Source organism: Dietzia sp. IBK-p2-16D (genome assembly GCF_057773085.1).
In genome coordinates, this window is sequence record NZ_JBYMTL010000002.1 from 504,448 (window position 1) to 561,478 (window position 57,031).

Annotated in this window: 51 protein-coding genes and 1 pseudogene (2 of these 52 running past the window's edge); 23 read left to right on the forward strand and 29 right to left on the reverse strand. The window is 71.6% G+C overall.

Annotated elements, in window-relative coordinates; genetic code table 11:
- Together AC3DE3_RS06765 and AC3DE3_RS06770 are read right to left on the reverse strand one after the other, a co-directional pair.
- Positions 1-506, reverse strand: partial view of a long-chain-acyl-CoA synthetase gene (locus AC3DE3_RS06765; protein ID WP_488369430.1) — the 5' portion only. 1,372 nt of this gene lie to the left of the window's left edge; only the first 506 of its 1,878 coding nucleotides appear in the window; its start codon is at positions 504-506; the stop codon falls past the left edge of the window.
- Positions 503-1,129: a TetR/AcrR family transcriptional regulator gene (locus AC3DE3_RS06770; RefSeq protein WP_260489041.1), complete on the reverse strand. Its 627-nt coding sequence runs from the start codon at positions 1,127-1,129 to the stop codon at positions 503-505. The genes AC3DE3_RS06765 and AC3DE3_RS06770 overlap by 4 nt, the downstream gene beginning before the upstream one ends.
- Before the next feature lie 149 nt (positions 1,130-1,278).
- Between AC3DE3_RS06770 and AC3DE3_RS06775 the strand changes: the two genes are divergently transcribed.
- Together AC3DE3_RS06775 and AC3DE3_RS06780 are read left to right on the forward strand one after the other, a co-directional pair.
- The gene (locus AC3DE3_RS06775) at positions 1,279-1,467 is read left to right on the forward strand and encodes a DUF2613 domain-containing protein (protein WP_396119694.1); all 189 of its coding nucleotides are present in this window, start codon (positions 1,279-1,281) and stop codon (positions 1,465-1,467) included.
- A 35-nt stretch (positions 1,468-1,502) separates the two neighbouring features.
- A pseudogene (locus tag AC3DE3_RS06780) lies at positions 1,503-4,958 on the forward strand (DUF3367 domain-containing protein); the annotation flags it as partial.
- Between the two features lie 935 nt (positions 4,959-5,893).
- Here the strand turns inward: AC3DE3_RS06780 and AC3DE3_RS06785 are convergent.
- Positions 5,894-7,147 carry an acyltransferase family protein gene (locus tag AC3DE3_RS06785; protein ID WP_488369431.1) on the reverse strand — a complete coding sequence of 418 codons (1,254 nt, stop codon included), beginning with the start codon at positions 7,145-7,147 and terminating at the stop codon, positions 5,894-5,896.
- Between the two features lie 103 nt (positions 7,148-7,250).
- Here AC3DE3_RS06785 and pgfA point away from each other — a divergent pair, with 103 nt between their 5' ends.
- Positions 7,251-8,552, forward strand: a complete 1,302-nt coding sequence (gene pgfA / locus AC3DE3_RS06790) for a cell envelope lipid trafficking protein PgfA (RefSeq protein WP_488369432.1) — start codon at positions 7,251-7,253, stop codon at positions 8,550-8,552.
- Positions 8,553-8,930: 378 nt separating this feature from the next.
- On the opposite strand, the gene AC3DE3_RS06795 is transcribed toward pgfA, so the two are convergent.
- Complete coding sequence (locus tag AC3DE3_RS06795; RefSeq protein ID WP_488369433.1) at positions 8,931-10,151, reverse strand: lipopolysaccharide biosynthesis protein; 1,221 nt, start codon at positions 10,149-10,151, stop codon at positions 8,931-8,933.
- A gap of 106 nt (positions 10,152-10,257) precedes the next feature.
- On the opposite strand from AC3DE3_RS06795, the gene AC3DE3_RS06800 reads away from it, so the two are divergent.
- A complete protein-coding gene (locus tag AC3DE3_RS06800; protein ID WP_488369434.1) occupies positions 10,258-12,243 on the forward strand; it encodes an MmpA family trehalose lipid delivery protein in 1,986 nt (661 codons plus the stop codon).
- Here the strand turns inward: AC3DE3_RS06800 and AC3DE3_RS06805 are convergent.
- Positions 12,212-13,459: a glycosyltransferase family 4 protein gene (locus AC3DE3_RS06805; protein ID WP_488369435.1), complete on the reverse strand. Its 1,248-nt coding sequence runs from the start codon at positions 13,457-13,459 to the stop codon at positions 12,212-12,214. The two genes, AC3DE3_RS06800 and AC3DE3_RS06805, sit on opposite strands and share 32 nt — an antisense overlap.
- A gap of 70 nt (positions 13,460-13,529) precedes the next feature.
- Here AC3DE3_RS06805 and AC3DE3_RS06810 point away from each other — a divergent pair, with 70 nt between their 5' ends.
- Together AC3DE3_RS06810 and AC3DE3_RS06815 are read left to right on the forward strand one after the other, a co-directional pair.
- Positions 13,530-14,348 carry a class I SAM-dependent methyltransferase gene (locus AC3DE3_RS06810; RefSeq protein WP_488369436.1) on the forward strand — a complete coding sequence of 273 codons (819 nt, stop codon included), beginning with the start codon at positions 13,530-13,532 and terminating at the stop codon, positions 14,346-14,348.
- Between the two features lie 77 nt (positions 14,349-14,425).
- Positions 14,426-15,898 (forward strand): aldehyde dehydrogenase, encoded by a 1,473-nt coding sequence (locus tag AC3DE3_RS06815; protein WP_488369437.1) that lies wholly within the window; start codon positions 14,426-14,428, stop codon positions 15,896-15,898.
- Between the two features lie 44 nt (positions 15,899-15,942).
- On the opposite strand, the gene AC3DE3_RS06820 is transcribed toward AC3DE3_RS06815, so the two are convergent.
- Positions 15,943-16,524, reverse strand: a complete 582-nt coding sequence (locus AC3DE3_RS06820; RefSeq protein WP_488369438.1) for a TetR/AcrR family transcriptional regulator — start codon at positions 16,522-16,524, stop codon at positions 15,943-15,945.
- An 85-nt stretch (positions 16,525-16,609) separates the two neighbouring features.
- Between AC3DE3_RS06820 and AC3DE3_RS06825 the strand changes: the two genes are divergently transcribed.
- Positions 16,610-18,070 carry an MDR family MFS transporter gene (locus AC3DE3_RS06825; protein WP_488369439.1) on the forward strand — a complete coding sequence of 487 codons (1,461 nt, stop codon included), beginning with the start codon at positions 16,610-16,612 and terminating at the stop codon, positions 18,068-18,070.
- Positions 18,071-18,166: 96 nt separating this feature from the next.
- Here AC3DE3_RS06825 and AC3DE3_RS06830 read toward each other — a convergent pair whose 3' ends face one another.
- The 7 genes from AC3DE3_RS06830 to AC3DE3_RS06860 all read right to left on the reverse strand — a co-directional run bounded on the left by AC3DE3_RS06830 (position 18,167) and on the right by AC3DE3_RS06860 (position 26,017).
- On the reverse strand, positions 18,167-18,829 hold the full coding sequence (locus tag AC3DE3_RS06830) for a response regulator transcription factor (RefSeq protein ID WP_488369440.1): 663 nt from the start codon (positions 18,827-18,829) through the stop codon (positions 18,167-18,169).
- 99 nt (positions 18,830-18,928) lie between these two features.
- Positions 18,929-20,506, reverse strand: a complete 1,578-nt coding sequence (locus AC3DE3_RS06835; RefSeq protein ID WP_488369441.1) for a sensor histidine kinase — start codon at positions 20,504-20,506, stop codon at positions 18,929-18,931.
- Entirely contained in the window at positions 20,503-21,492 is a 990-nt protein-coding gene (locus AC3DE3_RS06840; protein ID WP_488369442.1) for a hypothetical protein, read from the reverse strand. The genes AC3DE3_RS06835 and AC3DE3_RS06840 overlap by 4 nt, the downstream gene beginning before the upstream one ends.
- Positions 21,493-21,651: 159 nt before the next feature.
- A complete protein-coding gene (locus tag AC3DE3_RS06845) occupies positions 21,652-23,478 on the reverse strand; it encodes a phosphoenolpyruvate carboxykinase (GTP) (RefSeq protein ID WP_260489028.1) in 1,827 nt (608 codons plus the stop codon).
- A gap of 138 nt (positions 23,479-23,616) precedes the next feature.
- Positions 23,617-24,030, reverse strand: coding sequence for a DUF6802 family protein (locus AC3DE3_RS06850; RefSeq protein WP_488369443.1), 414 nt, complete (start codon positions 24,028-24,030; stop codon positions 23,617-23,619).
- Positions 24,027-25,313, reverse strand: a complete 1,287-nt coding sequence (locus tag AC3DE3_RS06855) for a serine/threonine-protein kinase (RefSeq protein WP_488369444.1) — start codon at positions 25,311-25,313, stop codon at positions 24,027-24,029. The genes AC3DE3_RS06850 and AC3DE3_RS06855 overlap by 4 nt, the downstream gene beginning before the upstream one ends.
- The gene (locus tag AC3DE3_RS06860) at positions 25,310-26,017 is read right to left on the reverse strand and encodes a hypothetical protein (protein WP_488369445.1); all 708 of its coding nucleotides are present in this window, start codon (positions 26,015-26,017) and stop codon (positions 25,310-25,312) included. The genes AC3DE3_RS06855 and AC3DE3_RS06860 overlap by 4 nt, the downstream gene beginning before the upstream one ends.
- A gap of 146 nt (positions 26,018-26,163) precedes the next feature.
- On the opposite strand from AC3DE3_RS06860, the gene trmB reads away from it, so the two are divergent.
- The 5 genes from trmB to AC3DE3_RS06885 all read left to right on the forward strand — a co-directional run bounded on the left by trmB (position 26,164) and on the right by AC3DE3_RS06885 (position 31,972).
- Positions 26,164-26,976: a tRNA (guanosine(46)-N7)-methyltransferase TrmB gene (gene trmB / locus AC3DE3_RS06865; protein ID WP_488369446.1), complete on the forward strand. Its 813-nt coding sequence runs from the start codon at positions 26,164-26,166 to the stop codon at positions 26,974-26,976.
- A gap of 67 nt (positions 26,977-27,043) precedes the next feature.
- Positions 27,044-27,700: an NYN domain-containing protein gene (locus AC3DE3_RS06870; protein WP_488369633.1), complete on the forward strand. Its 657-nt coding sequence runs from the start codon at positions 27,044-27,046 to the stop codon at positions 27,698-27,700.
- Between the two features lie 10 nt (positions 27,701-27,710).
- Positions 27,711-30,194 (forward strand): MMPL family transporter, encoded by a 2,484-nt coding sequence (locus AC3DE3_RS06875; RefSeq protein ID WP_488369447.1) that lies wholly within the window; start codon positions 27,711-27,713, stop codon positions 30,192-30,194.
- A 64-nt stretch (positions 30,195-30,258) separates the two neighbouring features.
- Positions 30,259-31,596 (forward strand): lysylphosphatidylglycerol synthase transmembrane domain-containing protein, encoded by a 1,338-nt coding sequence (locus AC3DE3_RS06880; protein ID WP_488369448.1) that lies wholly within the window; start codon positions 30,259-30,261, stop codon positions 31,594-31,596.
- 4 nt (positions 31,597-31,600) lie between these two features.
- Positions 31,601-31,972 (forward strand): DUF3054 domain-containing protein, encoded by a 372-nt coding sequence (locus AC3DE3_RS06885; protein ID WP_488369449.1) that lies wholly within the window; start codon positions 31,601-31,603, stop codon positions 31,970-31,972.
- Positions 31,973-32,049: 77 nt separating this feature from the next.
- Here AC3DE3_RS06885 and AC3DE3_RS06890 read toward each other — a convergent pair whose 3' ends face one another.
- A complete protein-coding gene (locus AC3DE3_RS06890; RefSeq protein ID WP_488369450.1) occupies positions 32,050-33,069 on the reverse strand; it encodes a glycoside hydrolase family 25 protein in 1,020 nt (339 codons plus the stop codon).
- Between the two features lie 222 nt (positions 33,070-33,291).
- Between AC3DE3_RS06890 and AC3DE3_RS06895 the strand changes: the two genes are divergently transcribed.
- Positions 33,292-33,564, forward strand: a complete 273-nt coding sequence (locus tag AC3DE3_RS06895) for a hypothetical protein (RefSeq protein WP_260489020.1) — start codon at positions 33,292-33,294, stop codon at positions 33,562-33,564.
- Positions 33,565-33,644: 80 nt separating this feature from the next.
- On the opposite strand, the gene AC3DE3_RS06900 is transcribed toward AC3DE3_RS06895, so the two are convergent.
- On the reverse strand, positions 33,645-34,334 hold the full coding sequence (locus tag AC3DE3_RS06900; protein WP_260489019.1) for a pentapeptide repeat-containing protein: 690 nt from the start codon (positions 34,332-34,334) through the stop codon (positions 33,645-33,647).
- 140 nt (positions 34,335-34,474) lie between these two features.
- Between AC3DE3_RS06900 and AC3DE3_RS06905 the strand changes: the two genes are divergently transcribed.
- The 3 genes from AC3DE3_RS06905 (at position 34,475) to AC3DE3_RS06915 (ending at position 37,965) form a co-directional block, all read left to right on the forward strand.
- Positions 34,475-34,987: a DUF4395 domain-containing protein gene (locus AC3DE3_RS06905; protein ID WP_488369451.1), complete on the forward strand. Its 513-nt coding sequence runs from the start codon at positions 34,475-34,477 to the stop codon at positions 34,985-34,987.
- Positions 34,988-35,303: 316 nt separating this feature from the next.
- Complete coding sequence (locus AC3DE3_RS06910; protein WP_488369452.1) at positions 35,304-35,879, forward strand: hypothetical protein; 576 nt, start codon at positions 35,304-35,306, stop codon at positions 35,877-35,879.
- A 67-nt stretch (positions 35,880-35,946) separates the two neighbouring features.
- Positions 35,947-37,965: a M13 family metallopeptidase gene (locus tag AC3DE3_RS06915; RefSeq protein WP_488369453.1), complete on the forward strand. Its 2,019-nt coding sequence runs from the start codon at positions 35,947-35,949 to the stop codon at positions 37,963-37,965.
- A 6-nt stretch (positions 37,966-37,971) separates the two neighbouring features.
- Here AC3DE3_RS06915 and AC3DE3_RS06920 read toward each other — a convergent pair whose 3' ends face one another.
- Positions 37,972-38,667, reverse strand: a complete 696-nt coding sequence (locus tag AC3DE3_RS06920) for a Crp/Fnr family transcriptional regulator (RefSeq protein WP_488369454.1) — start codon at positions 38,665-38,667, stop codon at positions 37,972-37,974.
- A 222-nt stretch (positions 38,668-38,889) separates the two neighbouring features.
- On the opposite strand from AC3DE3_RS06920, the gene ctaD reads away from it, so the two are divergent.
- The 4 genes from ctaD (at position 38,890) to AC3DE3_RS06940 (ending at position 43,600) form a co-directional block, all read left to right on the forward strand.
- On the forward strand, positions 38,890-40,557 hold the full coding sequence (gene ctaD / locus AC3DE3_RS06925) for an aa3-type cytochrome oxidase subunit I (RefSeq protein ID WP_488369634.1): 1,668 nt from the start codon (positions 38,890-38,892) through the stop codon (positions 40,555-40,557).
- Between the two features lie 66 nt (positions 40,558-40,623).
- Positions 40,624-41,700: an NAD(P)H-dependent amine dehydrogenase family protein gene (locus AC3DE3_RS06930; RefSeq protein ID WP_488369455.1), complete on the forward strand. Its 1,077-nt coding sequence runs from the start codon at positions 40,624-40,626 to the stop codon at positions 41,698-41,700.
- The gene (locus AC3DE3_RS06935; RefSeq protein WP_488369456.1) at positions 41,697-42,668 is read left to right on the forward strand and encodes an esterase/lipase family protein; all 972 of its coding nucleotides are present in this window, start codon (positions 41,697-41,699) and stop codon (positions 42,666-42,668) included. Before AC3DE3_RS06930 ends, AC3DE3_RS06935 begins: the two co-directional genes overlap by 4 nt.
- A complete protein-coding gene (locus AC3DE3_RS06940) occupies positions 42,665-43,600 on the forward strand; it encodes an esterase/lipase family protein (RefSeq protein ID WP_488369457.1) in 936 nt (311 codons plus the stop codon). The genes AC3DE3_RS06935 and AC3DE3_RS06940 overlap by 4 nt, the downstream gene beginning before the upstream one ends.
- 24 nt (positions 43,601-43,624) lie before the next feature.
- Here the strand turns inward: AC3DE3_RS06940 and AC3DE3_RS06945 are convergent, their stop codons facing one another.
- The 7 genes from AC3DE3_RS06945 to AC3DE3_RS06975 all read right to left on the reverse strand — a co-directional run bounded on the left by AC3DE3_RS06945 (position 43,625) and on the right by AC3DE3_RS06975 (position 51,599).
- Positions 43,625-44,689, reverse strand: coding sequence for an ABC transporter ATP-binding protein (locus AC3DE3_RS06945; protein ID WP_488369458.1), 1,065 nt, complete (start codon positions 44,687-44,689; stop codon positions 43,625-43,627).
- Positions 44,690-44,814: 125 nt separating this feature from the next.
- Positions 44,815-46,143, reverse strand: a complete 1,329-nt coding sequence (locus AC3DE3_RS06950) for an ABC transporter substrate-binding protein (RefSeq protein ID WP_260489009.1) — start codon at positions 46,141-46,143, stop codon at positions 44,815-44,817.
- Between the two features lie 86 nt (positions 46,144-46,229).
- Complete coding sequence (locus tag AC3DE3_RS06955; RefSeq protein ID WP_260489008.1) at positions 46,230-47,069, reverse strand: carbohydrate ABC transporter permease; 840 nt, start codon at positions 47,067-47,069, stop codon at positions 46,230-46,232.
- The gene (locus AC3DE3_RS06960; RefSeq protein ID WP_260489200.1) at positions 47,066-47,941 is read right to left on the reverse strand and encodes a carbohydrate ABC transporter permease; all 876 of its coding nucleotides are present in this window, start codon (positions 47,939-47,941) and stop codon (positions 47,066-47,068) included. The genes AC3DE3_RS06955 and AC3DE3_RS06960 overlap by 4 nt, the downstream gene beginning before the upstream one ends.
- Before the next feature lie 224 nt (positions 47,942-48,165).
- The gene (locus AC3DE3_RS06965; protein ID WP_488369459.1) at positions 48,166-49,107 is read right to left on the reverse strand and encodes a L,D-transpeptidase; all 942 of its coding nucleotides are present in this window, start codon (positions 49,105-49,107) and stop codon (positions 48,166-48,168) included.
- Between the two features lie 105 nt (positions 49,108-49,212).
- Positions 49,213-50,136, reverse strand: a complete 924-nt coding sequence (locus tag AC3DE3_RS06970) for a L,D-transpeptidase (RefSeq protein WP_488369460.1) — start codon at positions 50,134-50,136, stop codon at positions 49,213-49,215.
- 572 nt (positions 50,137-50,708) lie between these two features.
- Complete coding sequence (locus tag AC3DE3_RS06975) at positions 50,709-51,599, reverse strand: hypothetical protein (protein WP_488369461.1); 891 nt, start codon at positions 51,597-51,599, stop codon at positions 50,709-50,711.
- 99 nt (positions 51,600-51,698) lie between these two features.
- Here AC3DE3_RS06975 and AC3DE3_RS06980 point away from each other — a divergent pair, with 99 nt between their 5' ends.
- Positions 51,699-52,226, forward strand: coding sequence for a DUF1990 family protein (locus AC3DE3_RS06980; RefSeq protein ID WP_488369462.1), 528 nt, complete (start codon positions 51,699-51,701; stop codon positions 52,224-52,226).
- 16 nt (positions 52,227-52,242) lie between these two features.
- Here the strand turns inward: AC3DE3_RS06980 and AC3DE3_RS06985 are convergent, their stop codons facing one another.
- On the reverse strand, positions 52,243-52,866 hold the full coding sequence (locus AC3DE3_RS06985; RefSeq protein WP_488369463.1) for a TetR family transcriptional regulator: 624 nt from the start codon (positions 52,864-52,866) through the stop codon (positions 52,243-52,245).
- 91 nt (positions 52,867-52,957) lie between these two features.
- On the opposite strand from AC3DE3_RS06985, the gene AC3DE3_RS06990 reads away from it, so the two are divergent.
- On the forward strand, positions 52,958-53,506 hold the full coding sequence (locus tag AC3DE3_RS06990; RefSeq protein ID WP_488369464.1) for a DUF2020 domain-containing protein: 549 nt from the start codon (positions 52,958-52,960) through the stop codon (positions 53,504-53,506).
- A gap of 6 nt (positions 53,507-53,512) precedes the next feature.
- Here the strand turns inward: AC3DE3_RS06990 and AC3DE3_RS06995 are convergent, their stop codons facing one another.
- The 5 genes from AC3DE3_RS06995 to AC3DE3_RS07015 all read right to left on the reverse strand — a co-directional run bounded on the left by AC3DE3_RS06995 (position 53,513) and on the right by AC3DE3_RS07015 (position 56,191).
- Complete coding sequence (locus tag AC3DE3_RS06995; RefSeq protein ID WP_488369465.1) at positions 53,513-54,115, reverse strand: TetR/AcrR family transcriptional regulator; 603 nt, start codon at positions 54,113-54,115, stop codon at positions 53,513-53,515.
- 84 nt (positions 54,116-54,199) lie between these two features.
- On the reverse strand, positions 54,200-54,469 hold the full coding sequence (locus AC3DE3_RS07000) for an antitoxin (RefSeq protein ID WP_260488999.1): 270 nt from the start codon (positions 54,467-54,469) through the stop codon (positions 54,200-54,202).
- 97 nt (positions 54,470-54,566) lie between these two features.
- Positions 54,567-54,845: a GlsB/YeaQ/YmgE family stress response membrane protein gene (locus AC3DE3_RS07005; RefSeq protein ID WP_260488998.1), complete on the reverse strand. Its 279-nt coding sequence runs from the start codon at positions 54,843-54,845 to the stop codon at positions 54,567-54,569.
- 162 nt (positions 54,846-55,007) lie between these two features.
- The gene (locus AC3DE3_RS07010; RefSeq protein ID WP_260488997.1) at positions 55,008-55,298 is read right to left on the reverse strand and encodes a GNAT family N-acetyltransferase; all 291 of its coding nucleotides are present in this window, start codon (positions 55,296-55,298) and stop codon (positions 55,008-55,010) included.
- Positions 55,295-56,191: a universal stress protein gene (locus tag AC3DE3_RS07015; protein WP_260488996.1), complete on the reverse strand. Its 897-nt coding sequence runs from the start codon at positions 56,189-56,191 to the stop codon at positions 55,295-55,297. Before AC3DE3_RS07015 ends, AC3DE3_RS07010 begins: the two co-directional genes overlap by 4 nt.
- A 272-nt stretch (positions 56,192-56,463) precedes the next feature.
- On the opposite strand from AC3DE3_RS07015, the gene AC3DE3_RS07020 reads away from it, so the two are divergent.
- Positions 56,464-57,031 carry the 5' portion of a pseudouridine synthase gene (locus AC3DE3_RS07020; protein WP_488369466.1) on the forward strand. The gene runs 440 nt beyond the window's last position, so 568 of the gene's 1,008 nt are visible here — the first part of the coding sequence; it begins with the start codon at positions 56,464-56,466; its stop codon lies off the right edge, out of view.

The window sequence follows — 57,031 nt, forward strand, 5'->3', positions numbered from 1 at the left end:
CGGGGCACGGACTGGACCGCCTCCGCGCACTCGGCGCCGACCAGGACGAGCTTGGATCCGAGGATCTTCTGCGAGTGGTCGAGGACCTCCCCGCGCTGCTGGTGGTTGAGCAGGCCCACCGACGCGCCGACCTTGACCGCGCCCAGGATCGCGAGCAGGACCTCGGTGCGGTTGACCATGCAGATGCCGACGGTGTCACCCCGCTCGACCCCGCGCGCCCTGAGAACCTCGGCGAAGCGGTTCGCCCGCCGGTTGGCCTCACCGTAGGAGACCTCGGAGCCGAGGAACTTGAGGAACGGTGCGTCGGGCCGGGCCGCCGCGAGCTTCTGGAAGCGCCGGCCGATCGACACCTTGTGGCTGCTGCGGGACGTACGCACGATGCGCAACCCGTTGAGGACCGACGGCAGGTCGGCGGTGAGGGAGGGCAGACCCTTGGCGAGATCGACCGGGCTGAGGGTCCGGGCGGCCTCGGACCGGCGGGCGGTGGCAGTGGACGAGTCGGTCACGGCTTCTCCTCTGTGGCGGTGGTGAGTGACTTCGCTGGATCGCCCGCGAGGCCACGCCAGGCGAGCTCGACGACGACCCCGGCGGCCACCGATCGGGGGATCGAGCGGTGCGCGACGCGGTCCGCGACGGCCTCGCCCGCCCCGACGAGGGCGGTGGCGACCACCTCGAGCACCTCGCGACTGCGCTGGTCGACCGAGTTCTGCTCGAGCAGGTCGGTGGTCAGGTCCACCAGGACCGACCGGGTCTTCTCGACCTCCTCCCGGAACTGGGGTTCCGCGAAGGCCTGACGGTAGACGACGTTCCACGAGTCCGTGTGCTCATCGACGAACTCCAGGAACGCCTCGACGACTCCCTGGAGTCGCCCCCGCGGGCCGGCGCTGCCGGTCGCGGCGGTGGTGAGGTGGTCGATGAGCCGGCCGGACTCGCGGACCACGCACGCGGCGAACAACTCCTCCTTGGAGCCGTAGTAGAGGTACAGCATCGGCTTGGAGATGCTCGCGTGACGGGCGATGGTGTCCATCGAGGCCGACCGGTAGCCGAGATCGGAGAACACGCTGATCGCGGAATCGAGCATCTGTTGCTCGCGGATCGCGCGTGGGATGCGTTTGGTCCCCGTGGTCACAGGTCTCCTCCCGGCGGGCGCGGTGTCGAATGCAACCAACTTACCCGCCGGTAAGGACTTATGGGAGCCGCTCCACCGATCTGACGTGAGCTGGGTGCTACTCTTCCGGCGTCGGTGTGCTCCACGGCACCACCGGAAGACACTGTCACGTGAACCGCAGGGAGAACCCGATGAGCTTCGGTACCGGAGCGCTCGCCAGCGCAGTCGGCGGAATTGTCCTCGGCGGCATCGTCGCCTTCGGAGTCAGCTCCGCCATGGCCGAGAACTCCATCCCCGAGGTGGCGCAGCCGCCCGCCGACCAGGCCCTGCTCGGCCAGGTCGAATACGGCGCGCGCTGACCCCGCGCCGCCGTCGAGCCCTCACACCGGCGTAGGTGATCAGCGGGGTCCGTCTCGGCGCCGGCGCGCGTGACGCGGTCGTCGCGTTCCTTACCTTCCTCCTGCTGGCCTGCCTCCAGGCCCCGGGCCTGGTCGTCCCGGACACCAAGTACGACCTCGTCGTGGACCCCGGGCGCTTCCTCGCCCAGGCCACTCACCTCTGGACCGGGCTGTCCTTCGGCGGCCAGGTCCAGAACCAGGCGTACGGCTATCTGTTCCCCCAGGGGCCCTTCTTCGCACTGTTCGACCTGGTCGGGATGCCCGCCTGGCTGACTCAACGCCTGTGGTGGGCCGTCGTGCTCACCGTCGCCTTCACCGGCGTGGTCCGCGTGGCCGCCGCCCTGCGCGTCGGCACCCGCCAGACCCGGGTCGTGGCGGGAGTCCTCTACGCTCTCGCGCCGCGCATGCTCGGCGATCTCGGGTCGATCTCGTCGGAGATCTGGCCTGTCGCCCTCGCCCCCTGGGTGCTGCTGCCGGTCATCCGGGTCCTGCAGGGGCGGATGTCGCCGCGGCGGGGCGGGGCCGGTGCCGCGCTCGCGTTGGCGCTCATGGGCGCCGTCAACGCCGTCGCCACCGCCGCCGCCTGCCTGCCCGCGATCCTGTGGTGGGCCCTGCACCGTCCGAATCGCACGTGGGGTCGGCTGGCCGTGTGGTGGATGCCGCTGTCCGTGGCGGTGTGCGTGTGGTGGGCGGTGCCGTTGGTGCTGCTCGGCCGGGTCTCGCCGCCGTTCCTCGACCACATCGAGTCCGCCGAGGTCACCACCCGCTGGTCCTCGGTGACCGAGGTGCTGCGCGGCGCCGCGACGTGGGTGCCGTTCGTCTCGACCGACCGGACCGCCGGGGCGGACCTCACGAGCGAGCCGGTGTTCGTCCTGGCGACCGGGGCGCTCGCGGCAGCCGGGGTCGTGGGGCTGCTGTGGCGCGGGATGCCCGCGCGCGGTCGGCTGCTGGTGATCGCGGCCGTCGGGCTGGTGGCGATGGCGGCACCGTGGGTCGGACCGGCCGGCGGCGGCCTCGCCGAGACGCTGCGCGCCTTCCTCGACGGCCCGGGTGCCGCGCTGCGCAACGTCCACAAGTTCGAGCCGCTGCTGCGGTTGCCGCTGGTACTGGGCGTCGCCCACCTGCTGTCCCGTCTGCTCGCGGGGCTCGTCGGCGACCGCCCCGCCCGGGCCCGGGTCGTCGACGCGGTGTCGCACCCCGAGCGTCACCGGCCCGTGGCCGTGGCGATGGTCGTCGTGCTGGCGGCGGGCGTGTCTCTCGCCCCGGCGTGGCTGGGGCGGCTCGCGCCGGTCGGGGCCCACGAGGCGCTGCCCGACCACTGGCCCGCCGCTGCCGCGTGGCTGTCGGAGAACGCGCCGGTGGACCGGCCCGGCGCGGACGGGGACCACGATCCGGCCGCCACCACCCGCGCGCTCGTGGTCCCCGGGGCGTCGTTCGGCCGTCAGGTGTGGGGTGTCACCCGCGACGAACCCCTGCAGCCGCTGGCCGGGACACCCTGGGCGGTCCGCGACTCCGTGCCGCTGCAGCCGGCCCCCGCGATCCGTGCCCTCGACGCCGTGCAGCGCCGGCTGGCGGACGGTCGCGCCGCGCCGGGGATGGCCGCGACGTTGGCGTCGCTGGGCGTGGGGTTCCTGGTGGTGCGCAACGACCTGTCGGAGGACTCCGCGGCGCCGCGCCCGGCGTTGGTGCACCAGGCGATCGACGGCTCGCCGGGGCTGGTGAAGGTCGCCGAGTTCGGCGACCCCGTCGGGGGATCCCGGGTCGGGGACGGAGACGGCGGGAGTGAGGACGACGACGACGACGAGGTGGTCGTGGTCCCCGATTCCGGGCTGCGGCCGGCCTATCCGGCGATCGAGATCTACCGGGTCGACTCCCGACTGGGATCGGACGCGACGCCGCCCGGACCGGCGCGGTCGGCCACGGCCCCCTACACGGTGGAGGTCCGCGACCTGCCGGTCGTCGCGGGCGGGCCCGAGGCGCTGTCCCGGCTGGACGATCTGCTGGCGGCGCAGGACTCGATCGGCTCGCCGTCCCGGGTCACGCGCCTGCTCGAGGCCGACGCCCTCGCGGCCGGGGTCGACCCGGCCTCCGACCCGTTCCCGCGTCCTCGGCCGCTGAACTCCACCGCCCCGGTTCTCACCGACTCGCCGACCGACCGCGAGACCGACTTCGGGCGCCTCGATCACAACTCGTCCGCCGTCCGCGCCGACGGCGACCCCCGGCGCAGCCGCGGGACGGTCCCCGACTACGCGGCCACGGTCGCGCCGGACGATCCGCCCCTGACCCGGGCCCGGTGGTGGGATGCCCGGGTGGCGGTGTCGTCCTCGGCCTCCGACTCGGCCCAGACCGGGCCGGTGCGGCCGTCGAACTCCGTCGCGGCCGCCGTCGACGGTGATCCCGGGACCGCCTGGCGTTCCGGCGGGTACGGGTCGGCGTTCGGCGAATGGATGGAGATAGAGATCCCCGAACCCGTCGACCGCGGCGTGCTCACGCTGACCATCCCGACCCCGGTCGCCGGCCCGCAGGTCAGCACCCTGCAGGTGCGCACCGACACCGGCACCACCACGGTGTTCCCGTCGGTGGGCGAGGAGACCACCGTGCCGCTGCCGCCCGGCGCCACGCAGCGGGTCCGGGTGACGGTGACGGGTTTCGCGGACGGCGGTCGCGGCACCTACTTCGAGGTCTCCGAGATCGGGCTGACCGCGGGCGGGCAGGACCTCCCGCTGTTGCGGACCATCGCCCTGCCGGACCGGCCCGAGGACTCGCGGCCCCCGTCGGGATGGTTGCTGCGCCAGGAACTGTCCGGCCGCTCGGACTGCGTCCACGGTGGCCGCCCGGTCGAGGGACTGGCCGGGGCCGAGGAGGCGACCGGCGCCGCCCGCTGCGCCCCCGAGTTGGCGATCGACCCCGAGGAGCCGCGCCGGTTCGCCCGCCTGCTCGACGTCCCCACCGCCACCGCCGTGGTCCCGCAACTGCTCGTCCGCCCGCGCCCCGGGGCCGCCCTGGACGACGTGCTGCGCGGCGACCCGGCCTCCCGCGCCCGACAGGTCCGCGCCACGGGCGAGTCACTCGTGACCGACCCCGCGGGCAGGCCGTCCGCCGCCGTCGACGGTGACCGCTCCACCAGCTGGCACGCACCGGACGTGCCCGCGCCGTCGCTCGCACTGGGCCTGCCCGGTCGCCAGCTCGTCGGCTCGCTCCGCCTCTGGGCGCCCCGCTCCGAGACCCCGGCCGCGCCCGAGCTCATCACCATCGACACCGGCGTCCAGCGCACCCGGGTCGACCTGTCCACGCTCACCCCGGAGGCGGACGGTTCCGTCGTCGTCGACGTCCCCGCCGACCACACCGACCGGATCACCGTCCGCGTCGACGACACCCGGGACGTGCGCGGCCCCGCCGGCGCACAGCTGCCCACCGGAATCGCCGAGGTGTGGGTGCAGGACCCGACGGGCGCCCGGATCGGCGCGCTGCCCGCCGCCGACGACGACCCCGTCACGCTGACCTGCCGGGACGGGCCGCGGGTGCACATCGGAGACCGGGTCGTCGGCACGCGGATCACCGCCACCCGCCGCGCACTGCTCGAGGGTCGCGCGGTGACGGCCGAACCCTGCGACGACTCCTCGGTCCCGCTGCCCGCGGGACCGCAGGAGGTCTCGGTGGACCCGGGTGAGGCGTTCTCCGTGGACACGGTGGGCCTCGTCGTCGTCGACCCCGCGGCCGGAACCGGCACGGGCGGCACCCGCGGCGGCCCCGCGCCCATCCTCGGCGGTGCCCCGCAACCCACCCGGGCCGTCACCACCGCGCTGTGGGACGACTCGCGGCGCGAACTCCGCGTGCCGTCCGCGCCGCGCGAACGGGTCCTGGTGATCCCCGAATCCGTCACCCCCGCGTGGCGGGCCCGGCTCGTCGCCGACGACGGCTCCGAGCTGGCCGACCCGCGCCCGGTGACCGTCGACGGGTGGAAACAGGGGTGGGTCCTGCCCGCCACCACCACAGGGGCGACCCTCGTGCTCACCGTGCCCCTCGACGCTCCCTACCGCTGGGCGCTGCTCACCGGACCGCTCGCGCTGCTGCTGGTCCTGCTGCTGTTCCTCGTGCGCGGCAGCCGCGACAGGGCCGGGACCCGAGCGACGTCGTGGCGGGGCCGCGGACTGCTGACGATCGCCGCGACCGCCGGGGTCGGATTCGCGGTGGCCGGACCGGTCGGGCTCGGGCTCACCGCCGGGCTGACCGTCGGCGCCCTGGTGGCCAGCCGCCATCTGGGGGCGGGGAACGCGCGGACCCTGCTGGTCGTCGGCTCCGGGGTGGGGATCGTCGCCGGTGCCGCGCTGCTGGCCCGCGCGCCCTGGCCGGATCCACTCGGCTACGCCGGGGACGGGTGGGGTCCTCAGGTCGCGACGGTGGCCGGACTCGTGTGCGCCGGGTTGGCCGCGAGCTGGCCGTCCGCGGGCCGCCCGCGCGGTGCGCGTCGAGGTGCCAGCCAGCGCCCGGCAGGGACCTCCACCAGCGCGTAACCGGCGGCCGCGACCACCGTCGAGACCACCGCGGTGACCACCCAGACCCGCAGCATCTGTCCGGAGAACATGGGCACCGCGGCGATCTGGAACGCGAAATGCAGCACCAGCACATGCCACAGGAACACGCCGTACGACCACCGGCCCAGCGTGGTGAACAGGGTCGAGCCCAGGACCGCGAAGTGCGGGCCGCCGTCGTCCGGGACCGTGGGGGCCAGTGCGACCGGGGCGAGCAGGCAGAACGCGACCACCGCGCCCAGCGCGGTGCGGGCCGCGAACTCCGGGCCCGCCGGGTGGACGAAGCCCTCGGCGAACCACTGCGGCGCCGTGCTCACGAGGAACGCGGTGGCCGCGACCGCCCACCACCCCCACCGCGCATGCCGGTGACGGGCCAGTGCCGCCGCGCGGCCGGGTGGGGCGCAGGCGAGTTCGGCCAGGATCATCCCCGCCGCGAACCACGACGCGAACGCCGGCGGCAGGATCTGGTCGTTGATCCGCTCGTGCAGGCCGAGGTCGTACCACGGAACGAGCGCCCACGCGAGACTCGCCACCCCCACCCCCGCGATCACCGGGATGCGCCACCGCGCCGCCCGACCGCGTAACCGGGCGAGGGCCCACCACAGCAGGGGCAGCACCAGATAGAAGCTCATCTCCACGGACAACGACCACGCGTGCGTGAGCCCCTCCACCAGGGAATCCGGCACGAACACCTGCGTGAGCGTCAGGTTGGACGTCCATGTGCTGGCCGAGCTGCGGGCGTTCTGGGGGATCAGCAGGAAGACGGCGGCCACCAGGACCAGATAGGCAGGCATGATCCGGACGAGGCGGGAGCGCAGATAGACACGGGCGGACCGCGCCGTACCCGGGGTTGCCCGACGGGCGTGCAGGGCGTGCGCGCGCCACAGGAGGAATCCCGACAGGGCGAAGAATACGGCCACGGACAGGTCGAACCGACCCCAGACCCGGTTGAGGAACGATCCCGTCGAGGCCCCCGTCTGGAACGCGACATGTGTTGTGAGAACAGCGAACGCGGCCACGGCGCGGAGCCCCTCGAGCGCCGGGACGAAGCCCGTCGCGGAAGGGAGAGTTCCGACTCGTTGGTCGGGGGTGCCGAATGCGTTCTTCATCACTGTTAATCTTCTCCTGATGATGGTCCGGTATGGCAGGCGACCCGGGAAGTTACCCGGGCGTAACCCACGGACCGAGGGCGCGACTCCAGGAGGACAACCGATGGCACGACAGAGCAGTTCCGCGGGACGGAGGTCCTCAGTGCCCGCACTGGTCCTCGTCGGGCTCGGCGCATTCTTGATCACTATCGCACTGGCACTCGTGTTCTTCGTGGTGCCCGGCCAGAAGAAGACGCCGTTGGACATCAACTCCACGACGGTCACCGAGGTCGCGCCGGGGGCGGTCCTCGTGGGCAAGGCGCTGGCGGGCAACACCCCCACGGATCTCAACTCAGACCGGCCGGAGTGCCGTCCCGAGGGCGGGGCCGCCGCCGGCGGCGAGGCCGAGGGCGACGCGCCCGAGGGTGAGGCCGCCGAGGCGGAGACCGAGCAGGCGTTTCCGGTCTCGTGCTTCATCGACAACGACATCCCGCTGTACTCGCAGCGTCGTGTCATGGCCGTCGAGCCGTCGGACTCCGACGTCATCACCCTGCAGGCCGCCCAGTCGCTGCTGCGCGAGGACATCGCGGGCGGCGAGGACGTCGAGGCCCTGATCAACGCCACCGTCGACCGTGTGACCGTCGACCGCGTGTCGGCCATGCCGGTCGACGAGGCCACCAGCACCCTGCAGGTCGTGGCCGGCGGTGGCGACGACGCCGCTCCCGCGGGCTTCGCCCGCAACGGGCTGCAGTACAAGTTCCCGTTCGACACCGAGCAGCGCGCGTACGACTACTTCGACGCCAGCACCTTCACCACCAACCCGATCGAGTTCGTCGGGGAGACGAGTGTCGGTGGGATCGAGGCCTACGAGTTCACGCAGGAGCTCGGCCCGATCGACATGTGGTCCTCGATCCGCGACCACTTCGCCTCGATCTCCGACGGCTACGACCCGGCCGTGGAGTCGGTCCTGGCCAGCTACCGCCGCGAGGGCATGACGGCCGGCCAGTGGGGCCTCGAGGGTGACCCGGAGCGCGAGGTCGACATGCGCCGCTTCTACACCAACACCCGCACGGTGTACGTGAACCCGGCCACCGGCCAGATCATCAACGGCAAGGAGGACATCTACCAGTTCTTCGCCGAGGACCAGGACGAGGCCGAAACCTTCTTCAACGACAAGGCCCGCATGGAGGAGGAGAAGTCCGAGCCCACCCGCACGGCCGTCCGCTTCCAGTCCGGTTGGAACGAGGAGACCCAGGACAACACCCTCGCCGGTGCGCAGGAGAGCGCCGACACGCTCAACACCTTCGGCCGCGTCGTCCCGGCCGTGCTGGGCATCCTCGGTCTGCTGTCGCTGATCGGTGGCCTCGTGCTGGGCCTGCGCGGCGGCGGTCGCACCGGCGGACGGACCACCCGGACCCGCGCCTGACCTGTCCGACCCCGCGGCCGCCCGCCTGACCGGGGCGGGGGCCGCACCCGGAGCATCGCCAAGAGCGTTCCGCACACGACACCCGAGTGGGAGTGTGCGGAACGCTCTTCTCGTTGGGTGACGGACCCGCGACCGCCGCGCAGCCGCCGCACAGCCGACCGCGACCGCCGCGCGACCGTCGGGGACACCAGCCGCCCGGCTCCCGCGATCTGTCCCTCGGATCGGGCGCTGCGAACCCGAGGGCGGCCTCGACGATCCCGCTCCGCCGGCCGCTTCGCCTATCGGATCACGCGCCACCTAGCGGATCCCGTAGGTGAGTCGCCAACGGACAGGCGACGTGGCTCGGCTCGAGGGCGCGGCCCGCTCGGCGCCCTCGCCTCAGGCGGGGCGGACGCGGAGCGCCCGCCAGCCGGCGGCGACCGTGGTGAGGGCGACCGCGACGAGCGTCGCGCCCAGGACGCCCTCGACGTCGCGGGGCGCGAACCACACCGCGACGGCGGTGAGCACCAGACCGCACCAGGCGATCGCGGCCTCCACCGTCCGGTCGGAGGCGATGCTCGCCAGCAGGAACGCCTGCAGCACGCTCAGCGTCACGCCCAGGGCGGCGAACGCCCACAGCAGGCCGGCCACGGGCCGGTAGTCCTCGCCGACGACCACCGGCACGAGCGGGGCGGCCGCGGCGGCACCGATCACCACGACGGTACCGATGCCCAGCAGGACGCCCACCGCGGAACGGACCGCGCCCCGGTGCCCCGCCGGATCGGCCATCCGCGGATAGAGCACTGTGCCCACGGCCTGGGGCAGCCAGAACGCGGCCTTGGCGGCGACCGCCCCGAGCGCGTAGCGGCCGGCGTCCTCGGGGGACAGCAGCGCGCGTGCGAGGAGCAGGTCGACGGAGGTCAAGGCCATCATCACGAGCTGCACCTGGCCGGCCGCGAGTACGGCCGCGACGCCGGGTGAGGTCGACGAGGTCCCGGTCGGCGGTCGCCGCGCCTCGGACCCGCGTGTCGAGATCCACGTCGCCACCACCCAGGCCACCGTCACGCCGACGGCCCCGGCCGCGAGCGCGAGCCCCACGCCCCCGCCCGCGGCGAGGACCGCGACGGCGGGCACCACCTTGCCGGCGCCGGCCAGGGCGAGCACTCCACCGAGGGCGCGGAACCGCTCGGCGCCCTGCAGCAGGCCCTGCTCGGTGGTGAGCAGACAGAGCACCGGGCCTGGGGCCAGCGCGGCGGCGGTGGCCGGGAGGGGGGTGTCCAGCAGCAGCGACACCGGGACGACCGCCAGCGCGGCGACCACCGCGACCAGGAGCGCGACGCGCCTGCCGAGCGTCCGCAGCACGTCGTGCGGAACCCCGCGGACGTGTTCGCGGGCGACGACCGCCTGCAGCGCCAGCGACGGCACGGCCACCAGGAGTTGCGCGGACAGCAAGGCGGCGAACGCGCCGTACCCCTCGGGGCCGAGCCACCGGGAGGCCGGAAGGTGCAGCAGGTAGGCGGCGATGTTGGCCAGCATCGAGCCGGCCGTCACCGCTCCCGCGCCGGTCAGGAAGCGCCTGGTGGCGGAGCCGGGTGCTGCCTCGCGCGCCTGATGGTCCACACCGGGAATCGTAGGGGGCCGCCGCGGTGGCCCGGTGGCTGGCCGCCGCCGGGCCGGCCGCGCGGCGGCGGTCGGGCCCGCACGCCGTGCGTGGTGGAATGAGCGCATGTCCTCGGCTCTCGGTTCTCGTCGCGAGATCACGCGACCCGCGGGCCGGGACGCCGTGCGGGATGCGGCGGTCGATGCGGCCGTGGGTGCGGTGGTGACCGCCCTGCTGCTGGCGGGGCTGGCGAGGCCCGGGTTCCCGCTGCTCAGGGATTGGGTGGCCACCCCGTCGCCGCCGCTGTCGGATGCCGCGCTCGGGCTGGGGGAGTCGGCGGCGCGGGCGGTGCCCCAGGACGTGGCGGTGGTGTGGGCGACCCGCGGGCTGCAGGCGGTGGGGTTGCCGGTATGGCCGCTGACCGGCGTGCTCACCGCCGTGTTCTGCATCTGGCTGGCGGTGGCTGCGGGGGCGCTGGTGCGCCGGATCCTGCCCGGCGACGGGGCCGCGGGGCTGCCCGGGCTCTGGCTGCGGCTGCCCGCCGTGGTGGGGGCGGTGTGGAACCCGTTCGTGGTGGAGCGGCTGCTGCAGGGGCACTGGTCGGTGCTGGCCGGGGCGGCGGCGGTGATGTCGATGCCGGTGCTGCTGGCCCCGTCTCGGGCCCTCGGTGGCGCGCTCGGTGGGGCTCCCGGCCGGCGCCGGGTGGCGGCGGCGTGCGCGGCGCTGGCCGCGGCGGGCCTCACGCCGACGGGCTGGGTCCTCGCGGTCGTCGCCGCGGTGGTGTCCCTGGTCAGTGGCGGTGGCGGTGCTAGTGCCGGTGCCGGTTCCGCCGCGCGGCCGGGCCGACGCACCCGGGCGGCGCTGCCGTTGGCCGCCATGGCCGTGGTGACCGCGCTGCCGTGGGTGTTGGCGACCGCGCTCGCCCCGGCCGGGACCGGCACCGCGCCGACCGCCGCCACGGGCGTGAGCGCGTTCGCCGCCCGCGCCGAGCCCGGCATCGGCACCCTCGGGTCCGTCGTCGCCCTGGGCGGTATCTGGAACTCGGAGGCGGTGCCGCCGTCGCGGACGACGTGGTGGACGGCCGCGGCGCTCGTGCTGGTGCTCCTGGTGTGGACACTGGCGGCTCCCGGCCTGTGGCGGGCGCGCCGCGACCCGGTGGTGCGGGCGACGGTGCCCCTGGCGGTCGGGACGTGGCTGCTGGTGGCGGCCGCCGCGACGGGGCCGGGCCTGGTCGTGATAGACGCCTTCGTCTCCGCCGTCCCGGGCGCGGGCCTGCTGCGCGACACCCAGAAGTGCGTCGCGTTGGCGCTCCCGGCGACCGTGCTGGCGCTGGGCTTCGCCGCCCGCGAGCTGGCCGGCCCGGACCCGGCCACCCGTGCACAGGCCACTCGGGCACCGGCCGGGCGACTCCGACCGGCCGGAGCGGGCCTGCTGCTCACCGCGGTGGCCGTCGCCGCCGTGCCCGACGCCCCGACCGCCCTGCGGGACCACCTGCGGCCGGTCGTCTACGGGCAGGACTGGGAGCAGGTGGCGCGGATCGTCGAAGGGAGGCCCGGTGACCTGCTGGTCCTGCCGGCGGGGTCGTTCCGGTCGACGCCGCTGTGGGCCGGTGGCGCGGCGGTGCTCGACCCGGCGCCCCGGTTGCTCGACACCCGTGTGCTGGTGCCCGGCGACCTGGTCGTGGGCGGAGCGGCGGGCGACGATGCCGCGGCGGTGCCGGGCGAGGGCGAGCGCGCGCGGCGGGCGGCGGAGGCGCTGCTGCGCGGGGAGGACCCGCGGGCCCTGGCCGACCTGGGGGTGCGGTGGGTGCTCGACGAGCGCACCTCCGCAGGCCCCCGGGGCGAGTCGGAACGGGTGCTGGCCGGGACGCCGTGGGCACCGACGACGACGAGGTTCGCGGGTCCCGAACTCGTCCTGCACGAGCTGAGCCCGCCGAACGGGCCGGGCGGAGCCGATGCCCGATGGGAGGCGGCCGCCGAGCCCGCCGCCCCGGGCCAGGCCCGCGCGGTGGTGCTGGCGGCGCACGCGGTGTGGCTGCTCACGCTGGCGCTCGGTGGGGCGATCGCGCTCGGCGGGGCGGTCAGCCGCGGGCGCGGTCGGCGTCGCCGGTGACCTCACGGCTGATCACACCGCTCACGCGCCGGCCCTCGGTGACCGCCCGGAGGACCTGCACCATCGCCGATCCGGTGGCGGGCCACGACATCCCCGCGGCCTTGCGGCGGGCGGCCTCACCCATGCGTCCGCACAGGTCGGGGTCGGCGAGCAGGCGGTCGGTGGCCAGGGTCATGGCCGCGACATCGTCCACGAGGACGCCGGTCTCGCCGTCGTCGATCGAGTCGCGTAGTCCCGCCGCGTGGTGGTAGCCGACGGTGGGCACCCCGTGCTGCGCGGCCTCGGACACGGCCAGGCCCCAGCCCTCCTTGCGCGAGGGCATGAGGTGGACGGTGGCGCCGGCGAGGATGCGGTGCTTGGTGGCCTCGTCGACGTGCCCGTGGAACACGACCGAACCCGCGTCCGGGCCGGGGCCCGTGCCGGCACCCGAGCCCGGCGCGGGGACGAGGAGCCCGCGCTCGGCGGCGTACTCACGGAGGCGGTCGGACCACCAGCCACTGCCGATGACGTCCAGCACCAGGTCGGGGCGGCTCGCGCGCAGGGTGGTGACGACGTCGAGGGCGTCCTCGACGTGCTTGTGCGGCACCAGGCGCGACAGCACCACCAGACGGGGGCCGCCGACGCGGGTGGCCGGCCCGCCGGGCTCGATGCCGGCCGGCAGTGGGTCGAGGCCGTTGCGCACCACCGCGATCCGGGCGGGGTCGACGCCGAGCCCGGCGAGCTCGTCGGCGGACGGCAGTGACACGGTGACGTACTGGCTGCGCCGGTGCACCCACGGGGACAGCCGCGACTCGATCCACCAGCCGATCCGCGCGACGAGCCACCCGGCGACCGGCCACTGCTCGCGGTGGATGTGGTGGACCAGGACCACGACGGGCGCCGTGGTCGCCAGGCGGGAGAAGAAGGGGACGCCGTTCTGGGTGTCGACGACGACGTCGGGCCGCCGCAGCGAGCCGAGCGGCCCCAGTCCGACCCTGCCGAACAGGATGGCCAGCAGGGCGCGCGGGTAGACCGTGAAGCGCCCACCGGCCCGGCTGAACGTCACCCCGGACCCGGTCGTGGTGGAGCGGGCCGCACCCCGCGAGCGTGAGGTCCGGTAGATGACGGTGTGCCCGGCGTCGGCGAGGCCGTCGGCGACGTGTTCGAGGTAGCGTTCGCTGCCGCCGCCCTGGGGATGGGTGCTGTCGCGCCAGCACAGCAGCAGGATTCGAGCCACGCGGACACTGTACGCGGGCGGCGGGACCGCCGACGGGGTGGTCAGCGCTGCCGCCGGTATCGTCACCGCCGTGATCACCGACCCGCTCCACCGCTCGACCGCACTGCGTTCGGTGGCCCGCCGCGCCACCCTCGGGCGGTCGCTCGGACTGCTGCGCTCGTTCCCGCTCGAGCAGTCCGACCCGGACGTCTTCTACTCCGGCCTGGCCCACGACACGGTGGAACTGGTGGCCGACCTGTGGGAGCGCTCCGGGGACCGGGCGGCCGAGCCGGGCACCGGGCCGGGCGCCGGCAGGCTGCCGGGGCTCACGGTGCTGGACGTCGGCGGCGGGCCGGGCTACTTCTCCGATGCCTACGCCGCCGAGGGGGCGCGGTACGTGTCGGTCGAGCCGGACGTCGGCGAGATGTCGGCCGCGGGCCTGGACCAGGCGGGCTCGATCCGCGGCAGCGGGATGTCGCTGCCGATCAGGTCGGATGCCGTCGACGTCTGCATCTCGTCCAATGTGGCCGAACACGTCCCCGAGCCCTGGACGATGGCCGAGGAGATGTGCCGCGTCACGCGACCGGGCGGCCTCGTCGTCGTCTCCTACACGCTCTGGTACGGACCCTTCGGCGGCCATGAGATGGGGCTGACCCACTACCTCGGCGGCGAGCGGGCACGGCGGATGTACGAGCGGCGCCACGGCCGCCCGCCGAAGAACGTCTACGGGGAATCGCTGTTCGAGGTGGGGTGCGCCGAGGGGCTCGAGTGGGCGCGCAGCACGTCCTCGGGCGAGCTGCTGGCGGCGTTCCCGCGCTACCACCCGCGGTGGGCGTGGTGGCTGGTGCGGGTGCCCGGCGTCCGCGAGGCGCTCGTGTCCAATCTGGTTCTGGTGTTGCGGGCTGAGTAGGCACCCACGCCGCGGCGGACCCTCGACTACAGTGAGGTGGAACACGTTCTTGTTTTCTACCTCCCGGAGGTCCTCCCGTGGTCGTCGTCCATGACAAGCTCTTCTCCGGCACCCGCTGGACCGATCCCATCACCACCGGCGTCCTCGAGGTGACCTCGCCGGCCACCAACGCCGTCGTGGGCCGGGTCGCCGAGACCACCACCGAGGACCTGGACGAGATGGTCAGCCAGGCGCGCGACTCGTTCGAGTCCGGCGTGTGGCGCTCCACCCCGCCCGCCGAGCGCGGCGCCCTGCTGGCACGCGTGGCCGACATGCTCGAGGAGCGCCAGGCAGAGGTGTGCCAGATCCTCTCCGACGAGATGGGCACCCCGCCCGGCACCGCCGCCATGATCCAGGTGACGCCGACCCTGGGCGTGCTGCGCTACTACGCCCGCCTGGCCGAGACCTTCCCGTGGTCCGAGGTGCGCCACGGCGACTTCGGCGCCTCCGTGGTCACCCGCCAGCCCGTCGGCGTCGTCGCCGCCATCACGGCGTGGAACGTCCCGCTCTACCTCAACACCGCCAAGCTGGCGCCCGCGTTGCTGTCCGGCAGTTCGGTGATCCTCAAGCCGTCCTCGGCCACGCCGCTGTCCGCGCTGTGGCTGGCCGACCTGTTCCGTGAGGCCGGGCTGCCCGAGGGTGTGCTGTCCGTGGTCACCGGCCCCAGCTCGGTGGGCGACCACCTCGTCTCCCACGTGGACGTCGACAAGATCTCGTTCACCGGCTCCACCGGCGTGGGCAAGCACATCGCCGGGATCGCCGCCCAGAGCCTCAAGCGGTGCTCGCTGGAGCTGGGTGGCAAGAGCGCCGCCATCGTGCTCGAGGACGCGGACATCGCCGCGCACGCCGGCACCATGGTGTTCTCCGCGCTCATGAACTCCGGCCAGGCGTGTGTGTCGCAGAACCGCATCCTCGCGCCGCGGTCGAAGTACGACGAGGTCGTCGATGCGCTGGTCGAGAACGTCAAGGCCATGCCCGTGGGTGACCCGGCCGACGACGGCACCGCCTTCGGCCCGCTGGCCAACCACAAGCAGAAGCAGTCCGTCGAGGGCTACATCCGCAAGGGTGTCGAGGAGGGCGCGACCATCGCCTACGGCGGCGGGAAGGTCGAGGGCCTGCCCGAGGGGGTCGCCGAGGGCGCCTACGTCCAGCCGACCGTGTTCCGGGACGTCGACAACTCCATGACGATCGCCCAGGAGGAGATCTTCGGGCCGGTCCTGCAGGTCATCGCGTACGACACGGTCGACGAGGCCGTGCAGATCGCCAACGACTCCGAGTTCGGCCTCGCCGGCGCGGTGTACTCCGCCGACCCCGACGCCGCGCTCGCCGTGGCGCAGCGGGTGCGCACCGGCACGATGGGCATCAACTGGTACGCCTTCGACCCGAGCGCGCCCTTCGGCGGATTCAAGAATTCGGGCCTGGGCCGCGAGAACGGCCCCGAGGGGCTGGACGCCTACTGCGAGCTGCAGAGTGTCCTCATGCCGTTCGGCTGGGAGCCCACCGAGGGCTGAACCCCGCCGCCCGGCTGACGGCCCCCACTCCAGGGTGGGGGCCGTCAGCCGTCGAACAGGCCGCCCAGTTCGCGCACCGTGTCGTCGAACAGGGCCAGCGGGTCGCACTCCCGCCCCTCGAGCTCCTCACGGGCGAAGGACTTCCACGCCACACGCCAGGCCATGGTCACGACCTCGGCCACGACGAGCGACTGCAGGTGGCCCAGGGCCCCCCGCTCCTGCAGGGCGGCGCCGAGGGACTCCACCAGGGCGCGCTCCTGCTGCGCCACCACCTGCAGCAGGTCCGGTTCCCGTATCAGCAGGCGGGAGACCCTGCGGAAGACGCGCCTCTCCACCTCGGAGGCGAACACCTCGCGGCTCGCGGCGAGGAGGTCGGCGAGGATCCCGGCCGGGTCGGAGCGAGCGCTCTCCACCGCCACCAAGGCATCGATCAATCCCTGTTGCCCGGGCATCAACGCGTGCACCTTCGAGGTGTAGTACCGGAAGACCGTTCGCTCGGAGATCCCCACCCGCGCGGCGATGTCGGCGACCGTGGTGGAGTCCAGCCCGTTCTGCTCGACCAGGTCGAGGGCCGCGCGCTGGATGTCGCGCAGCATCCGGGCGCGGTGATCGTCGCGGATTCCCACGGCGCTCGACCTCCTGATCATTAGTTGTGTCACACTCTGTCACCTTCAGCTTACCGATTCTGTCAGTGAGTGACATGATTCGCCGATGACGACTATCGCCGAGGGCGAGGCCGCTCCGCCAGCCCCGCCGACCTCCGCCCCGCCGACCCTGCCCCGCCGACAGCTCACCGGCATCATCGGGTCGCTCGCCCTGGGCGCGTTCCTGATGATCCTCAACGAGACGGTCCTGACGGTGGCGTTGCCGTCGATCATGGCCGACTACGGGATCTCCGCCGCGACCGGACAGTGGCTCACCACCGGGTTCCTGCTCACGATGGCCGTGGTGATCCCCACCACCGGCTTCCTGCTCCAGCGCTTCGGGATACGCGCCCTGTTCATCGCCGCTCTGGTCAGCTTCCTGGTGGGCACCGTGCTCGCGATCGTCGCCCCGGTCTTCGGCGTCCTGCTGGCCGCCCGTGTCCTGCAGGCCGTCGGCACCGCGATCCTCATGCCGCTGCTCATGAACACCACCCTGACCCTGGTCCCGCTGCAGCACCGGGGCACGGTCATGGGCCTGAACTCCATCGTGATCGCGGTCGGCCCGGCCATCGGCCCCACCGTCTCCGGCATCGTCGTCAACACGGCGTCCTGGCACTGGATCTTCGTCGGCATGACCCCTCTGGCCGTGCTCATCCTCGTCCTGGGCATCGTCTTCATCAAGATCCCCACCGCCACGCGCAGGGCGCCCCTCGACGTGCCGTCCGTGGTCCTGTCGGTCCTCGCGTTCGGCGGGCTCGTCTATTCGATCTCGATCTTCGGGGACGTGCTCAGCGAGCCCCTGATGCCGCTGGCCAGCGCCGCGGTGGGTCTCGTGGCGCTCGCACTGTTCATCTCCCGGCAGATCGGGCTGGCCCGCACCGGGGGCGAACTGCTCGACCCGGCCCCGTTCAGGAACCGCACCTTCTCGCTGAGCGTCGTCATGATCATGATCGCCATGGGCACCCTGCTCGGCACGGTGGTCATCCTGCCGATCCTCCTCCAGAACGGGAGCGGCCTGAGCGCGCTGACCATCGGACTCATGCTGCTGCCCGGTGGCCTCGTGCAGGTCGCTGTGGGCCCGGTCTTCGGACGGGTCTTCGACCGCCACGGCCCGCGGCCGGTGCTCATCCCGGGCGCCCTCCTGCTGGCCCTGGGGCAGTGGCTGTTCACCACCATCCACCCGGAGACGGCGCTCGGGTTGATGGTCGCCTACCACACGATCTTCTGCACGGGCCTCGCCATGCTCATGACGGGCCTGCTCTCCGCGGCGTTGAGCGATGTCCCCCGGGAGCTCTACGGCCACGGCTCGGCGATCTTCAACACGGCCCAGCAACTCGGCGGCGCGATCGGCACCACGATCTTCGTCACCGTCATGAGCACGGTCGCCCTGGGGCGGACCGGCGACGGGGCGCGACTGGTCGACGGGCTGTTCGGCGGGGCGCGCACCGCGTTCCTCGCGGGCGGGATCCTCGCGACGGTCGCGGTCGTCTGCTCGCTGTTCGTCAAGGCCGCCCCGCAGCGCCACTGACCACACCCGCCGGCCCACCAGCCACGAGAAGACCCCCGGCCGCGACCGGGGGTCTTCTCGTGCGGGACGGGCCGGCGCCGGGCCGACCGGCCTGGGTCACTCCACGCGGTAGCCGACGCCGCGGACGGTCTGGACCTTGTTCTCGCCGATCTTGCGGCGCAGCGAACGGATGTAGACGTTGACGATGTTGGAGCCCGGGTCGAAGTCCATGCCCCAGACGCTCTCGAGCAGCTGCTCGCGGCTGATGGTCTCACCCTTGTTCCGCAGCAGCATCTCCAGCAGCGAGTACTCGCGGTTGGTCAGCTCCTGGATGCGGCCGTCCACCTCGACACGGCGGGTGCGGATGTCCAGGCGCATCCCTGCGTGCTCGAGAATGCCCGGGTCCTCGGACGCCTCGTGCTCACGCAGCCGGAGGCGGATGCGGGCGAGCAGCTCGGGAACGCGGAAGGGCTTGACCATGTAGTCGTTGGCGCCGGAGTCCAACCCCTCGACGGTGTTCGCGACGCTGTCACGGGCCGTCAGGATGATGACGGGTGCGGCGAACCCGCGGTCACGGGCCTCGCGGAGGATGGTCAGCCCATCCGTGTCCGGCAGTCCGATGTCGAGCAGCATCAGGTCGATGTCGGAGATGGTCGACAGGATCGCCCGGGCGCTCTCCCCGTCCACCGCCTCGAGCGCGGTGTACTCCGCGCCGCCGAGTGCCTTCACCAACACCGAGCGGATGAGGTCATCATCCTCCACGACGAGAACATTCGTCATGCATCCTCCTTCTCCGACCCCGGAGTATTCCACGCGGGGACACCAGTTGGTCGCTGCGCGGGACCGTGTTGGCCCTTTCTTGGACGGACCGCGTCCGGGTCAGGACCTGCCGTGGTCGGCCGGATGCGACCCGAGGTCGTCCGTGACGCCGCGGGAGCGCTTCTCGGGTGGTGGCGCGATGAAGGGGACGACGATGCAGAACGCCGCGCCCCCACCCTCGGCGTTGAACGCGAAGGCACGGCCCCCGTGGGCCTTGGCGATGGTGGAGACGATGGCCAGTCCCAGACCGGTCCCTCCGCGGCCGTCGCGTAGTTGCCCACGCGCGGTGTGGAACCGCTGGAAGATACTCTCCTCCTCCCCGGGAGGGATGCCGGCGCCGTGATCGCGGACCCACCACAGCAGGCGACGGCGGTAGGCCTCCCGTTTTGGGGCCGGGGAGACGGGACCCGCCGCGAACCCTTCCGGCACGGTGGGGTCCCCCGGCTCGATGATGCGGCACCCGATCTCGATGGTGTCGCCGGACTCCGTGAAGCGGACCGCGTTGGAGCAGAACTGCATGAGGGCCTGGGTGATCCGGTGTTGGTCCAACCGGGCCACCCCCTCGGCGTAGGGGAGCACCCGCCAGTCGCGGTCGGCGACCACCTCGATCTTCGCCTCGACGTCCAGAACGAGTTCCGCGACATCGGTGGGGACGGTCTGGAGGAAGTCGGGCCGGTCGGCCCGGGCGAGGGTGAGCAGATCCTCCACGATGCGGGTCATCCGCGACAGCTCGTCCTGCATGAGGCGGGTGGCCTCGGCGCGACCCTCGGGATCGTCGGGCATGAGGTCGAGGTTGCCCTGCACGACGGTCAGCGGGGTGCGCAGTTCGTGTCCGGCGTCGTCGAGGAACTCCCGCTGGGTCCGGTAGGCCTCCTCGACGCGTTGGAGCATGGCGTTGACAGTGTCGGCGAGGGAGACGATCTCGTCCGGACCGTCGGAGGGGACCCGCCTCGACAGGTCCGCGGCGGAGATCGTCTCCGCCGCCTCCCGGATGCGGCGCACCGGGACGAGCATCCGACCGGCGATCCACCAGGCCAACACCGCGCTGACGACCATGCCGCCGGCGCTGGCCCAGCGCATGTAGAAGACCACTCGCCGGGTCTCCTCATGGGTGCCCCGGTCGTTGACGGCCACGACGATGTTGGCCAGTCCCGCGGGGCTCTCGACGGTGGTCTTGCGCCACCGGACCGAGTCGTCGAGGATTCCCGAACTCTCGGTGGCACCCAGTCCGATCTTCTGGATCTGGGACCTCATCGCCGGCGGGAAGAGCTGGTCCTCGTCGGGCCCGTAGCGGGAGAGCGTGAACTGGGTCCCCGACTCGTTTGCGGTCCCGACCAGTAGTAGTTCTGACGACGGGTACTGCTGGGCCAGGTATGCGCGGATGAGTTGCTCGACGGTGGGGTTCTCCGATTCGAACGACGGCAGGATCCCCGCCGACATGAAGGTGGAGAAGTCGGCGGCCTCGCGGTTGAGCCTGGAGTCCATGACCCGCTCGGTGCTGAGGTTGAGCAACTGGAAGGTGAACACCATCATCGCGGCGAACACCGCGGCCGTGATGAGCGTGATGCCGAGGGTGATGCGCAGTCGTGCGGAGTGCCACCAACGGATCGGGGCCGCCGTCCGGATCGAGGCGTTCACCTCTGCGCCGGGCGGGCGTCGGCAGTCCCCGCGGGGGCCGTATCGCCCGTGGTGGGCGCGCCCGCCACCGCGGTCTCGGTGGTCTCGGCGGGAGTCCCCGCGTCGGGCGGCGTCGTCGCGCGTTCGCCCGGGACGGGAACTGCCGTGAGGGGCAGTCCGCGCACCGGGGCGGCGGCGGGAGTGTCGAGGCCCCCGCGGCCGGCATCGGGCGACCCACCCGCCCCACCGGCATGCGGGGGCCGACCCGTCTTGCCGGCGTGCGGGGGCCGACCCGTCTCGCCGGCGTGCGGGGGCGGGCCGGTCTCGCCGGCATGCGGTGGGGGACCACCCGGCGTGCTGCCTCCTCCCGGCGAGTCGGGGGCCTGCACCGGAGGACGGCCGACGCCGGGTGTCGGCGTGGCGGGGTCGCCGCCGGGCACGTCGTTTCCGGGGCGGTCGTCCCGGTCGCTCCCGGAGTCGGAGCGGGGATCGACGACCACCGGCTGGTCGCCACGTCCGGAACCGGGCTGCGTCGGGGCGCCGTGGGGTGCGTGGACGTCGCTCGGGGCCGGCCCGGTCCGCGCTCCGCCGGTGCCCGCGGTGCCCGCGGTGCCCGCGGTGCCCGCGGTGCCCGCGGTGCCCGCGGTGCCCGCGGTGCCCGCGGTGCCTGCGGGGGCCGCGGGACCGCCGGGCGTGGGAAGCGGTGCCAGGCTCACGGACGGCGCCGTGAGCTGCGCCAGGTACGAGGGGATCGGCGCCGGGACGGGCACGGTGTCCATGCCGTCGATGACCGTGAGATAGGGCTTGGCCCCGTCGATGGCGGTGCCCCCGTCACCCTCGCGGACCAGGGGGGCCTCATCCGTCGCCTCGCCGGTCATCCCGGCGGTGGCGGTCTGCCCGACCGGAGAGGTCGGCGGATCGGAGAGTCCGTAACCCACCACCGTGGCCGCCGCGACCCCGCTCGCCGCGATCGGGAGCGCGATGAGGCCGATCACGCTGGCTCTCATGCCCCTCCTTCCGGGCGGAAACGCTGTGGCCCGCACAGCGAGTAACTGTGACATCAACAAGGGTCGTAGTACAGGGCTTTGCCCAGATTCTAGAGGCGGACGGGCCACACCAGGAAGTGGTGTGGCCCGTCCGCATGGGTTTCGCTGCAGGTAGAGGCGTCAGCCCAGCCGCTCCTTGAGGGCGGCGAACTGCTCGTGGACCTCGGTCGGCACCTTGGGGCCGCAGAACTCGAGCCACTCGGTGATGAGCGGCAGCTCCCGACGCCACTCCTCGGGATCCACGGCCAGCGCGGCCTCGAGATCCTCGAGCGGGGTGTCGAGGCCGGTCATGTCGATGTCGGCCGCACGGGCGGTGAGGCCGGCGGCGGTCTCCTCGCCCTCGACGCGACCCTCGATACGATCCACGACCCACTTGAGGACACGGCTGTTCTCGCCGAAGCCCGGCCACAGGAAGCGGCCGTCCGCGCCCTTACGGAACCAGTTGACCAGGAAGATCTTGGGCATCTTGTCGCCACCGCGGGCGCCCATGTCGACCCAGTGCTGGAAGTAGTCGCCGACGTTGTAGCCGACGAACGGCAGCATGGCCATCGGATCGCGGCGCACGGCCCCGACCTTGCCCTCGGCGGCGGCGGTCTGCCCGGAGGACAGGGTCGCGCCGATGTAGACGCCGTGGTTCCACGAGTACGCCTCGCTGACCAGCGGGACGGTGTCGGCCCGGCGGCCACCGAACAGGATCGCCGAGATCGGCACACCCTCGGGGGAGTTGAACTCGGGCGCGGTGACCGGGCACTGGTTGATCGGCACGCAGTAGCGCGAGTTGGGGTGCGCGGCGTTGCCGGCCTTCCCGTCGCCCTCGGGGGTCCAGTCGTTGCCCAGCCAGTCGATGAGGTGGTCCGGGGTGCCCTCGAGGTCCTCCCACCACACGTCACCGTCGTCGGTCAGCGCGACGTTGGTGTAGATCGCGTTGCCCGGCTCCAGGGTCTTCATGGCGTTGGGGTTGGACGAGTAGTTGGTGCCGGGGGCCACGCCGAAGAAGCCGTACTCCGGGTTGACCGCGTACAGCCGACCGTCGGCTCCGAAGCGCATCCACGCGATGTCGTCGCCCACGACCTCGGCGCGCCAGCCCTCGATGGTCGGCTGCAGCATCGCCAGGTTGGTCTTGCCGCAGGCGGACGGGAAGGCGGCGGCGATGAAGTGCACCTCGTCGGTGGGCGAGATGAGCTTGAGGATGAGCATGTGCTCGGCCATCCAGCCCTCGTCGCGGGCCATGGCGGAGGCGATGCGCAGCGCGAAGCACTTCTTGCCCAGCAGGGCGTTGCCGCCGTACCCGGAGCCGTAGGACCAGATCTCCCGGGTCTCCGGGAAGTGGGTGATGTACTTCTCCTCGTTGCACGGCCAGGGCACGTCCTGCTCGCCCTCGGCGAGCGGCGCGCCCACGGAGTGCAGTCCCTTGACGTACTCGCCGTCCGTGCCGATCTTGGCCAGGGCCGCAGCGCCCATGCGGGTCATGATCTTCATCGAGACCACGACGTACGCCGAGTCGGTCAGCTCGATGCCGAGCTTGGGATCCTCCGCCTCGAGCGGGCCCATGCAGTACGGCACGACGTACATCGTGCGACCACGCATGCTGCCGCGGAACAGGTCGGTCATCTGGGCGCGCATCTCGGCCGGGTCGCGCCAGTTGTTGGTCGGGCCGGCACCCTCCTCGGTCTCCGAGCAGATGAAGGTCCGCGACTCGACGCGGGCGACGTCCTTCGGGTCGGACTGGGCCAGGAAGGAGTTGGGCTTCTTCTGCTCGTTGAGCTTGACGAAGGTCCCGGCCTCCACCATCTCGGAGGTGAGGCGATCCCATTCCGCATCGGAGCCGTCGGCGAACACGACCCGGTCCGGCTGGGTGAGCTCGGCGACCTCGGCGATCCACGCGAGCATCTCCGCGTGATCGGTTGGTGCCTGCCCCTCGAGGCCGGGAATGGTGGTGGTGGTCATCACAGCTCCTCGCGCGTGGTGCATGGTGTTAGTCACAGAGTATCGTCAAGCGTTATCGGGTGCTGACTCCCAGCCCCCTTTGCACACCCAGAGGTGAGGAAACCCTCAGGTCGCCGGTGGGGTGTCGTGTGCCGCACCTCAGATGTGGCCGTGGTCGATGCGCTCCCAGCGGGCGGGAGCGGCGGCACCGCCGGTCGTGTCGTCACGGGCCTCGTTGGTGAACCCCCCGAAGGGCACTCCCTCCGTCGGGTTCGCCAGCCGCCACGAGTCATAGCTGCCGTCGAACCGCACGGTCGAGACGTGGTCGACGGTGCCGTCCCCGTCAGCGTCCGTGTAGACGGTCAGGCCCCGGTCGTCGCCGAGCGTCACCGCCTCCATGAAGCCGTCGCCGTCGAGGTCGGCCTCGGGGGAGCCGAGGTCGAGGACATCCTCCCCCACGGGCACGTGCAGTCCCAGGGACGAGGGCTCGGCCAGCGGGGCGTCCTGGAGTCCGCACACGTCGGGCGCCGGGTGGTGGTCGAAGGGGTCCGCGCCGAACAACGGGTCGGTCATGAGGGGCTCCCTGTGGTGGGCACGGTCGGTGGGGGCGGAGTCGCTGCGACCCGGCCGGCCCGGGCGGCGCGGATGCGCCGTTCGAGATCGGCCACCCGGGGGCCGGGGTCGTGGACGAACCCGTCGGTGATGGTCGCCTCGGCGGCGAGGATCCTCGAGCCGAGGGACTGCTCGGCCTCGGACCTCAGGGCCGCGAGCCGGTCCGCCACCGCCGCGATGGAATGGGTGCGCAGCGCCTGCGTCCGGCGGACCGTGACGGTGATCCATCCCAGCACCAGCCCGCACAACAGCGCGAGCGGGACGACCACGGCCGCGAGCCCGGGGATCTCGGCGAGCGGGGACAGCAGCATGCGCCCCACCCCGGTCCCGCCGGCGGCGCCCATCACCATGACGAGCAGTTCCTCCCCGGTGTTCCGGGGCGGGCGGCCCGGGGCGATGCCGCTGGTGGGGACGGGTATGCGGGGGCCAGCCGGTGCGGCGGAGCCGAGGTGCCGGGCGACGAGGGCCTCGGCCCGCCGATCCGCGCGGGCGAAGGCCCCCGCCACCGCGGCGTCGGCGTCGGCGGCCAGCTGGAGGACCAGGTCGTCGACACGGGCGCGGGGCGCGGCCGCGAGTTCCTCGCGGGCCCGCCCGCCGAGGTCGCGCACCGACCGGTGCAGATCCTGGACGACGTGCATCCGCAACGCCTGCACGTCCTGACGCAGGGCCTGGGAGCGAGTGGTGATGGCCTCCGTGCGGCGGGCGAGGAGCCAGTCGACGGTCGCCACGCCCGGATCGGCCGCAGGCCCGGCGTCGGGCACGGCGCGCGCCGGTCGGGGGCGGCGCACGGCGGAGATCAGGTCGGCGAGCAGAGCGGCGGGGGCGCCGGGCCGGCCGTCGACGACGACGTGGACCGGTGCGGTCACGCCCGCGTCCGCCAGGCGCCGGGTGGTGACGTCGACCGTCTCCGCCAGGACCTCGGCGCCGCACTGGTCGGCTCGCCCGGCCAGGGCGACGGCCATCGGCAGGCGGGCGGCCACGCCGCGGGCGACCTCGACGTCGTCGGGACGTACCGGGCACACGGCGTCGACGACGAGGACCGCGGCGTCGGGACGGTCCTCGGGTGCGGCGTCGACGAGCACGCGGATACGGGGTCCGTCCCCGCAGGCGGGGGACGCGGTGGAGAGCGCCCGCGCGACGGCGGGTGCGGCGGAGTCCCGCGCTCCCAGGACCGCGATCGTCAGCCCGCGGGACGGGGGATCGCCGGCGGGGACGTCACGGGGCGGGGCTGTCGCGGCGGTCACGACGGATCCGGTCCGGTGAGCGCACACAGGGCGGCCTCGGCGAGGTCTCCCACCTCGTCGTGGACCGCGAGTCGCTCCAGCTCCGCCTCGAGACGGGCCACGCGGACGGTCGCCAGGGTCTCCAGGGCGCGGTCGACGAAGGACACGACGCGATCGACCGACCGGTGCTCCGGCTCCCGCGCGTCCACGGCGGGCAGCCCACGGGCCCACCGTGGCGGGACCTCGTCGTCGTCACGGTCGTGGCCGCGGTCGCGGTCGCCGCCGTCGCTATCGCCGACGCCCGTCGCCACCACCAGTAGGGCGTGGCGGCGCGGGCGCCGCGCCCACGCCTCCTCATGACGGCAGGGCGCGGTGCGCAGGCACAGGATCTCCACGTCGGGCGCGGCGGCGGCCGGGGCGCCGGGCGCGGCGAGCACGTCCAGGTCGTCGATCTGCGCGCGCCACCCGCGACGCGCCCGCAGCGCGGCGGCGAGGGTGCGCCGCCCCGATCCGAGTCCGCCACGGATGCGGATGTCGACGGGAGCGTCGAATCGCGCCAGTGCGGCCTCCACCGGGCCGCACCCGTCCGGGTCGATCGCGGTGTCGGTCGACCCCGCGGACCGTTCCCGCGCGGAACCGACCAGGCGCCGGACCCGCGCGGCGGGATCCGGTCTCTCGGGGCGCACCGGGCCCCGGGGCTCGGTGTCACGCGTCACGGTCGGCACGCGATCATCGTGACGCGGTGCCCTGCCCGCGGCAAGACCTTCCCCCAGGCAGGGTCACCCGCGCGGCGCTGTGGGCGGCCCCGTGGGGAGGACGGGCGCGCCGATCGGATTCGTAACCCGACCACGGATTACGGGATGATGGCCCGGTGAACCAGAGCGAGAACCCCGCCCCGGCGGCCGACGGGACCCCTGACGACGGTGCGACTCCTGACGGCGGTGCGACTCCTGACGGCAGTGCGACCCCTGACGACGGTGCGACCCCCGACGACAGCGCCCGCCTGTTCCCCCGGGTGACGGCCTACCGGTTCCGGCGCGGAACACTGCGGCCGGGGCAGCAGCGCAACTGGGAGGAGCACTGGCCGACCTACGGGCGCAACGTCTCCGACGAGATCGTGGACCCGGGGAAGATGTTCGGCCGCACGGCTCCACTGATCGTGGAGATCGGGTCCGGGACCGGGACCTCGACCGCCGCGATGGCCGCCGCCGAGCCGGACGTCGACGTGATCGCCGTGGAGGTCTACCAGCCGGGACTGGCCCAGCTGCTGGGGATGATCCTGCGCGAGGGGCTCGAGAACGTCCGCATGATCCGCGGTGACGGCGTGGACGTGCTCACCAACATGATCGCGCCGGCGAGCCTGACGGGGGTCCGCGTGTTCTTCCCCGATCCCTGGCCCAAGGCCCGCCACCACAAGCGGCGGCTGTTGCAGTCCGGGACCTTCGAGCTCATCGCCTCGCGTCTGGCGCCGGGCGGCATGCTCCACGTGGCCACCGACCATGCCGACTACGCCGAATGGATCGGCGAGACCGGCGACGCCGAGCCGGCGCTGGCCCGGCTGGACCCCGCGACAGACCTCGGGCACGTACCGTTCAGTCTGGACAGACCCGTGACGAAGTTCGAGGGCAAGGGGCTGCAGGAGGAGCGAGTGATCAACGAATTCCTCTGGCGTCGTCAGAACTGACGCCCCTTTTTTTTCCAGCCCCCCGACGACGACAACCGAGGCGGACGCGATGACCCCCCCAGATGAGATGCGCAACCACGACACGGCGGACGTGGTCACGCCCGACGGCCCGGGAGTGGTGCTCCTGGTGTGGGACGCACCCAACGTGGACATGGGGCTGGGCTCCATCCTCGGTGGCCGACCCACCGCGGTGTACCGCCCGCGGTTCGACGCGCTCGGCCGCTGGCTGCTCGGGTACACCGCGGACCTGTCCCTGCAGACCGAGGACACCCTCGAGGCCGAGGCGACGGTCTTCACCAACATCGTCCAGGGCACCTCGGACAACGTCCGACCGTGGGTCGAGGCACTGCGCAACGTCGGCTTCGCCGTGTTCGCCAAGCCCAAGACCAGCGACGACTCCGATGTCGACGAGGACATGCTGCAGCACATCGACCTGCGCGCCGCCTCCGGGCGCCTCGCGGGTGTGGTGGTGGCCTCGGCCGACGGCCAGGCGTTCCGCGAGCCGCTGGAGGACCTGGCCCGCGATATCCCGGTCTCGGTGATCGGGTTCCGTGAGCACGCCACCTGGGCCGTCCAGCACGACACCATCACGTTCCTCGACCTCGAGGACATCCCCGGTGTGTTCCGCGAGCCGCTGCCCCGGGTCAGCCTCGAGAACCTGCCCGACGAGGGCGCCTGGCTGCAGCCGCTGCGGCCGCTCACGGCCCTGCTCACCTCGCGCTAGGAGTTCCCCGGTGTTCAACTCACTCGGGCGGTTCGTCGCCCACCGCCGCGTGCTGGTCCTGGTGTGCTCGGTTCTGGTCATGGCGTTCATCAGCCTCGCCGGAACCGCGTTCGGCAACCCGTTCGGTCAGGGTGGCTTCGAGGACCCCGAGAGCGGGTGGGCGACCGCCGAACAACTCGAGCAGGAGGCATACGGGCGCGACGCGCTCGGCGACGTCGTGGTGTCGTACCACGCCCCCGAGGGCACCTCGGTCGACGATCCGGCCTTCCAGGACCCGATCCGCGAGTCGCTCGAGTCGATCCGCACCGAGTTCCCGGACCAGGTCACCGGCGTCACCAGCTTCGTGTTCAACCAGTCCCCGGCCCTGGTCAACCGGGACGAGGGCATCGCCGTGGCCTCCATCCAGATCGCCGGCGAGGACGAGGAGATCCTCGAGAACTTCCGGGTGATCGAGGACCGGATCGCCCTCGACGGCATCCAGACCGACGTCGCGGGCGTCCAGGCCGTCGCCGGAGCCCTGCAGGACGGTATGGACGCGGACCTCGTGCGCGCCGAGCTCATCGCGCTCCCGCTGGTGTTCCTCCTGCTCATCGTGGTGTTCGGCGGAGTCGTGGCCGCGTTCCTGCCGGTCGCGGTGGGGGTCCTGACCATTCTCGGCTCGCTCGGGGCACTGCACCTGCTGTCACTGGTCACGCCCGTGAACTCCTTCGCGCAGAACGTGGTGACGCTGATCGGCCTGGGACTGGCGATCGACTACGGGCTCTTCGTCGTGAGCCGGTTCCGGGAGGAGATGGCCGAGGGCTACCCACCGGACGCCGCCGTGCGCCGGGCGGTGGCGACCGCGGGACGGACCGTGGTGTTCTCGGCCGTCATGGTGGGCGTGACCCTGTCCGGCCTGCTCATCTTCCCGCAGGCCTTCCTCAAGTCCGTCGCCTACGGCGCGATCGCCGCGGTGGTCCTCGCCGCCGTGCTGTCGGTGACCCTCCTGCCGGCGGTGCTGATGCTGCTCGGTCACCGGGTCGACATGCTCGGCATCGCTCGCCTCCAGCGTCACCGCTCCCGCGAGCAGGTCGAGAACGGACTGTTCGGCCGCGTCGCCGACTTCTCCATGAAGCGACCGGTGGCCGTGGCCATCCCGGTCGTCGTGGTGCTGGTCGCGCTCATCATCCCGTTCTCCGGCGTGAAGTTCGGCGGCATCAACGAGACCTACCTCCCGCCGGACAACACCACGCGCGTCGCGCAGGAGCAGTACGACGAGAACTTCCCCGGCACCCGCACCGACCCGGTCAAACTCGTGGTGATCGGCTCCGATGGCGGCACCCTGTCGCAGATCCGCTCGGCGGCCAACGAGGCGCCGGGTCTGACCGGCCCGTTCCAGTTCGCCCGCTCGGGTGAGCAGGACGCACAGGGACGCGACGTGGTGGTGCTGCAGACCGGCGTGATCGACCGGAACGCGGCCGCCGACACCGTCGACTACCTGCAGTCGTTCCCGATCCCCGACGGCACCGAAGTCTACGTCGGCGGTAACCCGGCCATGGAGCGCGATTCCGTCGACGCCCTGGTCGACGGCCTGCCGTGGTTCGTGCTCTACGTCCTGCTGGCCACCACGATCCTGATGTTCCTGGCGTTCGGGTCACTGGTGCTGCCGATCAAGGCCGCGATCATGAACCTGCTCGGCCTGGGCGCCACCCTCGGCATCCTCACCTGGATCTTCGTCGACGGGCACCTGTCCGGGCTGCTCGGCTTCACGCCCGGCCCGCTCACCTCCCCGGTCGTGGTGCTGCTCATGGCGATCATCTACGGGCTGTCCACCGACTACGAGGTCTTCCTGGTCTCGCGGATGGTGGAGGCCCGTTCACGCGGCGCCCGCACGGCGGAGGCGATCCGCAGCGGCGTCGCCAACACGGGCCGGATCATCACCTCGGCCGCGCTCATCCTCATCGTGGTGACCGGCGCGTTCGCGTTCTCCGAGATCGTGATGATGAAGTACATCGCGTTCGGCATGATCGCGGCGCTCATCATCGACGCCACCGTCATCCGCATGCTGCTCGTACCGGCGGTGATGCAGATGCTCGGGACCGACAACTGGTGGGCGCCGAAGTGGATGAAGCGCGTCCAGGAGCGGATCGGCCTGGGCGAGGCGGAGATCGACGACGAGCCCGAGCTGCTCACCGGCCGACCCGCCACCACCGGCGCGGCCGAACCGGCACGGGCCGAGGTCCACGGAACGTCGCCGCTGTCCGCGGGGTCCGCGCAGGCCGAGGCCGACGGACCCGCCACCGCGATCGGTGTGCTCGAACGCGAGCCGGACGCTGGGTTCGAGCCGGACGCTGACGTCGAGCCGGACGCTGACGTCGAACCGGAGTCGGAGTTCGAGCCGGTCTACGACACCGAGTACGACGAGGAGCCCGACCCGGCCGACGAGGGCAGGATCCCCGCCTCGGAGCTGATCGCCCGCCTGATGCGGGAACGTCAGCAGGGACGCGACGCGTGACGCCCGCCCGGCCCCCTCGGTGTGGGGCCTGGGCGGGGTCCGGTGCTCTGGTTATGGTGAGTCGATGACGGGGACGCGGGGCGCTGCGACGCGGCGTCGAATCCGGATGGTCCTGGGCAACCCGTGGTTCAAGGCCATCGCGACCCTGGCTGTCCTCGGTTTGGTCCTCTACTGGCTCCGGGGCCAGATGCCGTTCTTCGCCGAGGGGTTCGAGGCCGTCACCAGCCCGCACTGGGGCTGGGTCGCCGCCGCGCTCGTGTTCGCCTATCTGTCGATGTCGAGCTACGGCTCGGTGCAGAAGCTGCTGTTGCAGTCCGCGGGCGTCGACGTGGGGTACTGGGCGAGCGTCGGGCTGATCTTCTCCGCCAACGCGTTCTCCACGAGCATTCCCGGCGGGCAGGTCTTCGGCACCACCCTGACCTACCGCAAGACCCGGCAGTGGGGCGCGACGCGCGTCGTCGCTTCGTGGCAGCTGGTCATCTCCGGGGTGCTGTCGACCGTCGGCATCGTGCTGCTGGCGTTGCTCGGCTTCTTCCTGGTGGGCTCGGTGTCCAACCCGTTCCTGCTGGTGCTCTCCGCGCTGGGCCTGGTGGGGATCGTCGTGGTGGTCCAGTGGGCCGCCCGCAACCCGGACCGGATCGAGGGGTCGCTGCTGTCGATCCTCGAATGGGTCAACGCCCGCCGCCGCAAGCCCGCCGACCACGGTGCCGCCGCGGTGCGCAAGGTCGTGGAACAGGCCGAGGCCGTCGACCTGACCAAGACCCAGCTGTCCAAGGCCTTCGCCTTCTCGCTGCTCAACTGGGTCGCCGACATCGGCTGCCTGTGGGCGGCGGCCAACGCGGTCGGGGCCCAGCACAGCATCGGCGGCCTGTGCATCGCCTACGTGACCGGCAAGATCGTGGCCAGCGCGCCCATCACGCCCGGTGGGCTCGGGACCGTGGAGTTCGCGCTCATCACGACCCTGACCGCGGGCGGGCTCGGCGCGCATCAGGCGTTCGCGACGGTGTTCGTCTACCGCATCGCCAGCTTCGTGCTGGTCGCCCTGGCCGGCTGGGTGGTCTTCTTCCTCTTCTACCGGGGTGCCGTGGACGTCGACCCCGATGCGGACCCGGCCGAGGACGACGGTCCGGGGGAGAAGACCTCGTCGTCGTCGCCCTCGTCGTCCCCCTCGGCGGCGTATCCCGCGGCGCCGCGTGAGACCGTCGCGGCGGCCCCGCCGGCCGGGCTCTCGGCGATGTGGCCGCTCAGGGGCACGCCGTGGCGCCCCCACGTGCCCCACGACTCAGGCCCCATCCCACTGTTGCGCGTGCGTGAGGACGGCGTCGTGGACGACGAGGCGGGCGACGCCTCCTGCTCGGTCAGCAACGGCGACAGCGATCCACGCGATGAGAAGGAGCGGTGAGCCCGTGGCCCTACCGGTGATGGTCCTGGTCGACGCGGTGCTGGTGGTGGTGTTCTCGACCTTCGGCCGGGGAGCGCACTCCGAGGGGCTCGGCGCGGCTCAGGTGTGGGGCACGGCGTGGCCGTTCCTCATCGGGCTGGCCGTGGGGTGGCTGATCCTGCTGGCGACCCGCCGTGCTCCCGCGGCCACGGGGTCGGGTGTGCTGCTGTGGCTGTCGACGCTCGTGGTGGGCATGGTCATCCGCGGGCTGGGCGACGGGCGCGTGCCGCACTGGAGCTTCATCATCGTGGCGGGCGTCGTCACCGCCGTGTTCCTCGTCGGGTGGCGCGCGGTCCGGGCCGCGGTGCTACGGCGACGCGGGTCCGCACCGCGCTAGCAGAGCCCGGGTGGCGAGCCGTCCGGGCGGGGCTCGGGCGGGGGTCAGGCGAGCGTCAGGCGAGCGTCAGGCGAGGGTCAGCGCATCCCCGGCGGCAGTTGTGCCACGACCTCGCGGGGCACCTCGATGGTGTCCGGGAGCCGCACCCCGTCCGGGGTCGGCAGGTCGCGCGGGACCGCGACGGTGAACGGCTCGACGGGCACGGGCACCTCCGGCGGGATCCCGGCGGGCGCCTCGACGATCGGGCCGTCGGCGATCGGCGCGGGAGCAGGCTCGGGAACGGGCTCCGGCGCGGGTGCGGGTGCGGGTGCGGGTTCGACCGGACCCAGCCACGCGTCCAGGTCGGCGCGGGTGCCGGCGAAGACGTTGAGGTCCACGGCGTCGGTGAAACCGGGCACCTCCCCGGTCTCGGAGCGCTGCCAGAACAGCCACTCGTTCCAGCCGCCGATCACGGGCAGCGTGGGCTCGGAGACGCCGTACTCGGCGAGCCACAGCGGGTACTCGGCGAAGCGGGGCGTGTTGGCCATCCTGTCGATCCAGAAGTAGCGGTAGGTGTAGATGATCGGTGCGCGCCCGGTGCGGTGGCCGAGCGTGTCGAGGAAGACCTGCGTCCACTCCGCCAACCGCGCGGGATCGAGTCCCTCGTCCACCTCGAGGTCGAGGACGGGTGGGAGCTGGGGGCCGCCGACCGACTGCAGGCGATCGGCGAACGCGTGGGCCTGCTGCGCGGGGTCCATGCCGGGGCGCGCCTTGTGATAGCTGCCGATGAGCATGCCGGCGGCGCGGGCATCGGCGACATCGGACTCGTAGTACCTGTTGGCCGGCCCGGTGCCCTCGGTGGCCTTGATGAACGCGAAGGACTGGCCGGACGCCGCCGCCGCGTGCCAGTCGACCGCGGCACCGTGCGGGTGCTGCCAACTCGCCGCGTCCACGCCCTGTGCGAGCCCGTGATAGGCGGGCGCCAGGGGGACGCCGGCGTCGGCGCGGGGAGAGATGACGACGACGAGGAGGCCGAGTGCCAGAGCGGCTGCAGAGGCCACGGCGACGAGAAGTCGGGGGAGGAGAGCACGTCGGGCCAATGGTCCGGCAGAAGTCATGGGGTGAGTATGTGTCAGCCCCTCCAGTCACACAAGCAACTCACGCAACTTTTCTCACATCCGTCCAGGACCGGCCGGGGGAGAAGGCGAGGTGGGGGCCGCGGCGAGTGGTGTGGGTCACGGGTTCATCACAACCTGTAACACGCTGTCCCACGCGTGTGTTGACCTCTGTTTCTCACCTACTATTAAGGCAATCCCACCGACCAGTCGGGAGTGCCCCTCATGAACAACGCGATCGATCTGACCACCCCTCGATTCCGCCAGGACCTCGTCACCGAGGTCGACGGCCCGGACGACGACCCCTACCTGCAGGTGTCGGTTGCCGAGACCGTGATGCTCGACGAGGACGGCGCGGGGCGTGGGGTGCCCGAGCTGCGGGTGTGTACCGGGGTCGAGGGCATCACGCTCACCGATCGGGACCAGATCCTGCAACTCCAGGCCATCATCAACCGGGCCGTCAACCAGTGGCGCGAGTCCGCCTCGCACCTGGCCTGACGTTCACCGTTCCGACGAATCCCCGGCCCGTCGCCCGTCCGGCGGGGCCTGTCCGGGAGAGCCTGTCCGGGTGGGTCGCGCTACTCGACCCGGATCCCCGCCTCGCCGATCAGCGCCAGGCCGACGCCCAGCACCTGCTCGGGTGAGATGAGCGCGCCCCGCAGCGCCGACGCCCCACGGATGTCCTCGAGGTCGGCTCCCCGCAGGTCCGCGGCAGCCAGGCTGGCCCGGTCGAACGCGGCCCCGCGCAGATCGACGCCCTCGGTGGTGAGATCGGCGACGCGCGCTTCGAGTAGGTCCGCCTGCCTGCACCGGGTCGAGGCCAGGCGCACCCGCTGGAGGCGCGCCATCCGCAGATTGATCAGGTCGGCGTGGCAGTCCTCGAACGACACGTCGGTCAGGCGTGCATCGGACAGTACGACCCCCGTCAGCCGACAGCCCACGAATCTCACCCGGGTCAGGGAGGCGCCGTCGGCCACCATGCCGGAGAGGTCGCCGCCGCTCACGACCACATCGGTCAGGCGCAGGCCGTCGGCACGCGCACCGCTCAGGCGCAGGCCCTCGAGGACGGACTCCCGGATCTCCATCCCGCCGATCTGGGCTGCGCCCTCGTCCGGGCCGGGTGCGTGATCAACGGAGGCCAGCACGCCGTCCCAGACCCCGTCCGCCTCGAGCTCGGTGCGCGGCGGCCCGAGCTGCTCGCGCCTCGGGAGGGCGGGGGCGGCCGGCGGGCGGGGCGAGCTGGAACGGCGACGCAACGGTGGGGGCACGACATCCAGCCTAGGTCGGGTGCTCTGGCGGGGGTCATGGCCCGGCGCTCTGCGGTATCTGCGATCGCGCGGGTGGAGGAGTACTGTCGACCGAGTGGTAGACCGATCGGTCTATCGATGCATGTGTGAGGAGCGAGACTGTGAGTGTGCGAGAGGCCTTCGCCTTCCCCGAAATCGTCAACGACTACGCAGCACGGTGCACGGCCGCGCTCGTGGTGACGCTCGCGATCGTGACGATCATCGTCCCCGCGCCGGCCCAGACCTGGTTGGCCGGGGCGCTGGCGGCGGGCTTCGCGCTCCGCGTGGCGGGCGGCCCGCGGTACTCGCCGTTCGGCCGACTCTCGGTGCATGTGCTCGCACCCCGGGTGAGCGACGAGCCCAAGATGGTCGCCGGCGCACCCAAGCGCTTCGCGCAGATGATCGGCCTGGTGATGTCGTCGATCGCATTCGGGCTGTTCCTCGCCGGGTTCGGCGTGGCCGGCAGCGTCGTGCTCGGCGTGCTCGTCGCCGCCGCGCTCGCCGAGGCGGCGCTCGGATTCTGCCTGGGTTGCTGGATGTACGGGCAGCTCCAGCGGGTCGGCATCGTCTCGGAGGACGCGTGCGTGGATTGCGCGGACATCTGGGCACGGCCCGGGATGACCGCCCGGAACTGACGACCGCTCGCGCCCACGCTCGTCCCGACGCGCTGGTCGCGGCCCGTCGTCCCCGGTCAGCCCGTCGTCCCCGGTCAGCCGGGCCGCGGGTGGCAGCGCGCCAGCGCACCCGGCCAGAGGTGTGCTGTCTCGTCGGCTTGCGATCGCGGAATGGTCCAATCCCGCATCGCAACCCCTCCAAGATCGTGCACTGGCGCAGCGTGGGGCAGAGACGCAGCGTATCCGGGGCTGATTGTGTTGGCCGGCTGCCCCCTCTCCGGCTCGGCGGGCGTCGTCGTGGCCGCCGGCTGTCGTGGGACCGCGTTACTGTGGATTCATGAACACTCCCGCTGACGGCAACGCCTCCGACCGGCCCGACGACCCGTTCGGCGGCCGGGGCGACGATCAGTGGCCCGGCTACGGCTCGGGGTACGGCAACCCGTACGGCGGCAGCGGAGACGGCCGGCAGCAGTACGGCAGTCCGCAGTACGGAAACCCCCAGTACGGCGACCCGCAGTACGGAAACCCGCAATACGGTGGCCAGTTCGACCCGGGCCACTACGGCGCGCAGCCGTTCTACGGGGCCGCGCAGGCCTACGGCGGGCAGCAACCGTTCGGGATGCAGCCCCACAACCCGCAGTACGGAGCGATGCAGCCCTACGGGCGGTTCCCGCCGGCAGCCCGCAAGGACCCGGCACTGATGCTGGTGGCGTCCCTCCTCGTGCCGGGCCTGGGGACGATGCTCAACGGGCAGGTCGGCAAGGGGATCGGCATCCTCGGCGGCTACTTCGTGGGGCTCGTACTGTCCGTGGTGCTGATCGGACTGCCGATCATGTTCGGGTTCTGGATCTGGGGGATGATCGACGCGTACCGGGGCGCCAAGGACCACAACGCCCGCCACGGCCTGCCCTGATCACGCGCGCCGCCTCGTCGTCGTCGTCCGGCCCGCCGGTCCCGCGACCATTCCGTAACCTGGTCACATGACAGCGACCGAGATCCCCACCACCGACGCCCCTCGTCCCTCGGGCCTCGACCTGCAGTACGTCGACCCGGACGTCCGACCCCAGGACGACCTCTACCAGCACGTCAACGGCACCTGGATCCGTGATCACGTGATCCCCGCCGACCGGCCGATCGACGGGGCGTTCCTCGCCCTGCGCGACCTGTCCGAGGAGCGGGTGCGAGACATCATCACCGACGCCCCGGTCGACTCGCGGATCGGCGCGTTCTACGCGTCCTTCATGGACACCGACGCCGTCGAGGCCGCGGGCGTGGCGGCGCTCGCCCCCGACCTGGCCGAGATCGACGGCGCGACCGACGCCGACTCCCTCGCCCTGGCCATGGCGCGGCTGGAGAAGGTGGGCGTCGGCGGGCTGATCGGCGCCTACGTCAACAACGACGCCAAGAACTCGAGCGAGTACATCCTCTACCTGGTCCAGTACGGCATCGGGCTGCCCGACGAGTCCTTCTACCGCGAGGACCAGTACGCGGAGATGCGCGAGCAGTACACCGAGCACATCGCCCGGATGCTCGACCTCGCCAGGCTGGTCGACGACGCGGACGGAGGGGCCGGGGCCCGGCAGACCGCCGAGCAGATCGTCGCGCTGGAGACCCGGATCGCCGCCGCGCACTGGGACGTCGTGGCCCGTCGCGACGCCGACAAGACCTACAACCCCGTCAGCTGGGACGAGCTGCCGCAACTGGCGCCCGGCTTCCCGTGGCATGAGTGGGCCCGCGAGCTCGGCGGTACCGAGGAGACGTTCGGCCGGCTCGTCGCGATGCAGCCGGACTTCCTCACCGCTGTGGCCGGACTGTGGGCCACCGAACCACTGGAGACGTGGAAGCAGTGGCTGCGCTGGCGGACCGTCTCCTCCCGCGCGCCGTACCTGACCGCCGAGCTGGTGGACGAGAACTTCCGCTTCTACGGCACCGCCATGTCCGGCACCGAGGAGATCAAGGCCCGCTGGAAGCGTGGCGTCGGCGCGGTCGAGGCCGCCCTTGGCGAGGAGGTGGGCAAGGAATACGTCGCCCGACACTTCCCTCCCGGCCACAAGGCCCGCATGGTCGAGCTGGTCGAGAACCTCACCGCCGCCTACCGGTACTCCATCAGCGCGCTGCCGTGGATGACCCCGGCCACCCGCGAGCGCGCGCTCGCGAAGCTCGAGGCGTTCGTGCCCAAGATCGGCTACCCCGAGAAGTGGCGTGACTACTCGGCGCTAGAGGTCCGCGCCGACGATCTGGTAGGCAATGTCCGCCGCTCCGCCGAGTTCGAGCACGGTTACGAGCTGGGCAAGCTCGGAGGCCCGGTCGATCGCGACGAGTGGCACATGACCCCGCAGACGGTCAACGCGTACTACAACCCGGTGATGAACGAGATCGTCTTCCCGGCCGCCATCCTGCAGCCGCCGTTCTTCGACGCCGACGCGGACGACGCCGCGAACTACGGCGCGATCGGTGCCGTGATCGGGCACGAGATCGGTCACGGTTTCGACGATCAGGGATCGAAGTACGACGGCGACGGCAACCTGGTCGACTGGTGGACCGACGACGATCGCGCGGCGTTCGGAACCCGCGTGGAGGCGCTGATCGCACAGTACGAGGGCCTCACCCCGGATGGCCTGGACACTGCCAAGGACCACGTCAACGGGGCCTTCACGGTGGGGGAGAACATCGGTGACCTGGGCGGTCTCACGATCGCGCTGCTGGCCTACCGGCTGGCGCAGGGCGCCGACGGTGAGCCCGCCGACGGCGCCGACGTGGGCCCGGAGATCGACGGGATGACCGGCATCCAGCGGCTCATCACCTCGTGGGCGATCGTGTGGCGCACCAAGACCCGCGCCGAGGAGGCGGCCCGCCGGCTCGCCGTGGACCCGCACTCCCCGCCGGAGTTCCGCTGCAACCAGGTGGTGAAGAACCTCGAGGACTTCCACGCCGCCTTCGGTGTCACCGAGGGCGACGGGCTGTGGCTCGCCCCCGAGGAACGCGTCAGCATCTGGTGAATGTGCTCAGGCGCCGGAGAGCCGCCGGTGATCGAGGTCGAACTCCCGCCGCGCGACCCTCTCGACGGCCCGGGAGTCGATGAGGTCGTGCAGTCGACGGCTCAGCGTCTCCGGGGTCGTCCCCAGGTGCGTGGCGAGGTCGGACTGAGCCATCGGCAGGCGCACCCGGATCCTCCCGTCCGGGCGGGGCGACCCGGGCAACGACACGAGGTAGGTGGACAGTCGCGTGAGCACGTCCTCCGAGGCGAAGGACGCGAGGTGCTGTTCGCACTCGACCACCTTCCACGCCAGTTCGCGGGTGATCGAGTCGTTGAGCACCGGGCACGCGGCGGCAGCTGATCGGAGCGCGTCATGCGAGACGCTGGTCAATGTGGTGGCCTCCGCGGCGACGACGGTGTGACGGGCAGGGCAGCCCAGGGCGAACTCCACCAGTCCGAGATGGCTCCCGGGGCCGAGGACCCGAACGTGACGCTGGTGGCCGGACCGGTCCTCCCGGGCGAGGTGGAGGGCCCCGGCCGTGATCACCACCAGACGGCCCACGGGTTCCCCGGTGACCTGCACCACCGCACCCGGCCTCGCCGTACTCGTCCGCGACGAGGCGGCCAGGGCGGCCCCGCACCGGGCCGGCAGCGAGGCGAACAGGATCGAGCCCACGAACAGTGCGGACCCGGCGAACCCGGAGTCGTGCTCGTGTGCGGTCATACCTCCAGTGTGGGCGCGCAGATCGTTCCCTGTGTCGTTCCTCACACAATGTTGACCTAGGTCAATGCACTTTCGAGGGAGTCGCCCTAGTTTCAGGTGCACGAACGAACGGAGAGCGACATGTCGGAAGTTCTCGTACCGCCCACGCGCCTGGCCCACCAGCTCGACCACCCGCCGGGGGTCCCCACAGGTGGAGGTCGGCCGGGCGCGTTCGTGTGGAAGATGCTGACGACGACCGATCACAAGCTGATCGGCATCATGTACATCGTCACGTGCTTCGTGTTCTTCTTCGCCGGCGGGCTCATGGCGCTGCTCATCCGCGCTGAGCTCTTCCTTCCGGGGATGCAGTTCCTGTCGAATGAGCAGTACAACCAGCTGTTCACCATGCACGGCACCGTGATGCTGCTCTTCTATGCCACCCCCATCGTGATCGGCATCGGCAACTACGTGATGCCGCTCCAGATCGGCGCGCCCGACGTCGCGTTCCCGCGACTCAACGCGTTCGGCTTCTGGCTCTTCACGTTCGGCGCGACTGTGGCGCTTACCGGTTTCCTGACCCCCGGCGGCGCGGCCGCTTTCGGCTGGACCATGTACATGCCGCTGGCGGACAAGATCCATTCCCCGAACGTGGGCGCGGACCTGTGGATCCTCGGTGTCGGCATCGGCGGGATCGGCACCATCCTCGGTGCAGTCAACTTCGTCACCACCATCATCTGCCTTCGTGCGCCGGGTATGACCATGTTCCGGATGCCGATCTTCACCTGGAATGTGCTGATCACGTCGGTTCTGATCCTTCTGATCTTCCCGCTGCTCACCGCTGCGGCCATGGGGGTGTTCTACGACCGCACCTTCGGCGGGCGCATCTACGACCCCGGGAACGGGGGCGCCATCCTCTGGCAGCACCTGTTCTGGTTCTTCGGCCACCCCGAGGTGTACGTGGTGGCATTGCCGTTCTTCGGCATCGTCTCCGAGGTCTTTCCGGTCTTCGCGCGCAAGCCGCTGTTCGGCTACGCCGGACTTGTCTTCGCGACCCTGGCGATCGCCGCGCTGTCGATGGCGGTGTGGGCGCACCACATGTTCGCCACCGGTGCGGTCCTGCTGCCGTTCTTCTCGTTCATGTCCTATCTGATCGCGGTCCCGACCGGCGTGAAGTTCTTCAACTGGATCGGCACAATCTGGAAGGGCAAGATCACCTTCGAGACTCCGATGCTGTTCGCGCTCGGGTTCATGGTCACGTTCCTGTTCGGCGGGCTGACCGGCATCATGATGGCGTCGGCGCCGATCGACTTCCACATCCACGACTCGTATTTCATCGTGGCGCACTTCCACTACACGCTCTTCGGCACCATCGTGTTCGCCACCTTCGCCGGCGTGTACTTCTGGTTCCCCAAGATGACGGGCCGGATGTACGACGAGACACTGGGCAAGTGGCACTTCTGGCTGATGTTCATCGGCTTCCACACGACTTTTCTCGTCCAGCACTGGCTGGGCAACCAGGGCATGCCGCGCCGCTACGCCGACTACCTGGCAACGGACAATTTCACGGTCCTCAACCAGATCTCCACGGTCGGCTCGTTCATCCTCGGCATCGCGATGCTCCCGTTCATCTGGAACATCATCAAGAGCTGGCGCTACGGTCCGATTGTCACCGTCGACGACCCGTGGGGCGCGGGCAACTCCCTCGAGTGGGCGACCTCCTGCCCGCCGCCGCGACACAACTTCGCGGTGTTGCCCCGGATCCGCTCCGAGCGCCCCGCGTTCGAGCTGCACTACCCACACATGAGCGAGCGGATGCGCGACGAGGCCCACGTCGGCGGGTCCCGAAAGGCGCAGGACCCCGATGCGGCGAAGGATGTCGCCGACCGGGGGCCCTCTCCGCACAGGAGTTGACCACCGAGGGGCCGGTGTGTGGAAGCGGCAACCGCCGGGTCGGGGCGACGGATAGTGTCGGTGCCCATGACGATCCGGGTGGTGGAATGGTCGACGGGGTATCTGGGCCGGATGGCCGTCGAGGCGATCGATGCCCGGCCCGAGTTGGAGCTGGTGGGCGTCTTCGTCTCCGACCGGGCCAAGGTCGGCGTGGACGCCGGTCGGCTCGCCGGGATGGACCGCGACCTGGGTGTGCCCGCGACCGACGACCGGGCCGCGCTGCTCGCGCTGGAGCCGGACGTGGTGGTCTACACCGCTGAGACCGAGACCCGGTTCATGGAGGCGATCTCCGACTTCGACCGCTTCCTGCGCGCGGGCGTCAACGTGGTGGCCTCCGGCCCCGTCCTGCTCCAGTACCCGCACGGCACGCTGCCCGAGGAGATGATCTCCGAGCTGGTCGCCGCCGGGCGGGAGGGCGGCGCGACGCTGCATGTCAACGGCATCGACCCGGGCTTCGCCAACGACGTGCTCCCACTGGCCATGACGAGCCTGTCCCGGCGAATCGACCACATCCGTGTGGGCGAGATCGCGGACTATTCCGTGTACCACCAGGGCAAGACCATGCGGCGGCTGTTCGGCTTCGGCGGCCCCATGGACACGCTGCCTCCGCTCCTGCGGCCGGGGATGCTCGCGGCGGGGTGGGGATCGGTGGTCCGCCAGCTCGCCGCCGCGTTCGACGTGACCCTGGACGAGCCGCTGGTGGAACGTCACGAGCGTCTGCCCGCGGACCGCGACCTGACCCTGTTGGCGTGTGAGGTGCCAGCGGGGACGCAGGCGGCGTTGCGGTTCGAGGTGGTGGGACAGGTCGACGGCGAGGACCGCATCGTCCTGGAACACGTCACCCGCACCGCGCCCGACCAGGCTCCCGACTGGCCCCGGCCCGACCACGGGGACGGTTGCTACCGCGTCGAGATCGCCGGCGAGCCCGCGATGCGGGTGGAGTTCGGCCACCACGCCGAGCACGGAGACCATAATGTCTCCGGCATGCTCATCACCGCGATGCGGCTGGTCAACGCGGTCGAGGCGGTCGTGGCGGCCGAGCCCGGACTGGTCTACGCGAAGGACCTGCCGATGATCACCGGGCGTGGCTTAATGAGCACATGAGAACCCTGCGGCCCGCCCTGGCCGTCACCGCCGCCGCGCTCCTCGCAGTGACGGGCGCGGGCGCCGCGAACGCCACCGACCCGTCGACGCGGGCGCCGCTGCCGGTGCCGTACTCGTTCTTCACCGGAGCGGTTCAGGCGCTCACCGCCCCGGGGTCGGAGCTACCCGGGGCCAACGACTGGTCGTGCCGCCCCACCGCCGACAAGCCGCGCCCGGTCGTGCTGGTCCACGGCACCTCCGGCGGTGCGGTCACCAACTGGGCCACCTACGGACCCCTGCTGCACAACGAGGGCTACTGCGTCTACACGCTCACCTACGGTGCGCTGCCCGGCCAGCCGTGGCCGGTGAGCATGCTGGGCGGCCTGTCGGACATCACGGAGGTCTCGGTGCCGCAGGTCGGCGAGTTCGTCGACCGTGTCCTCGCCTCGACCGGTGCCGAGCAGGTGGACCTCATCGGGCACTCGCAGGGGACGCTCGTCTCCGGCCTGGTGGCCAAGGTGGGCCGACCCGGCAAGGTGAACACCGTCGCCGCGATAGCCCCCCTGTGGCACGGCTCCCGCGGGACCGGGTCCGGGGCGATCGGCACCGCGCTGGCCAGCGGGGACCGCGGACGCGCGGTCGAGATCGCCCCGTCCCTCGGCCAGATGGCCGCAGGGTCGGAGACGCTCGAACTCCTGTGGGCGGGCGGCACCCCCTATGCACCGGGCGTGACCTACCTCAACCTCGTGACCCGGTACGACCAGCTGGTCCAGCCGTACACCTCCGGTGTCGTCGAGGGCCCGCAGGCCACCAACATCACCATCCAGGACGGGTGCGAGCAGAACCACGCCGAGCATCTGGCCATCGCCTCCGACGGCCGCACCGCCGACTTCATCCTGGGTGCGCTGGACCCCGCCGACCAGCGTGTACCGCGATGTGAGGCGGTGGCTCCCTACCTGGGACCGGTCCCCACGCTGCCGGGATCGTGATCCGGCCCGGGATCGCGGGTCTGCTCGCGGCTGCGGTCCTCGTCGTCGTCCCCGGTGTGGCGGCCCCCGCACCCACACACGCGCAGGTGCCGTGGCGGTGGTGGGACGGCGCGGTGCACCAACTCACCCACAACCTGGCCGACCCTCCGGGCATCAACCGCGATGAGTGCCGGCCGACGGCGCAGCGCCCCGTGCCGGTGATCCTCGTACACGGCACGGGCCTGAACGGCGGCAACTCGTGGGCCACCCTCGGTGCCGCACTGGCCGCGGAGGGGTACTGCGTGTGGGCCCCCACCGTGGGAGCGCCCCCCGGACCGGGTGGCGGACCCGGATCGGTGGGCGGGATCGACTCGCTCACCGGGGCCTCGGCACCGCAGCTCGCCGCCGAGATCGACCGCGTCCGCGCGATCACCGGGGCGTCGGACGTGGACCTGGTGGGGCACTCGCAGGGCGCGATCATCGCCTCCTACGTCGCCGCGACCGCCCGGGCCGACGCCGTGCGGACCGTCGTCACGCTGGGCGCCGACCCCGCCCGGTCGGGAGAGGGGCCGCCGGAGTTCGTCACCGACCTGCTCGGCGTGCTGTCTCCCGACACGGCGCAGCGGGATGCCGAGGCGACCCTGGCGTGGCTGGGCGAGGAGGGCGTGCCGTTCGCGCGCGGCGTGCGGTACGTGGCGGTGTCCTCGGACTACGACGAGCTCACCGGGCCGGTCGTGGCGCCGGAGGTACCGGACTTCGTGGACCTGGACGTGGTGCGGCTCCAGGACGGGTGCGAGGTCGATCGATCGGGGCACCTGACGGTGCTGGCCTCACCGCGGGCGGTGGACCTGGTGGTCGACGCCCTGGGCGGGCCGCGCGGTGCTGCGTCTGCTCCGCGGTGCGTGGTCGCGGATCAGCTGCTGGGCGTGCTCGCGCCCGTGCCGCCGCGCTGACCCGCAGGTCAGTCCAGGCCCAGGTCAGTCGAGGCGCAGGCCGGTCTCGATGTCGAAGGCGTGGACCGCCGCGTCGTCGTGCCGTACCCGGATCCGCTCGCCGACGACCGTGCCGTGTCCGCGGTCGAGGCGGATGGCGGTCCGTTCGCCGGCGTCGGTGTGGCCGTAGGCGAAGGCCTCGGCGCCGAGTTCCTCGACGAGGTCCACGGTGAGGTCGAACCCCGGCTCGCCCGGCCCGACCGGGCGCAGGTCCTCGGGGCGGGCGCCCAGGGTGATCCGGTCGCGCCCGTCGAGCGCGGCCGGGACCTCGACCTCGGCGTCGCCGACCCGCGCGCGCCCGCCCTCGACCGCCACCTCGACGAGGTTCATGGCGGGCGTGCCGATGAACCCGGCGACGAACGCGTTGACCGGTCGGTCGTACAGCTCGCGCGGGGCCGCGACCTGCTGCAGGACGCCCGCGTTGAGCACCGCCACCCGGGTGCCCATCGTCATCGCCTCGACCTGGTCGTGGGTGACGTAGACGGTGGTGACCCCGAGTCGGCGCTGCAGTCCGGCGATCTCGCCGCGGGTGGAGACCCGGAGCTTGGCGTCGAGGTTGGACAGCGGTTCGTCCATGCAGAAGACCTTGGGGCGGCGCACGATCGCGCGCCCCATCGCCACGCGCTGCCGCTGCCCGCCGGACAGTTGGGACGGCTTTCGGTCGAGCAGGTCCTCCAGTTGCAGCACCCGGGCGGTCTCCTCGACCTGCCGTCGGGTGTCCGCCTTGTTCACGCCGGCGTTGCGCAGGGCGAAGCCCATGTTCTGGGCGACCGTCATGGTGGGGTACAGCGCGTAGTTCTGGAAGACCATGGCCACGTCGCGGTCCCGCGGGGCGACGCGGTTCATGTCCTGGCCGTCGATGAGCACCCGACCGGAGTCGATCGGCTCGAGCCCGGCCAGCATGCGCAGGCTCGTGGACTTGCCGCACCCGGACGGCCCCACCAGGACGAGGAACTCGCCGTCGTCGATGTCGATGTCGAGCGAGTCGACGGCGGGCGCCGATGACGTGTCGAAGCGCCTGGTGGCGTGGTCGAACCGGACGGTGGCCATGGTCGGTGGGTCTCCTGGGGCGGGGCGGTGGGAGGGCGCGAGGGGGTCGACGACGACGAGGTCCGCCGTCGACCCCCACGGCCCGCGGGCTCGGGCTTCCGCCGAGGTGGCGGGAGGTGAGCCGCTCAGCCGAGCTTCGGCGTGAGCTGGGTGTCGATGATCTGCTGGGTCTCGGTCTGGAGCTGCTCCATCACCTGACGGACGTCCTCGCCGGCGAGCACCTTGTCCAGACCGCCGCCGATCCGGTTGCCGCCGTTCGGGACGAACACCCGGGCGTTGTCCTGCGGGCGGGTGAACTCCAGCTGGTCGATCGCGGTGCCGGCCTGCGGGGTCTCCGCCAGGTAGTCCCGGATCTCCTGGGCCTCGCGGGCGTTCTTGCGGACCGGCATGTACCCGGTCGCCTGCGCGAACTTCGCGGTGCTCTGGGTGGAGGTGATCGAGTCGATGAATTTGAGCGCGTTGATCTTGCGCTCGTCGGAGATCTTGGCCGGGATCGCCAGTCCGGCTCCACCGGTGGGGCAGGAGGAGTTGGCCTGCGCGCCCGGGAGGAAGGCGGTGCCGAACGGGAACTGTGCGTTCTCGGTGGCGGTGCGCAGGGAGCCGGTGGAGGCCATGGCGCAGGCGGCCAGGCCGGAACCGAACTCGGTGATCGAGTCCGCGGACACCACGAGGAAGCCCTCGTCGTTGATCTGCTTGAGCCGCTCGACGCCGGCGATGGTGGCGGGGTCGGTGAACGTGGCCTCCCACTCGCGGGAGAAGGCGCCGCCCTCGTCCCACACCATGTTCTGCATGGTCCAGTCGAGATAGTTGGAGCCGTCGTACATGGCGATCGCGTGTTTGCCCTCGCCGATCGCGTCCTGGATGCGCGGGGCCCAGTCCATGAACTCGTCCCAGCTCTCGGGGCCGCGGTCGGGCAGGCCGGCCTGCTCCCAGATCTGCTTGTTGTAGTAGAACAACGGCGTCGACCGGGCGAACGGCAGGCCGTAGGTCTTGCCCTGGAGTTCGTAGTCGCCGAAGAGTGCGTCGACGTAGCTGCCGGTGTCCACCCCGGCCTCGGCGAACAGGTCGTCCAGCGGGGTGAGCTGGTCGTTGAGCGCGAAGTTGAACCAGGTGACGTCGGAGACCACCACGACGTCGGGGACGTCGTTGCCGGTCAGGGCCGCGTTGAGCTTCTGGGCGACCTCCTCGTAGTTCTTGCCGCCGTCGACGAGGTTGACGCTGAGCCCGGGGTTCTCCTTCTGGAAGGTGTCGATGAGCTGCTCCTCGACGTCCTTGGAGTCGCCGGGGTGGTTGGACCAGAAGGTGATGGTGCCCGTGTCACCGCCGCCGCCACCGGATCCACCGGTGTCGCCGGAGGAGTCGTCGCCACCGGTCCCGGCGCAGCCGGCGACGGTGACGGTGGCGGCGGATGCGCCGAGGAGACCCAGGAATAGCCTGCGGTTCAGGGGATTCATGGCGGTGATGCCTTTCTCGAGGTCGAACCTGACGGTGGGTGTACGGACGGTGGGTGTATGGGGGACGGGTGGAGTGTGGCGGCGGGTCAGCCCTTGACCGCGCCGGAGGTGAGGCCCTTGATCATGTGGCGCTGCAGGAGCAGGAACACGACGAGGATCGGGGTGATGGTGAGGATCGTGGCGGCCATGACCATCGGCCAGTCGATGTAGGCGTCGGTGGAGATGAGGCGCGCCAGCCCGACCTGCAGTGGGGCCACCGTCTCGTCGGACGCCACGAGGAACGGCCAGAGGTATTCGTTCCACTCGTTGACGATCGTGATGAGCGCGAACGCCACGACCGTGGGCCAGCTCATCGGCAGCAGGACCCGCAGCAGCAGCTTCATGTGGCCGCAGCCGTCCATGCGCGCGGCCTCGACGATCTCGAACGGCAGGGTGAGGAAGTGGTTGCGCATGAGGAACGTGCCGAACGCGACCCCGGCGAGCGGGAAGATGATGCCCTGGAAGGTGTTGATCCAGCCCAGTTGGGAGATCAGGGCGTAGTTGGAGATGACGGTGATCTGGTTGGGCACCATCAGCGCCGCCAGGACCAGCATGAAGACCACGCCGCGCCCGGGGAAGCGCAGGTAGACGAACGCGTACGCGCTGAGGATCCCCAGGACCAGTTTGGCGGTGACCAGCGCGCCCGTGATGATCAGCGAGTTGGCGAAGTACTTCAGGAACGGCACCTGCTCGACAACTCGTGAGTACGGGTCCGCGGTGACCGGGTCCGGCCACCAGGCGGGCGGCTGGATGTACACCATGTCGGGAGTCTTGAACGACGTGACGATGACCCAGTACAGCGGCAGCGCGATGATGGCGAGCACCAGGAACATGGCCAGGTAACCGGCCACCTTCATCGCCCGGGACGGGCCGGAGATCGGGTTCATATCGTCTTCCTGTCCATCACGCGCACCTGGATCGCGGTGACGATGAGCAGGACCAGGAACATGACCGTCGCGACGGTGGCGCCGTAGCCGGCACGGAAGTTCTGGAAGGTCTCCTGGTACACCTGGAACACCATGGTGGTGGTGCCGTTGCCCTGCGGACCGCCGCGGGTCATCACGTAGATGATGTCGAACACCTGCAGGGAGTTCAGCATGACGGTGATCGACAGGAAGAACGTGGTGGGACGCAGCAGCGGCAGGGTGACCGAGCGGAACGTCGACCAGCGTCCCGCGCCGTCCATCTCGGCGGCCTCGTAGAGTTCGGCGGGCTTGGCCTGCAGAGCGGCGAGGTAGATGACGAAGCTGTAGCCGAGGTTCTTCCAGATGTAGGTCACGGTCACCATGAACAGCGCCCAGTCCGGGTCCTGGTAGAAGTTCGGCACCGGCAGGTCGACCATCGTGAGCAGTGCCGAGATCATGCCGAAGCGCGGGTCGAAGATGAACTGGAACGCGACACCGATCGCGGCGCCGGCGATCACGAACGGCGCGAAGACGGCCGACCGCACGATCCCCCGCCCGACCAGTTGTTGGTCCAGGAGCAGTGCCAGCGCCAGTCCCAGCACCATCGATCCGACGACCGCGGCCACGGTGAAGATCACGGTGTTCTGTACGACCACCCAGCTGTCGCCGCGGTTCCACCACTCGATGTAGTTGGACCAGCCGATGAAGGTGGAGTTCGGCGACGAGATGTTCCAGTCGAAGAAGCTGAGCCGGATGTTGTCGATCAGCGGGCGGTAGACGAACATCCCGAGCAGCGCGAGGTTGGGCAGGACGAGCGCGAGGAACAACAGCTTCTCACCCGCCGACCCGCCCAGGCGGACACGTCGGCGTCGTGCCGCAGTCCCGGGCGGGGTGGCGACGTCCGATCTCTCGGCCGCCGGGGGGTTCGTCGTCTGCACGGTGGAAGCCTCGCCGTCACGAATGAACGTATCTTGTCCGGACGATAGACCACCGGTGGCCTACAGAGGGCTAAACGGTACAGATGTTGAAAACCGCGGCGCGCCGGGAGTTTTCACTTCCGCGGCAGCGGCGGGCGGTGTCAGTAGTTCCAATCTCCCTGGCCGTCGAAGGCGCCGAAGGGGCGTCCGGGTCCGTTCTTGACGATGAACGGGTCGCCGTTGCGGCTGGTGTCGTAGTACCAGCGGGCGTCGGCGGGACTGACGTTGATACAGCCGTGGGAGACGTTGCGGACCCCCTGGTCGGCGATCGACCACGGCGCGGAGTGGATGTAGATCCCGTCGTACGAGAGCCGGACCGCGTCGTTGACGATCGAGTCGTACCCGCCGTCCTCGATCCGCAGGCCGAAGGCGGCGGAGTTCATGCGGACCGCCCGCCCGCGCTGGCCCGTGTAGTAGACGCCGTTGTAGGTGTCCCAGCCGGGCCGCCCGGCGGAGGCGCGCATGGTGCGGACGTGCTGGCCGTTGCGGGTGACGGTGACGAGCTTGGTGCGGTCGTCGAACTCGGCGATCACGGCGTCGCCGGTCCGGAACGACTGCTGGCGCTTCCCGCCGGCCCACACGGTGACCGAGGAGTTGACGGGCCAGAAGGTGTGGGGCCGCCAGCGCAGCTCGCGGTCACCCACCCAGTAGAACTTGCCCGCGACCGGCGGCTCGGTGCGGATACCGATCGTGGCCTCGGCCCGTGCCCGGTCGCGGATGGGGCGGTCGAAGAAGAACATGACGGGCTGCGCCACGCCCACGATCTCGTTCGGGGTGGGGAAGACGTTGACGTCGCCGTATTCGGTGGTCGGCCGCGGCGGACCGATGACCGGGTAGGTCAGCACGGGCATGGCGCCGACACCCGGGATGGCCGGGGTGGGGAGGGGCGCGTTCTCGAGCTGCGGCACCCCGGGCGGGCTCAGCGGCATCACCGACTGGGCCCCGGCGGTCGGGGTGGTGCCCGTACCGACCGAGACCCCCATGAGGAGAGCGATCGCGGCGAGGACCGCGGCGGTCGCCGAGGGTAGGGAGGCACGGGTCATGTGAGGGGCTCCTGAGGGCGACGGGCGGTTCTCTGGGGGTTGGAACAGACTTCTACCCGGATATGTCGTGCGCCACAACCGAAGTGTTTCGTCGACCCGCGGGGATCAGTAGTTCCAGTCGCCCTGACCGTCGAAGGCGCCGAACTGCCGGCCGGGGCCACCGCTGACGATGAACGGGTCGCCGTTGCGGGTGTTGTCGAAGTACCAGGCGGCATCCTCGGGGCTGAGGTTGATGCAGCCGTGGGAGACGTTGCGGACTCCCTGGTCGGCCACCGACCACGGCGCCGAGTGGATGAAGATGCCGTCGTAGCTCAACCGCACCCCGTTGGCCACCGTCGTGTCGTATCCGCCGGCGGTCCTGGACAGTCCCCAGGTCTCCGAGTCCATCCGCACCTCGCGGGCGCGCCACCCGTTGTAGTAGACACCGTTGTGGGTGGCATAGGCGTCGCGGCCCGCGGAGGCCTTCATGGTGCGCACCACCTGCCCGTTGCGGGTCACGGTGACGGTGTGGGTGTGGTCGTCGTAGGTCGAGACCACGGCGTCGCCGGTGCGGAAGACGGTCTCGCGGCCGCCGGCCCACACGGTCACGGAGGCGTGGGCAGGCCAGAATTCGAGCGGTCGCCAGCGCAGTTCCGTGTCACCGACCCAGTAGAACTTGCCGTCGACGGCGGGCGCGGTCCGGATCCCCACCGACGCCTCGGCGCGGGCTCGGTCGGTGACGGGCTGGTCGAACCGGATCATCACCGGTTGCGCGACGCCCACCGTCTCGCCGGAGGTGGGATAGACCGAGGCCACCGTGGTCTCCGCCTGCCGTCGTTCCGGGGCGGGGACGGGGATCGTCAGCACACCGGACAGTCCGGGGATCGCGGGCGTGGGGATCGGCGCCGACTCCAGGCCGAGCGCGCCGACCGACCCGGTAGATCCGGTCGAGCCCATGAGGGACTGCGCGGAGGCGGCGGGCGAGAGGCCGACGACGACGAGGCCTGCTGCGGCCAGAAGTGTGGCGATGGACCGACTGCGGCGCGACATCGTTCTCCTCGGAGCGGGTGCCGCGACAGGGCGGCGACGACAGGGTGGCGGGAGGCCGGAGGGCCGACCTCATGCGCCACATCAGTAACATCCGTAACAGTACATTCAGATCGCCACGCCTGTACATCCCGTGTGCGAGAGGGGATCCCGGCCGGGCCCGCCGCCCGGACGCGGATCCGCCCACACGTCGCCGGACACCTTTCCAACGTTCGTTGGTATCCCCGCGGGGAGAACCGCTGGTAGATCCATGTGGCCGCTCTCGTTGAGCTGAAGTCAACGACGAAATGCCTGTTCATCGGCTTGATCGAACGGCAGATGCAACATAGGGTCATCTCAGTCACCGCCGAGGGGTGGGTGGCGAAGTGAAGTGGTTGCTGAGGGGCTGCGACTTCACATTGCGAGGGGCCGGTCATGCCGACCGGGGCACCTGGGGGGTGCCGACCCGCTGCCCGAGAGGGCGGTGTGGAGGCCGGATCGTACGCGATCTGTCAGATGGTGGAACGGCGTCGGATGCTGAGGGGCTCCGGCGCCGTTCCCGTCATTTCAGCCCGGGGTTCCGGGCGCAACGGACCTCACGCCCGGGCGATGATCTCGTCCGCCACTCGGTGGAGCCCTGCCAGAGCGGTCGCCTCGGCCTCCGGTGACCGGGGCGTCTCCGGCTTGAGCAGGGTGATGTGCCACAACTCGTCGCCGGACACCAGGATCGTGTGCACCTCGACGCCGCCGCCGGCGGGCGCCGCCGCGCAGTCGATGTACATCGTGTCGGGCTGCGGTTCCACGATCGCGGGAGCTTCGGGAGCGCCCGGACCCGCCGACCCGGGCTCCGCCCCTTCCGATCCGCGGATCTCCGAGCACGCGTATCGGACTCCCAGCAATGTCGCCTGACCGGCGAGCGCGGCCCCGGCACCGCCGCGGGGCGTCACGACCCCGGCGGCGAAGGTGTCGGGGACGATGTCCGGGTCGAACGCCGGCGGCGTGATCGACTGGGTGATCGTCGGCGTGGTCGACGGGGTAATCGAGGCACCGGTCGAGGTGTCGGTGTCGGTGTCGGTGCCGTCGGCGGTCGCGGTGGCCTCCGGCGCCGAGGAGTCGGTCGAATCGACCTCGGCGCGGGCGGCCTCGTACCTCTCGGGTGAACCGGGGCCGCCGTAGGTGCACAGCAGGCCGAGGTCACCGGAGCCGGTCGGGTCGACCTCCGGCATGTCGGCACCTGTGAGCTCGATGACCTCCTCGGTCGTCAGCTCGAGGAGTCCGCAGGCGTTGAGCCGCGCCTCGGGCGCGGGTCGCCCCCCGACCATCCCGGCGGCGATCTCGTGCTGGGGATTCGGGGTCAGCCTCGGCGGTCCGGGGTCGGATTCGGGACCGGCGCCGGAGCACCCGGCGACTGTCACGACCGCCGCGAGGGCGACGAACCCGGGAGCGAAGCGGCGGCCGTGGGCCGGTCGGGGTCGCTGCGATCGCATGGCCCGATCCTACGGGTCGGCCCCGCGGCCACCGCCCCGACGTCCGGCGTTCACCGCGTGTGCGCCCGGCGCTCACCTCGTCCGGCGAGACTGCCGGATGTGGAGTCGAGACCCCGTCGAGGTGCGCTGCAGCTGCCCGGCCGTGCGCTCGGCTACCGGCGCTCAGACTTGAACGGGCACAGGCGGCTCCCCGAGGGGTGGAGGGAGGTCGTGGCGTGCACCGTGCTCGGCGAGGGGATCGAGCTGTTCGACACCTCGGCGGACGACCTGCTGAGTCTGACCGCCCACGACCGCGCGGGGATGAGGACGGCGCCGGCAGATCCGCCCCTGCCGTCGGACCTGGTGGTGCTCGACGGGCCGATGCGTGGACCCTGCCGGCTCGTCGACCGGATCGACGAGTCGTTGCGGCAGGGCCTCGTCGTCGGCACCCTCGAGGGCAATTCGGCGGTGGCCGAGCACCGCTGCCACCTCGACCTGCAGCCCGGCACCGCCGAGGTCACCGCCACCGTCCGAACCATGTGGCGCCCCCGTACCTTCTACGTGCTGCCCGGCGCGGCCGCCCGCGAGGAACGCGCCTACGAACGCCTCGGCTCACGACTGCTCCGGGCGCTCGGCCCCGCGCAATAGCCGGGCTCGCTCGCCCTCAGGCGCTGTCGGCCGGTTCCGCCACCGACGCCCGGATCGCGTCGAACGATTCCCGGATGCGGTATTCCAGCAACGCCCCGGGCTCGTCGGTCCGCCACCGTTCCACGGCGATCCGGAGGATCGCGATGGACGCCGCAGCCACCGTCGCGGCCTCCACGGAGTCGGGGGCCCGGCCCTCCCGGCGTGCGACGAGGTGCGCCAGCTCCCTCTCGGTACCCGCCAGGATCTCGTAGACCTGGGTCCGGACACTCGGCTCCCGCCGCCACATGTCATGGAACCGGTCGAAGGCCCGGCTCTGCCGCCGGGCGTTGGACACCTGGTGCCACATGAGCCGGGCCAGGGCGGTCATGGTGGGCACGCTGCGGTCGGTGAGGAACTCCTTGACGGCGTCACGACCGGCCGGGGGAGTGTCCGGGATGCACGCGGCAGCCTTGGACGGGAAGTAGTTGAAGAACGTCCGACGCGATACGTTGGCGGCCCTGGCGATCTCGTCGACCGTCACCGCGTCGAGCCCCCGCTCGATGACGAGGTCGACCGCGGCCGCCGAGATGGCGCCGCGCAGCTCGCTCCGGCGGTCCTCCGCGCGGTCGGCTCCCGCCGTGGTGTCGGGGGAACCGCTCATCGCCCACCTCCCGCTGTCGTTCCCGTCTCCGGCGCTCCTCCGGGCCGCCGCGGTCAACATTACTGACCGGCCCGGCAACTATCCTGACGGTATGCGCAAACCCGTCCCCACAGCCCTCGTCCCGGTGTCCGCGGTCCTGCTCGGTGTTCTCGCCGGATGCGGTGGCGGATCCGAGCCGGCCACGGAGATGGGCACCATCCGTACCGCCCCGCCCGAGACCAGTGCGCCGGAACTGCCGTCGGTCGAACCGGTCGCGAAGGCGGACTGCCCGTACCTGTCCGCCGAGGAGGTCTCGCGGCTGAACGGCGAGCCGGTCACCGACGTGCGGATCGACGACGGTGTCGAGCCCGCGGCGTGTTTCTTCTACGACGGCGACGGCGCCGTGCAGCTCACGACCACCGTGTACTCGGTCGCGTCCCCGGAGCGGGCGGTGGAACTGGTGCAGGAGTCGGCGCCCGCGGCCGAGGCCGAGCCGTCGGAGGCGGAGGGAGGCTGGAGCGGTGGTCGCACGGCGGGCCCGGGCGGAGCACTGCTGGTGATGGCCCGCGATGCGCGGGTGCTGGCCGTGCAGTCCACGCAGGAGGACTCGATGACGGTCCAGCGGATCGCCGAGCTCGCCGCTCCCCGGGTGGCGGGCTGACCCGGCTCACGTCGGGTCGGTGACCATCCCCAGGATGAGCTCGGCCATGCTGCGGGCGGTCATCGCCGTGGTCCGGACCTCGCCGAGCATCGCGGCGGTGACCGATCCGTCGTGCAGGAGTGCGAGCCGGTCGGCCAGGTCGTCGATGTTGTCCGGGTCCTGCAGTCCCATGCCGGCCAGTTCGGCACGCAGGGTCTCCGCGACCCACTGTCGCTGATCCGTCACGGCGGCGCGGATGGCGCGTTCGCCGTCGGTTGCCGGGCTGGGGAACTCGATCGCCGCCGCGAGATGGCAGGAACCGGGCATCGCGGGCTCGACCTGCTCGCGGACGATGTCGAACAGGGCCAGAATCCGGCCCCGGGCGTCCGGCGCGAGGTCGGCGCGGCGCGTCCACAGGTCACGGTCCCGCTCGGCCACTGATCGCAGATAGGCGACCACGAGCTCGTCCTTGGACCCGTACGTGTTGTAGAGGCTGGCCTTGGCCACCCCGGCTTCGCGCAGGATCCGGTCGATCCCGACCGCACGGATACCGTCGGTGGAGAACAGGCGGGTCGCTGTCGCCAGGAGCCGCTCCCGCGGCCCGGGCTTGGTCGACCGTGTGCTCGTCACGGTGACAGCCTATCGGCAGTGACCGCTGACACCACGGGGCCGGTGCCGCATGCTGCGACACCGGCCCCGAAGTCCTGCACGGATCTAGAGCGGGGGCTGCTCGCCGCCCGGCCCGGGCCTCTCGGCCGGATCGGCGGCCCGGCCTTCAGCCGGGTCGGTGGCCGGGTCCCCGGCCGGGGCGTCCGCCGTGCGGCCCGTGAGGAACTCGCCGGCCTTCTGCTGGGCCGTGTCGGTGTGATGTACGTGCTTGCCGCCGGTCCGCTTGTCGAACGCGTCGCCGACCTTGTCGAGGGCGGACTTCACCTTGTCGGGGTTCTTGCCCGCGAAGTCCTTCGCCTTGTCGAGAAATCCCATGTCAGGCTCCTTCCATGTAGGTCAACACGAACGGCCCGGCCCGTCGAGGGGCCGGGCCGTCCGGATGGTGCGGTGTTTCTGGCGTCCGGCGCCGGGGTCAGACCCGGGTGCGCCCGCGGCCCTTGACGGCCGAGATGATGAAGATCAGCAGGCAGGCACCGATGATGGCAGCGACGAAGCCCCAGATGGAGAAGGCCTCCGGCATGCCACCGCCGCCGGTGACGAGCGACACGATGAGACCCACGACGAAAGCGCCGACGACACCCGCGAGGATGTTGGCGACGAGGCCCATCTGTGCGTTCTTGCCCATGATCATGGAAGCGATCCAGCCAGCGAGGCCGCCGACGATGATCCAGGAGATGATGCTCCACAGCATTGTGGTTGGTCCTTTCCCGAGAGTCGTACTCGGCCCGGGACGGGCCGCTCTCTCAGGAGAACACGACGACGACACGAATGCTTCCGGTCGGGCGCGGTGCGGCGTTAAACGTCGCTCACTCGTTACCGGCCCGTGTCCGTCCGGCAATGCGGCGGTAGAGCCTCAGGCGACGTCCGCCGCCTCCGGATGCTTCTCGAGGTATCCGGCGACGAACGAGCACGTCGGCCGCACCCGCAGGTTCTCGTCTCTGGTCACGCGCAGCGCCTCACCGACCAGTTCCCCGGCGAGACCGCGCCCACCGAACTCGGACGCGACGACGGTGTGGGGGAACTCCCGGACGCCGTCCGTGCCGTCCGAGTAGTCGGCGTATCCCGCCACGACGTCATCCACCAGGATCTCGAAACGCCCCGCGACGCTGTCCCGCCGAACCTGAACGTTGCCTTCGCTGCTCATGAATGGGACTCCGGACGGACGACCATCACCGGGCACGGCGCCGCCTGCAGGAGCGCGCGGGAGGTGGAGCCGAGGACCATGCCGGTGAAGCCGCCCCGCCCGTGCGAGCCGACGACGACGAGCTGGGCGTTCGTGGCCTGCTCGACGAGTGCCCGGACCGCGCGGTCACGGGTGACGTAGCGCTTCACCTCGACATCGGGGTAGCGGTCGGAGAATCCCGCCAGTCGTTCGGACAGCGTCTGGAGCTGCTGCTCCTCGAGTTGCTTCCAGTCCTCCTCCGTCAGGGAGATCCCGGCGGCCGCGGCCTGGACCTGCGGGTCCATCCAGGTGTGCACGGCGACGAGCGGGGTAGAGCGCGCGGAGGCCTCGGCGAACGCCCACTCGGTGGCCTTGGCGCTGATCTCGGAGCCGTCGATGCCCACCACGACGGGGCCGCTGCGGTCCGGGTCGTCCGTGTCCTCCCGGGTCACCACGACCGGACAGAACGCGTGGCTGGCCACCGAGGCGGAGACCGATCCCAGCACCATGCCCTTGATACCGCCCAGGCCGCGGGAGCCCAGGACGATGAGCTTCGCCTTGCGCGAGTAGTCGATGAGCACCTGCGCGGGGTTGCCCTCGACGATCGCGTGCGAGACCTCGATGCCGGGCGCGACCTTGGCCGCGGTCGCCTTCGCCTTCTCGATGATGGGCACGCACTCGCGTTCCAGCTCGTCATAGACGGGCTGTGGGGGGATCATTCCCTCGGCGAACATCGCGGCCGGCATCGTGTAACTGGTCACGAGCAGGAGTGGGATGCGCCGGGTGGCGGCGGTGTTGGCGGCGTACGCGACCGCGCCGATGGAGGCGGCGGAGCCGTCGACGCCGACGACGACGGTGTTCTCGAGGGAGGCCATGGCCCCGACCCTACCGCCGGGGTACGACGTCGGACCGGGGTTTAGGAGCGCCCGTTCCTACAGCTGGTCCGGGAACGGCGCGTTGGCCGGATACGCCATGTTGAAGCTGCCCTGGAACGCCGGGAGGACGGCGCGGCCGGGACCGAAGAGGAAGAAGTCGACGACGGCGTCGATCATGGGCACTCCCGAAATCTCAAGGTGATGGTTCCCAAAGTGTTGCGTGGGACAGATGGTGCGCGAGTGAGTGTAACCCAGCGACTAGGCTCGTGGACATGTCCAGCTCCAGGCGCCGCGGGCGGCCTCTCCCGTTGCGCGACGGGGTGGACCCGGTCCGCATCCGGCTGGCCGACCCCGGACAGGGGCCCCGCAGCATCACCGAGGAGCTGCGCCGGCGCTTCCCCGACCGGCTCGCCGAGCTGTCCGAGGCCCTCGAGGCGGGGCAGGTCGTCACCGCCGACGGAGCGCCGGTCACCGCCGCCACCCGGCGACACCGGGGGATGGACGTGTGGATGTACCGGACGCCGGAGCCCGAGATCCCCGTCCCGCATCAGATCGACGTGCTGTACTCCGACGACCGCCTCGTCGTCGTCGACAAACCCCACTTCCTCGCCACCACCCCGCGCGCGGGGCACGTCACCGAGACCGCGCTCGTCCGACTCCGGCGCGACCTCGCGCTGGACGACCTGGCGCCCGCCCACCGCCTCGACCGCCTCACCGCCGGCGTCCTGGTCTTCACCGTCGACCCCGCGTACCGGGGCGCCTACCAGGAACTCTTCGCCGCCCGCCGGGTCACCAAGACCTACCTGGCGGTCGCCGCGGCCCCCGACGGGGTCCCCGACG

Coding starts and splice junctions, on each gene's coding strand:
- AC3DE3_RS06785 (WP_488369431.1), bottom strand. CDS start 7,147: ATGAAGAACGCATTCGGCACCCCCGACCAACGAGTCGGAACTCTCCCT.
- pgfA (WP_488369432.1), top strand. CDS start 7,251: ATGGCACGACAGAGCAGTTCCGCGGGACGGAGGTCCTCAGTGCCCGCA.
- AC3DE3_RS06800 (WP_488369434.1), top strand. CDS start 10,258: ATGTCCTCGGCTCTCGGTTCTCGTCGCGAGATCACGCGACCCGCGGGC.
- AC3DE3_RS06825 (WP_488369439.1), top strand. CDS start 16,610: ATGACGACTATCGCCGAGGGCGAGGCCGCTCCGCCAGCCCCGCCGACC.
- AC3DE3_RS06830 (WP_488369440.1), bottom strand. CDS start 18,829: ATGACGAATGTTCTCGTCGTGGAGGATGATGACCTCATCCGCTCGGTG.
- AC3DE3_RS06840 (WP_488369442.1), bottom strand. CDS start 21,492: ATGAGAGCCAGCGTGATCGGCCTCATCGCGCTCCCGATCGCGGCGAGC.
- AC3DE3_RS06845 (WP_260489028.1), bottom strand. CDS start 23,478: ATGACCACCACCACCATTCCCGGCCTCGAGGGGCAGGCACCAACCGAT.
- AC3DE3_RS06850 (WP_488369443.1), bottom strand. CDS start 24,030: ATGACCGACCCGTTGTTCGGCGCGGACCCCTTCGACCACCACCCGGCG.
- AC3DE3_RS06870 (WP_488369633.1), top strand. CDS start 27,044: ATGCGCAACCACGACACGGCGGACGTGGTCACGCCCGACGGCCCGGGA.
- AC3DE3_RS06880 (WP_488369448.1), top strand. CDS start 30,259: ATGACGGGGACGCGGGGCGCTGCGACGCGGCGTCGAATCCGGATGGTC.
- AC3DE3_RS06890 (WP_488369450.1), bottom strand. CDS start 33,069: ATGACTTCTGCCGGACCATTGGCCCGACGTGCTCTCCTCCCCCGACTT.
- AC3DE3_RS06895 (WP_260489020.1), top strand. CDS start 33,292: ATGAACAACGCGATCGATCTGACCACCCCTCGATTCCGCCAGGACCTC.
- AC3DE3_RS06910 (WP_488369452.1), top strand. CDS start 35,304: ATGAACACTCCCGCTGACGGCAACGCCTCCGACCGGCCCGACGACCCG.
- AC3DE3_RS06915 (WP_488369453.1), top strand. CDS start 35,947: ATGACAGCGACCGAGATCCCCACCACCGACGCCCCTCGTCCCTCGGGC.
- AC3DE3_RS06920 (WP_488369454.1), bottom strand. CDS start 38,667: ATGACCGCACACGAGCACGACTCCGGGTTCGCCGGGTCCGCACTGTTC.
- ctaD (WP_488369634.1), top strand. CDS start 38,890: ATGCTGACGACGACCGATCACAAGCTGATCGGCATCATGTACATCGTC.
- AC3DE3_RS06930 (WP_488369455.1), top strand. CDS start 40,624: ATGACGATCCGGGTGGTGGAATGGTCGACGGGGTATCTGGGCCGGATG.
- AC3DE3_RS06935 (WP_488369456.1), top strand. CDS start 41,697: ATGAGAACCCTGCGGCCCGCCCTGGCCGTCACCGCCGCCGCGCTCCTC.
- AC3DE3_RS06945 (WP_488369458.1), bottom strand. CDS start 44,689: ATGGCCACCGTCCGGTTCGACCACGCCACCAGGCGCTTCGACACGTCA.
- AC3DE3_RS06950 (WP_260489009.1), bottom strand. CDS start 46,143: ATGAATCCCCTGAACCGCAGGCTATTCCTGGGTCTCCTCGGCGCATCC.
- AC3DE3_RS06955 (WP_260489008.1), bottom strand. CDS start 47,069: ATGAACCCGATCTCCGGCCCGTCCCGGGCGATGAAGGTGGCCGGTTAC.
- AC3DE3_RS06965 (WP_488369459.1), bottom strand. CDS start 49,107: ATGACCCGTGCCTCCCTACCCTCGGCGACCGCCGCGGTCCTCGCCGCG.
- AC3DE3_RS06970 (WP_488369460.1), bottom strand. CDS start 50,136: ATGTCGCGCCGCAGTCGGTCCATCGCCACACTTCTGGCCGCAGCAGGC.
- AC3DE3_RS06975 (WP_488369461.1), bottom strand. CDS start 51,599: ATGCGATCGCAGCGACCCCGACCGGCCCACGGCCGCCGCTTCGCTCCC.
- AC3DE3_RS06985 (WP_488369463.1), bottom strand. CDS start 52,866: ATGAGCGGTTCCCCCGACACCACGGCGGGAGCCGACCGCGCGGAGGAC.
- AC3DE3_RS06990 (WP_488369464.1), top strand. CDS start 52,958: ATGCGCAAACCCGTCCCCACAGCCCTCGTCCCGGTGTCCGCGGTCCTG.
- AC3DE3_RS07000 (WP_260488999.1), bottom strand. CDS start 54,469: ATGGGATTTCTCGACAAGGCGAAGGACTTCGCGGGCAAGAACCCCGAC.
- AC3DE3_RS07005 (WP_260488998.1), bottom strand. CDS start 54,845: ATGCTGTGGAGCATCATCTCCTGGATCATCGTCGGCGGCCTCGCTGGC.
- AC3DE3_RS07010 (WP_260488997.1), bottom strand. CDS start 55,298: ATGAGCAGCGAAGGCAACGTTCAGGTTCGGCGGGACAGCGTCGCGGGG.
- AC3DE3_RS07015 (WP_260488996.1), bottom strand. CDS start 56,191: ATGGCCTCCCTCGAGAACACCGTCGTCGTCGGCGTCGACGGCTCCGCC.